This is a genomic window from Pontiella desulfatans (assembly GCF_900890425.1).
In the GTDB taxonomy this organism is placed as follows: Bacteria; Verrucomicrobiota; Kiritimatiellia; order Kiritimatiellales; family Pontiellaceae; genus Pontiella; species Pontiella desulfatans.
In genome coordinates this window covers 691,521-749,191 of sequence record NZ_CAAHFG010000001.1, presented here as the reverse complement: position 1 = coordinate 749,191, position 57,671 = coordinate 691,521, and the positions used below count along the sequence as shown (strand labels likewise).

The window sequence follows — 57,671 nt, the reverse complement described above, 5'->3', positions numbered from 1 at the left end:
CGGCTTCCCGTTGCAGAATCAACATAGCTGAACCAATGCGCACCGACACAGCGCGGATTCCTCAACCCGCTCTTCATAAAATGAACATAGTTTTCACCACGATTGCGCTGGTCCGCCGCAAAACCGATACCGGCAAAAAACTTACCGCGATCCAGTGACCCGAAATCGAATTCGCCTACGATGAACGGTTTATCTTCCGGAAAGAACGGAACATCACGCGGATTCCGGATATTGAACTGATCCAGATCTTTTTCATACACATTGATACTCACAACGTCACAATGCCGGGCCGCCGCACTGGCCACTTCTTTGCGCATGGCTCCATCATGAATGCGGCTGCCTAGATAAAGTTTATCGGGTGCAACTGATTTGATGGCTGATCGCGCACGGCGGTAATAGGTATCCAGCAAGTGGCGGTAGAATGAGAGTAAATCCTCATCACCGGGTTCCGATGGTTCCCCGCCCCGTTCGCGGATATGGCGTATAGCCGCCTGTTTTGCATGAACGCCATCATCACAGGCCAGGATATTTCGAACCACCTCCTGCGGGTCTTCGCCCCAATGAATTTCATTGTTGCAGAAATATCCGATGCAGTACGGGTCGTTAATGGTTTCTGCATGGTACCGAACCGCTTTTATCAGCCTGACTTCAAATTCAGGATCAAACGGATCATACAGCTTATGCACCGGCTTCAGGGTTTCAGGAACCCAGAGGATCCAGGTATACGGCATCTTCAGTTCGGCCGGCTGGACTGCAGCAACCTTAGACCAGGCCCCGAGGGTATTCATTCCCCAGGACCGCATACGGCGGAGGGATATTTCGTCGGCATCCGTTTTAAAGTTATCGCCGTATTTTTTATAGAGCACCGTGCTCATCGATTCATAATCCATGCCGTTCCGGGAATAGAATACACCCAATACCGGATCGGACGGATCCGGCAATCCATCGTAAAAATGCCGCTTCAGGCTCAAGTCCAGCTTCATCACCGGACGGCCGACGCTTGTGCTGCCCGCGGACCAGAACAGCTTTCCTTCCGGATCGATGAACCACCATTTTCCGTCAATTTTCTCCACACGAAAATGTCCGGTTGCCTTAAACGTCGGCCCATCTTTCCAGCCGCCATACCGGTTATACGACATAGGACGGGGATGGGCCGCCAAATCCTTTTTCTCCGCCAGACGCGCTTTGACCAGATCTTCATCGGAATGGATCTTACCCGGCCACTCTTCATGCATATACTGCCCATACACATCAATGAAGGGAAAAAACGCCTCGGGATCATTTTCCAGTAGTTCAGGTGAAGCGCGACGACTCCCCCGGAGATTATCAATACGCAGCGTCTGGTGAACCTCCTTCGGTTCAAGACTAATCACCACTTCGCTCACCTGCGTGACATCAACGCCAAACCAGACCAGCATCTGGGCATGCGGCAAACCATGCATTTTGGGGAAACGATCCATATAATCAGGGCGCACGGCCTTATTCTTATATTTATGCCGCACCAGCAACGCGGGAAATACACGGATCTCCCCCGGCTTAACCCATCCATTGTGGGAAAGGTTAGGGCGATACCACGAATCATCTTTCGTGCCCGCATCCTTGATCAGCATTCGGAACCAGGCCTCATGATCACCGGGATTTTCAAAATCAACCGCAAGGTTGACATAATCCTTCAGGTTCCATGTTCCGGATTCCGGCCGGAGCCGCACCTTTACACGTTTATTGGGAGCCGCGTCGAGCTGAAGTGCGAAGCCTCCATTAACCTCAACAATTCGGGCGCGTCCTTCATCCACGCTCATTCGGGATTCATCAAAACCCTGCTCAAAATCAATCAGCATTTGCTCCGGCATCGGAGTCACTGCGCATACACGCCCCGCCATAATGAGGGCCATACTCATAACGATACTATTTCGAATCATCTCTTCTCCCAACAACCAGTACAGCATGAGCTCAACCACCCATCGTCGTCTGAACGAGATAAGTACATGGCGTCTGCCGGTCCTCTTCAGGGTCAAACCGCAGCTCCTCCATAGTCGGATTCCGGTTAAACACGCGTTTCTTGTCACCGAAAAACGATGAAAGAGGACAAATCCGGCAATCTTCCCGTGAAATCTGCGTTGATCCCCATGATGGATCAGAAGAATAGGTTTGTCAGAACGTTTGCGTCAACTATCAGTTCTGATAGTGAGATCAAAATAGCTTCCCCCACTAAAGGAAGCAGGTTTCGATTCTTGAACACATCCCCCGCCGACATGCGTCGGCAGGAGACATCACAGAACCATCAGGAATCAGTTCTCTATAAACAACCGGATAAATTTTTGAGGATCTGCTGTGGGGATTGAATTGGTCACTTCATCAAACGTTCCGCCGGTGACGTTGGTCCCCTCGACCGTATATCCGCTGTTGGTCCAGCCCGGTTCTGCAACAAGATCATCATCAGTTCCCAAATAATAGGTCAATGTGGGATCATCACTGCGCTGGGCATAAACGTAGCCAAAATCAGCTCCGTCTTTTCCAAAGGTTGGAAGATTTCCATTCACAAATCCGTTAGTGGGATTTCCTCCGAGGCCGTATTCATACAGATTAATCAAACCGTCATGATCATAGTCTTCCGATTCTGCTCCGATATCAACGCCCCAATCCGATGCCCAGGAGGCATAGCTATTGGTCACGACCGGCGTCTGCTTGAACGAGGCGTCATCAATGACAATGCGATGCGTTGCATTTTCATTGGCTTTGGCAATACGTATCTGCATGTAATCGCCTACCTCGGCCCCGTTGTCGATCAGGTCGGCCGTGGAGAATGGAAATACAAACTGCTGGTATTCATTTTCGTTGGTCACGAGATTGCCGAAGGAACCGATTCGGTACACATAATTGGACTCTGCATTATCGCTGGTCCAGACCGTCAGGTTCACCGAACTCGCGTTGACATGAACCCCGGTATTTGAACTCGGCTCGGTGATCAGCTTTGCGACCGACAGTTCAAAAAACTCACCGGGAGCAATTTGTAAACCGGTATTCTGTACGACGGCAACCTTATCGAAGTAATAGTTAAATTTCACGGCAGTTGAACCGGTAAGAACATTGGACGACACTGTTTCCGTGATGACTGAAAAGTTCGGATTCCCCCCTTCCTCACCAATGGTGAACCAAGGCACTGAATTTGAATTGGGCTCACTGCCGACCAGGCTTTCAAAACTCGGATCCTCCAACAGCTCCGGATAAGGGTTATCGATGATCGTGAGGGTCAATTCCTTATTCACAAAGGATAACGACGGAATGTAATCATTAAAATTCAGGAACGTAACAGTCACGGAATTGGACTGCGATGCAAAGAAGTTACCAGCAGTCAAAAGCGTAATACTGTTCTCGCCTCCCGTGTAGTTGGCTCCATCGATGATATATTCCGACTGTTCATCCGCAAAAATGCTGCCGGTAATTTGAAGCGGGGTAATTCCGGTCGGTCCAAGATTGAAGCGTATATTCTGATACGCGATGCCGGTTCCTGCTCCGAGGAAAACATCCCCTCCAACCGTTATACTTGAAGCACCCTGCCCATCAATCTCGAGGGTATGTTCCTGATTTTCCTGTCCGTCGGTAAAGTTGATGGATCCTGTAACATTGAGTATCCCACCGGCAACCGTGTAGGTGGCTTCGCCTGATGTATTCAACCCGATATTCAGCACGCCAATGTTTGCCGTCCCTCCCAGCTGTGTGAGCGTACAGGCATCCGCAATCGCTCCTGTATTCTGGTTTATCCTCACATTTTCTGCCGTAAAAGTTCCATTTGAGATTACGAGGTGGCCACCTCTTGTATTGCTAGTGGCACCGAGCGAAAAATTATTAAATGTGGCAAAATCAGAGAGAAGGTACATGATTCGATCACCACCAATGAGATCTTCATTATCTCCGGTAGAGGTTACAGTCACCGGATTTTCCGTTGGATCAAAAACACCTTTACTCCAATTGTTGGACTCGGTGACCGAACCTCCGCCTGGCCCACTGACAAAATCGGCATAAACGGGTCCGATTGCACAAATTCCCGTTAATAATATACACGACTTAATTACCGCTGATTTTTTCATTTTTCCTCCTGCTGTTTTCAATCGTTCGTATAAATCTCCCTATTCCTTACATTGATTTATATATTCCTACCTTTACTGAGAGGTAATATTTAAACGGATGAATTTTTGAGAAACATCAGTCGGCACCGCATTCGTGACTTCATCAAAGTCTTCTCCAAACAGGGTATTGGTTCCTGAAATTTCATAACCCGCATTGGTCCATGTCCCGGAAATCAGATCAACCGACGTTTCCAGTTCATAGACCAGATTCGTATCGTCGTTGCGCTGAACGTGAATAAACTGCATCCCCGACTCAGCTTTTCCAAACACTGGAATATGCCCATCCACAAATCCGTTGGTCGGATTACCACCCAGACCATATTCATAGAGGTTCAGCAGCCCATCATCGTCATCATCCCCATTCTCATCTTCCAGCAGGCCGTACTCTGCCGCCCAGGAGGAATATCCCGGCTCACCGGGATTCACCGCAAAACCGGAAATGGCCACGTTATCCACGAACCATGTTGGGTCACCGGTTGCGGCGGGATCGGCCCAGTCGATCTCAATACGGAACGAGGCGGTTTCGCCGGTTTCCAGAATCACATCAGCCATAGCATCCGTCGTATAGTCAATATGCTGCCAGGCAAAGTTATACAAATTTGACTCGCCGATTGTCCGCCACGCGAAAGCATCGTTCAAATCGCTGACCGGGGTAAAATGAATCACTTTAACCGTTCCGTAGTTGGTCACAGCCTGACCACCTTTGAAGTTCGTCTTAATGTCAAAATGAATACCGTTCACTTCAATATCATCGCCGGTAGTGTTGGTGACCTTCAAATCAAGACGTTCTCTATGGTTGTTCCCGTCAAAATCGCGAGTCAGCTGAACGCCGGAAGCCTCGGCATCATCCGATCCGGTTCCAACCAGGCCACCGAATGCGAACCCGATCTGGTCATAAGCGGGTGCGGAACGAGAACCACCTCCTGTCGAAGAAAATTCGGGATTCACTTCCCCTCCGATTAAGCCGAAAATCCCGGGTCTCGCGACATCAGGCGTGGAGTCATCCACATAATCATTCACCACATTATTGTTCGGCGCGAAATAGTTCCAGCCAGCCAGTATGCCTTCCTGTTCCAATGGAAGCGCCATTTCAATCGCCCCCATGTCGGGAGCACCAGTGATCGGATTTCCAAAAAAGTCCTCCGTCATCTCAAGTCCCCCGACAATCCCAATAACATCTCCGGGAATGTTAGTGATCACGATGCCCTTATCATCCACATAGATCGACGAATCCGGAACATAGTCCACGGCATTAAAACCGCCGGCCTGAGCAAACCTGGGATCGCCAATCGTTTGATCGACTTCTTCAAACGGGAAACCGGGTGGAATTATGCCGGAACGGGAATACAGATTATTGGTCCAGAATACGCCCGCAATCATCTCCGGCGTGTAGTCGTCAGCAAAGTCGCCGGTGATGTTGGTGGTAGCGCCGTCCACATGAAAAATATTGTTCGCGATTAATACCCCTTCGCTCCATTCCTGGAAACTGAAGGTGCTGGTAATATTGGTGTTCACATAAATCGTATTGTTGTAGATGTAACTGTTGTAGGGTCCAAACGGATCATTCCCCGATCCCACAAATCCGCTCAACCAGAAAATGTGACCGTCCTGATTGTTGGGAATGGTGCCCTGATCAACAACACCCTTCACCCGGGTCCCATCATCAACACTAATGTTATACCGATAGGTGCAATTGCTGTTGTTCCCCAGAATTTCCAGAAACCCTCCCGCATTATCGATGCTGAGGTTACGCTGTACAATCACGTCCCGGTTACCGAAGTCAATATGCACGCCGCACGAGTCCGCCCGACCCCGGGCATGCATGAAGGTATTTTCTTCGATGAGGACATCATCGCAGGTCCACGGCCAGATCCCGCTGCCGCGTCCATGCATGCGCGGGTCAGAAAACGAACCCGATTTATCCACCAGATTTCCGCGAACAACCACATTGCTGCAGCGCCCCGGCTGAAGGGCCGGCCCGCCGATATCCCACATCATATTATGTTCAAGCAGTATCCGGTTACTGCGGTTCATGGATATCGCCTTATACCCCACGTTGGAGATGGTGCAATCCACCACCAGAATATCATTAACCCGATAACTCACACTGGTATTGCCGCTGCCTTGAAATGAGATCGCGGTTCCAATATAGGTCGTCGGGTTGGCGCCCTCACTTGCGGTATCTGTCTCCGGATAAATATCGCGAATATGCAGATTGGTCAGGGTGATAAAATCACTGCTGTTTCCCCAGGTGGCATTGACATAAACCCCGTACTGATCCCCGGAATCGCTCCCGTCCACGGTATTCGTGCTGTCGCCCGTAATTTCAAGATCACGCACCAGAATATGTTCGCAGTCTTCAATATGAACCCCGGCTAAATATCCTCCGGCATCTACAACCGGTCGCTCACCCGTACCATACGCACCAATGACCAAGGGAGCATTGGAGGATCCGCCCTGTCCGGATAAATAAATTTTTCCAAAATGCGTTTGATTCCGTTTCAACAGAATCTCAGACCCCTCGCCATACGCTTCACTGTTTACGCGATCCAAGGACTGCCAGGCCGTCGCCATACTGGTTCCATTGTTGGTATCACTGCCGCTAACCGCATCGATATAGAATGTTGCTGCAACAGGGATCGATGTGGTCAGGCTTGCATCATCAATCCAGATTCTGTGGCTGGCATCCGGATTATCCCGGGTGAAACGGATCTGAATATATTCCCCATCGCGATCGTTTAAAATACTCGCCGGAACCGTCCCGACAAACTGCTCCCAGGTACCATAGGAAATGTTCAGGATTTCCGCATTAAATGTTCCGGCCTTCGTATAACCGGATCCCTGAGTCACACTCGTAAATAATTCAACCGACACAGAAGGTGCATTGACATGGTTCGTACTGCTGCTCTGTTCATCGGTCAGCATCCAGATCGATGCCGTATAATCCATCGTCGAATCAACCTGGTTTGTCAGGTTCTGAACGATAGCACCATCATCAAAATAAAAGGTAAACTTGGCCGATTGGCTTCCTCCGGGCCGGTATTTATCCGTCCCGGTGACAAAGCTGCCGTTCTGGTTTTCATTTACGGTTGACCAGGGCGATGTGCCGTCATTCGGCTCCGTACCGCTGATCGCCTCAAACCCCGGATCCAACAACAGATTTGCACTGCCGCTTGACGCTGCCGCACAGATCAGCAATAGACCGAATACGTTCATTCCTATTTGTCTATGCATAAAATTACCTTATGAGGGCCATACCGCACTGCATACCCGGTTCTGCTTCATCAGATATTACAGCAAGCGGTTGCACCCGTTCATTCCTCTTATTGGCCAATCACAGTTACGAATTTAGAGCATCTTTTTTCTCTTATCGTTCAAAATTACCCCAGAATTCTGGATACGTATACCTATAGGAATTAATAGGTGCCTCATTATTACGGGCTAATAATAAGGCTTTTATGCCTTTTCCCGCCGTACGCGCTAAGTCTGTTCTGCAAGCTTTGCAACGCGGCACTTTTCGAGCTAATAGAGGCCTAATTAGCAGGCCCTAGATGCTCCCGAAAAAAAGCATCCATGATCGGTTGATAGGTTTTTCGCTCTTTAAAGAAAAACATGTGCCCGCCCCCGGGCTCGGTGATCAGCTTAAAATTCTCGACGCCGGCTTCACTGCAGCGGATTTTAAAATGTTCGTAATGGAACGACGGGACCAGTTCATCGTTCGTTCCATGTACCATCAGGATCGGGACCTGGTCCGCAACGACATGCTCAACCGGTGAAACGCGTCGTAAAAATTCCGAATCGCCTCTTTGCTGCTCGTGGAGCTGCGTTAAGGCTTCGCCCCTGTTCTTCCGCTCCGGAAAATCTGTAGGAGCAGAGATTACAAAGGCACATTTCACTGAGGAGTCATATTCAGCATAAGCGCCGGAATGAAACGTCTCTTCATCGGAGGCCAGCGCAATCATGAGAGCCAAATGGGCCCCGGCGGAATATCCCTGCAAACCGATATTATCCGGATCGCCTGAAATTTCCGGGCAGATGGATTTGATATATCGGATCGCCTCCATCACATCCTGAATGCAGGCAGGAAAAGGGGCCTCATCAATCAGGCGATACGAAACTGTTGCCGCAACATACCCTTTCTGAGCATAGCGAATACATTGCCAGGCCAACTGATCTTTGTCACCTTTCGCCCAGCCTCCGCCATGAATAAATACGACGACCGGAAGTGTATTATCTTTATCCAAATGCTCCTTTGCAACGGCAATACCCACCTGCCCCGCGCGGGGAAACGCCCCTTCACGGTATTGATGAACGGTATAACTGACATCAACCGGAACATCAATGGCCGCCATAGGAGGCCTGCCACGAGATTTACCTGCGGCAAGTGCCGAAAAGATGGTCAATCCCAACATAGTAATCAAAGCAATCTTCATAGTCATTTAACTATACCATAGCCTTCAAATTTCAGAAAAATACGGTGCCTATGAAATGGTCCGAACTATTTAACCCGTCCAGACGAAAGCATCGGCCAATCATCGGTACGAAAAGGGGTAAGCGGTAGTCCATTGCGATCAAACAGGTTCACCTTCGGGTTTTGCGCCCAGCCGTAACGGACTGCGACAGGTTTTTCCACCGTATCGCTCCAGATTTCGACTGTTGACCCATCGATGATTCTCGCTTTGGCCCAGACAAATTCCTTGTCCGCGCCCGAGATGCTGAAACCGATCACTTCATGGGTATCAAAGCTCCAGAGTCCCTCTGCACTGACATGATCGAGTGTAATGCGCACCTTGCTGCCGACGATTTCCATCGCCTTGTACCTCGGGCTCTGGCACGCCATATCGAACCCGTAGTCATTGGCCAGCGGCCAGCGCGCCAGACGGCTGGCGACGGTTTTTTTATTGCGGGGATGGATATCGCGCCCTTCCCCCAGATCAATGATCACGGTCTGGCCCGCATTCGACAGCTCATCAAAAGCGATGGTTTGTGCTTCACGAAGCTCAGCCCACTCGTCATCGGCCGGTTCGTCTATTTCTTTCCCGAAATCGGCCAGCTGCACCCAATAGAACGGGAAGTCGCCCTGATTCCATTCCTTGCGCCACTGTTCCACCAGGGTTGGAAAAAGCTGTCTGTACTGTTCAGCCCGCGCCCGGTTGGATTCCCCCTGATACCAGATCACACCACGGATCCCATAACCTTTCAAGGGATGCACCATTCCGTTGTATATATTAGCCGGCGTGATCTGCCCGTTGACGGGATGAACCGTTCGGTACCATTCCATGGCCGGGCCCTTGTATCCCCCCTTTGCCCACGCCTGGTATCTCTTTTTATAAGCTTCAAATTCCGCCGGATCAAAATTTTCGACCTGCTCATCCCAGAGTTCCAGCATCTCGTCATAGTCGCCGGAAGCCTCAAGCGCACTGCGCGGAAGCCATGCTTCTGCCGTTGACCCGCCCCACGAATTATCAATCAACCCCACCGGCACCCCCAGGGCCTGGTGCAGGAATTGGCCATAATAATATCCCACCGCCGAAAATTCCGACACCGTTTGCGGAGAGCACACCTGCCATTGACCTTTTATATCATCCTGGGGAATACTCGTTCCGTGCTGCGTCACACTTAGCAGGCGGATTTTCGGTTGATTTGCCGCAGCAATTTCAACGTCCGCCCCATACGTTTTTTCGACCGGCCATTGCATATTGGATTGTCCCGAGCAGAACCACACCTCTCCAACCAGGACGTCTTTAATCGTCGTGGTACTGCTCCCCGCAACCTTAATGGCATGGGGGCCACCCGCAGGAAGCGCCGGAAGCCGGACGCGCCATTTCCCTTCAGCATCCGCAACCGTCGAAACAGATTCTCCCGCGATGGACACCTCTATTTTTTGGTTGGGCCGATCCGTTCCCCAAACAGGATTTTCCTGCTCCCGTTGCAGTATCATATGATCGCTAAACATATTGGGGAGATGGACCTCGGCAAAAGCCTGCATGGATAAGCAGGTCAAAAGCATCACTGTAATTCGCACAAAAACGATCAACTGCCGGCTTGGCGTAACCCTCTTCATCTTGCTGCTCCTATAGTTGGCGACCCTTGCGGAAGATCAATGGGATTTCGGTTCGTGTACGCCGATCGAAGGCTTTCCACCATCCAGCTTGTTCCCCCAGAAATCCAGCACGCCGGATTCGGCGATGGCTTTGCCGGTCGCGATGCACGGCGAGCCGGCTTTCAATTTATAACCGTCCAGGGAATCGAGTCCGTTTCCACCGCTGCCGGGATTTACCAGCATCGGATCGTCCGTGATCGCATGTTTATCTTCAGGCCGGTTCTCGTGGTTACCAAAGTAGGCGTTGTTGGAGAAGATCACATCCATTTTGGCCAGACCCGGCGCATGGCGGTGCAACCCTTTTGGAAGCCATTTTGTTGAGTGCGAATAACGCATAGTTCCATCGGTGTAGAAAATATTGTTATAGAAGCTCAGATTCTGGGCGTAGTCCCCGTCAATATTAACCGCCAGCACGAGAGGAACATTCAGTTCCTTTCTGGTGTAGATAATATTATTGTAAACCTGCGTGTCTTTTACGCGCCCGTTGATCTGGAAGATGCGCTGCATATCATTCTGGCTGATGTTATAGCGTACAACCGTTCCGTTGCATCCAATATTATCTTCATCCGGCGTCGGGGTGCACATGAGCATAAACCCGCCATCGTTATCATGGCTGTAGTTATACTGGAAGGTCGTGTTGTTGCAGTTGTAGTCCGAGTCAAATCCCTGCCCGTCAACCGCGCCTTTGGTGTGCGATACTTCATTATATTGAATCAGGGTGTTATCCGCACTCCACGGCCAGATGCCCACCGCGTATCCGTCGCAGCGCTGTCTTGCATAGTGCACGGTATTATATTCGACCACACAGCCAACTGTTCCCCACGGCTTGATACCGTCGCCGCCGCAGTCCTCGACCAGATTGCCGCGCATCACGACATTATAACTCGGGAACCAGTTTTTCGATCGATTCGTAAAGTCGCTGCTCATGCAGATGCCGTTTCGATCCGTACGGACCACATGGCAGTCTTCAACAAGAAGCCCATCAAAATTTGAGAATTTATCTCCTGAAGCCTGAGCAAAGATCCCGCAGCCTTCGACATCTTTCTTTAGATGCCCGTTCACATCATGAACATACAGGTTTTTAAACTGGATATGATGGATCGTTCCATAGCTGTTGGCCCAGGCCTTGATACCCGTCTGCCATTCCCGGCGTTCGGGACCCAGGTTGGTAATTTCGAGATTATTGACTTCCCAGTACTCAACGTTTTCCAGCAAAACGGTATCGAGCACCTTGCCTTCCCCATCAATGCGCGGCTTGCCACCGACGCCGTACATATCGATCACGATCGGACTGCCTTCTGCTCCCGAACCCTTCAGCTTCAACTGCCCCTTATACACCGACCCGGCCTGGAACAGAATCCGGTCGCCGGGCTCAAACGTCACGGAGTTCACCTTCTCCAGGCTGGCCCAGGGGTTCGCACGGGAGGTTCCGGGGTTTGCATCATTCCCGATATCGCTATTCACATAATAGGTTTGGTTTTCGGCGTAAACAGAGACCGAAAACAAAGAGAAAATGGCGGCATAAAACAGATTTTTCATCGTGAATTCCTTTTTATTGTTACGTTCATAAATTAACAGCAAATTACTTTCCAGCGGCTTCCTTCGTCCGCGTACCCGGTTCCTCTTGCGATGGCATAAATGCATTCAGTTTCTTTTTAACAGAAGCATATTCAGGATTTCCAGCAAGGTTGTGCCACTCGCGCGGATCATTCTCATGATCATAGAGCTCTTCCACTCCGTCGTTGTAGCGAATGTAGCGCCAGCGTTCGGTTCGATATGTCCAGACCTGGCTCTCAAGATCATCGTCTTTACCGGCAGGAATACTGTTGTTCAACTCACCGTAGATCATCGAAAGTGCGCCTTCCGGGCCCTCCCATTTTCCACTGACGGGATCTTCCAGAAACGAACGTACGCTGTACCCATCTAGCTTGGCGCCCCGATTGTTCTTACTGGTATCCCCCTCCAATCCACACAGATCAACCAGCGTGGGATATAGATCAATCAGCGAAATTGGATGCTCTGCTATGCCGCCGGGCTTTGCAATCCCCGGCGCACGTACAATAAAGGGAATGCGCAGGCTCTCTTCCCATGGCGAATTTTTAAAGAGATATTCCTTCTGCCCCATCTGCCAGCCATGATCGCTGGTGACCACAATGATGGTGTTGTCTTTGAGCGGACTGTTATCTATTGCACCGACCACCTGGCCGATGCAGTCATCCACTGCAGCGACACATGCCAGATAGGCCTGTGTAAACTTTTTCAGCGCCTGTTCTTTATCGCCATCATACGATTCAAGCAAGGTGCGGTAGTAGCGCAATCCTTTCTGCTCCGGATCAAATATGTCCTTATAATGCGTATCGGCTGCATCATTCTCCTTGATTTCCGGCAGGTTGATTTCATCCATCGGAAACCGGTCAAAATATTCCTGAGGCACATGCAACGGAGTATGCGGACGGACAAATCCCACGGCGAGGAAGAATGGGTCGGATCCCTTCTGCCGCCCGAACTCGCCGATCTTTTTAACCGCCCATGCCGCATTCAGTTCATCAGGAGTCAGCGCACGTGATTCAGAGTCAGAAAAATCAAGAGGTTGCTCTTTGCCCCAGCCATATTTCCAGCCGGCATTCTCCGGCACTCCGTCCGGTTTCGGACCCAGCGGGGCAAACGAACCGTCGATAGGACCGATGCCGGCAAAGGGTTCCGGAACCGATGGGTGCGACCACCGCTTCTCACCGTTAAACCAGTAGGGGCCATAGTCGGTCTTGTTTTTGTACTCCCCGCCGCTCCACGATTCAGGCCAGTGATGGTGCATCAGTTTCCCCGTTCCGGCCACGTGATATCCGTTGTTCCTGAAATGCTCCATCAAGGTATTGGAATTTTTCAGCACATCGTTTTCATACCACTTGCTCCAGAACAGATTGCCGGACGTATGCGGATAGATCCCCGTCAGGAAGCTCGACCTCGACGGTGCACAGACCGGATTGTTGCTGTAGGCCCGGCGGAAGGCCACGCCCGATCTCGCCAGCTTTTCCACATTCGGGGTCAAACTCTGCGAATGCCCCGTCTGCCCGGGAATTCCGGTGATATAATCATTCAGGTCGTCGCAGACAATCAGCACCACATTCGGACGCGGTTTTGCCTCGGCAGAAGCCAAAATACTTACTGCCAAAACAACGCATAAATTAATCCGGTTCATTATTTTCATTTCTTCTTTTTTGCTTTGGGTTTTCGAGGCACATAGTTCACGTCGTTCAATGCACATGCGGCCTTTGCATTATAGAGCGGACGGTTGTCTTTGTCCCAGAACGGGCTCGGCTCGTGGGCTTCCAGCATGGCTTCGCGAATGCGCTCCACCACTTCCGGATGTTCATGCGCCACATTCACCTGTTCGGTTTCATCCGCCTCCAGATCATACAGCTCGATATTCATGCCCTTCCGACGATCCAGAGCAATCCCCTTCCACTTGCCCATGCGCACCCCGCAATTGGGGCGCCCTTCATACAGTTCCCAATAGAGATAGTTATGCTTCTGCTGTTTTTCCGGTTTTCCCAACAGTTCAGGCAGCATGGATATTCCATCGGTGCGGCCCGAAATCTTTTCTCCGGTCAGCTCCGCCAGGGTTGGAAGAATATCCCAGAAGGCCGAAATATGGTCCGAGCTGGTGCCGGCGGGAACGTTACCCGGCCAGTAGGCCAACATCGGGGAACGCACGCCACCCTCGGTCATTTGGCGCTTTTTACCCTTCAGCCCAGCTGTGGTATCGAAAAACTCGCGCGTACCGCCCTGGCCATGCGCTCCATTATCGGAGTTGAACATGATCAGCGTATTTTCCGCGATGCCCAACTCCTCCAGCAGCCGTTTGATCCGGCCGATATCGCGGTCCATACGCGACACCATCGCCGCCTGGATTTTAAATTTTTCTTCCGGCCAATCTTTATCTTCATACTGACCCAGTTCAGGCACCTGCCAATGGGTATGCGGAATGCAATAGGCCAGATACAGGAACATCGGTTTGTCCTTATTGGTCGTGATCCAGTTGACCGCCTCTTCCGTCATCAGGTCGTGGCTGTAGTCTTTGTTGCCTTTTCCCCAGGCCCCACCCGGATTATCCAGCTTCACAAACTCGCTGTTACGCCAGAGATGATCCGGATAATAGTTGTGCGCCTTGCGCTGGTCGAGATAGCCGAAAAAGTGATCGAAGCCCTGCTTGTTGGGATGGCCGCTGTTCAGCACTGGGTTCGGCACATCCTCGAGCACGCCGCCCAGCCCCCACTTACCGATGATCGCCGTGGTATACCCCGCACGTTTCGCCAGTGTGGCCACCGTTTCCATTCCCTCCGGCAACGGCGTCTGACCGTTCGGATAACCCGGACTGTTCGCGCGAATGTAGGCATGGCCCGGATGCAGCCCGGTCATCAATGAGCAGCGCGTCGGCGCGCAGACCGCATTGCCGCAATAATGGGCCGTAAACTTCATTCCGGCCGCCGCCATCGCATCCAGTTCCGGCGTTTGTATCATTTTCTGGCCGTTGTAGCCGACCTCTCCATACCCAAGATCATCCGCCAGGATATAAATCACATTCGGCTTTTCTGAGGCCATACCGAACGTTACCAAAGCGCCCAGCACCGAACCCATCGCCAGATGTTTAGCTAGTTTATTGTTCATTCTCTTTCCACCTTAATCGAATCAATCTCAACCGCTGCTCCGGCAGCACCAGTAAACATAATTTCCAGCGTCTGGATGGAACCACTCCAGGTGGATGGGTCCAAACCGATTTTCACGGAACCGAATTCGTTATTCCCCTGAAGTGTTCCGCCGCCGATTTCTCTACCATTGGCGGAAGCGCTGATTTCAAGATCGGCATCGGTGCGGAGTTTTATTACAAGCGCCTCATCACTCTCTGATGCAGTAATTTTCAGGCCCTTTCTCCGGATGGTTCCATGGTTTTCATCCAACGCAAATTCAAGATAGCCGAGATAACCAGCCAGGTTTGACTTTATGTCATCCGAGTCCCAGCCTTCAGTCTGCCAGCCTCCGCAATCAAATTCAAAAAGCAGCAGGCCATCGTTCGGATCGCGGTTGTTCAGCTTTTCCCACTTGTCCGAGAGCCCGTCTCCATCGCTGTCTGGGCGAACCGTTTCATATTCAACATTAACGCCCTCGCCCCACTTCTGATTCTCGCCATTGAATTTCAGGGTTTCAACCGACTCTTCTCCTGCTCCGAGATCCCCCACGGCCAACCATGTGTCCATCAGGTTTCGGTGGCGTATCAGTTCACCGGCAAAGGCCGGATCTCCGGCGAGGTCCTGCATCATGCAGGGATCGATGGACACCTCATAGAGCTCCTCGGCCGGGCGCTCCCCGAAATAGATCGCTTTATGCCGGGCCGAGAGTTTCCCTTCCCGGTAGAGCTGATGCAGATTCTGCGTATAGTTTTTACGATCCCGGTACTGCGGCTGAAGGAAGATGCGGTCCAGCTTATAATTCCGGACGTAGCGGTATTGGTCGGTGCGAATGGAACGAACCCGGTCAATCGTGTGATCCAGCCGGTCTTTCTGCGCACCGACGAAGGAACGTTCCTCAAAATCGTCCGCAAACAGATTCTGCCCTTCATACCAGGACGGTTGCTCGATTCCCGCCCACGCCAATGTGGTGGCCGTCAGATCCAGCATATCCACCAGATCGTTCCGCACCGTTTTCTTCGGCACATAGTTTTCCGGCCCCAGAACAACAAACGGTACATGCAAACCGCCTTCCGTCGTCATCTGTTTATGCCGCAGCAGATTATTGGCTCCGTGATCGGAAAAATAGACGACAATCGTTTTTTCGGCCAGCCCGGCCTCTTTCAGGCCGTTGAGGATTGCACCGATCAGGTCATCATCCATCCGGATGGCGTCATAATGCTGCGCAACGACATCGCGGAAGATCGTATTATCCGGATAATCGGCCGGAACCGTGACCCCGGAGGACTTTACCTTCCTTGCCTCCGGAAACTTTGACGTATTGTTTTTACCGCCCTTCGTTTGAATCTGCCCGAAAAAGGGCTGACGGTTAATCAGGTCCGAGAAGTCGGCTTTACTTTTGGATGTGTAGCTGTAGGCACCCTGATCCCAGATATAGTTATAATCCGTTTTCCCGTTATTGAAGGTGGTGTATCCATGCTCCTGCATAATCTGCGGCAGCAGCTTATATCCGTCCGGAAGGTGGATTTTGGTACCGCCCCGCGAAGAGCGATGTTCGTGCCCCCCGAAGCGGATGGAATTTTGCCCGACCATCAGAGCCGAACGCGTTGCGGAACAGACCGGTGCCGGAACAAACGCCCGCGTGAAAAGAACGCCGGCATCGGCCATGGAATCAATATTCGGTGTTTTCCCAGCATTGATTTCATCGCCATAACATCCTATCCACGGCGATGTATCTTCAGCATAAATCCACAGGATATTGGGTTTTTCGGCGGCCAGCGAACCGAGCACTAAAACCGACAAGGTCACGTACATCATAACAATTATCTTCATTCGAATCCTCTCGATAGCCATGGTAGCTTTTCCATTCACTTCTTTTTCTTTTTCGGTTTTCCTTCAGGCGTCAATGGCCCGGGCATTTGCTGATCCCAATTGCGATACTGTTCCCTCATTTCAGCAACGACTTCGGGGTATTGATCGATCAGGTTGGCGGTTTCACCGATATCGTTTTCCAGGTTGAACAACTGCGGCTCATTCGAGTAGGTGAAATCCTTTGCGGCCCCAACCACATCGCCCTGCTCATTAAACTCGAAATCACGGTGCCGCCAGCCAGCCCCGTTGGTCAGCTTCCATGGGCCCATCCGCAGCACCCAGCGGTCACGGTTCAGCGCCCAGGCCAGATACGGGTGATGATCTTCCCTTTCCCCCATAAGGACCGGCAGCAGGCTCCTGCCATCCAGATTTCCGGGAATGTCTTCCCCGGCTAAATCAAGAATGGTCGGGAAGATATCCATCGTAGAGATGATCGCTTTTTCATTCACCACATTCTGAGGCAGGGATCCAGGCATGGAAACGATGAAGGGCACCCGGATGCCGCCTTCGCCCAGCATATATTTATAACCACGCAGCGGAGCATTATTGGCATAGGTGTTGATGGTTCCGCCATTGTCCGAGATAAAGAAGACGATGGTGTTTTCCCGTTGTCCGGTCTGCTCCAGGGCCGTCAGGATTTGAGACACTCCAAAGTCGAGCGCGAGCAGATTCGAAAGATAAGCACGGCGGCCATCTTTATCAATCTCACCCATGTGCCCCCATTTCTTATGAAACAACTGATGGGTTTCACGATTAGGCTCCCAATACGGATAGCCCCATTCTTCGGCATCACGGTTCCATTCCACATAACGTGCGCCAACCTTCTCCGCCCATTTTTTATCGACAACATAAGTCGGCATATGGACGGCGTTGTAGGCGATGTGAAGATAAAAAGGGCGGCCCGACTTTTTCTTCCTGATGTATTCAACCGCCTTATCGGTGAAGATCTTTGTGCTGAAACTGTTTTCAAAAGAAACCTTTTCATACGCTTCCGGCTTCGTTCCCAAGGCTGTTGCCTTCAGTAGCGGTCCAACGACCTGACAACCGAAATTACCCTTAAACCCGTCTCGCTGCTGATAGGCCTCAACATCTTTCTGGCTCAGCCGGATGTAATCCCATGTATGGAACATAAATCCCAGCGACTCTTCAAACCCGTGCCGGGTTGGATATTTCTTAGGTCCGCCGTTTAAATGCGTCTTGCCGTATTTTGCCGTTGTATATCCCGCCTTCAACAGTGCTTCAGGTATGGTCTGCTCCGCTAAAGGCAAGCCGCCCTCGTTATAGGAATAATTGCCCCACCGTTGCTGATAGCGCCCCGTAATCAGACCGGCACGCGACGGACTGCAGATCGGAGAGGTGCCATAGCCGTTTTTAAAGTAGGTTCCCGTTCGAGCCAGCTTATCCAGCCCGGGCGTGCCGAACCGTTTCACATCGGCCGGAGCCTGAGGCAGAAACGACATATCGGCATACCCCAAATCGTCGGCGATAATCACCACAACATTCGGTTTTTCCGCGGCAACTATCCCCAAGGACAGGCCGACAAAAATAATAGGGGAAATAAAAAATCTCATCACTTAATCCGCATGCCGCTTATTGTATAAAATCCTGTTGCTGCCGGCCGACTTCATTCAGCCGGTATTCCTGCAACTGCTTCTGTGTGTTGCGCAACTGTTCTCGTAGTTTCTTCAACTCCGCGCTTTCGTCGATAAAGACAGAAGCCTTGGCCTGGCCATTGTCCGGCAGCTCCTGGTAAAGCAGCGGTTGTGCGGACACGGTGGTACTGAACTCAATCTCAGCGCTGTCTGGCCCATTGATGCCATCCTTCAGCACGTCGGCTCTGATCCTAATGGTTCCGGGATTAATCCCCGAACGAACCAGCGCCACGGCTTCGCCCCAGAGCAGCTTTTGCGGGTTGATTCCATGTTCCGCTCCGCCAACCAGCTCCCCTTCTCCTTCAATACTGAAACGGATATATTCATCACTCAGGCGTTTTACAGCACCGCCTGCGTCGACCAGATAGGCCACCACCGGGGTAATGTCACTGCCGTCCGCAACCGGTTGGATCTCGGAGTCGTCCACCTTCAATACCAACCTGCGTTTTCGACCGACCGGCCAGCGTATGTGCTCGGCGGCAATCTTTCCGTCAATCAGCCCCTCGGCCTTCATCATGGCACCATCAACAAATTCCTGGTCGATTTTTCCATACCCTTTCTTGTTTTTGTTTCTGGCATCCACATGGCGGAAAACGTTTTCAAAAACCACGGGCACGCGCGGCACCGGGCTGTTCTCGGCGGTAGCCTTCTTCACCCCGACCTCTTTTCCATACAGGGTCAGTTTAACCTCTTCGCAATTGGTAAAAACGATCACATCCTCAGGAGAGAAAGGGGTCATCAAATGCGCGATGTAAACAAACGGCTCGGCCTGAACCAGCGGAACATGCTCAAGCCCGCTGGTCGGCAGCAGGCTTTTAAACAGGTAATACGAAAACTTCGGCTGGCGGTAAGCATCCATAATCCCGCCCCAGAAGGGATCGGGGTGATATCCACGCTGGTGATCAAAGGAGTGCCAGAGCGTCGCTCCGAACATCGACGGACTTGAACCATACACCATGGTCATGGAGGGCCACTCGTTCTCTTGCCCGTCATCCACCCACTCTTCGCTGAAGTAGTGCATCGACTGGCGGATCTGCGGCACTTCGCCCCACTGCTTGGCCACGCGGCTAATGGAATTGTGGTCGACCCAGTTATCCACAAAGTCACCCCACTCGCGTTTAAAGATGCTCTTGTCCGGGTGCTCCGGAACCATATCGTTGGCATACAGCACATCAAAATAATGCTGCGATTTCGTCCGGTGGGTCCGCGCATCCGTGGCGGTATAGCAGCCGGGATAGGGATACTCCTCCGCAGTCGCCTCCGCAGAGCGGCTGGCAAATTCATCGGGGAAATGCGTCTCGTTGGGAATCATCTCCCACAAAAGCACCGAAGGGCGGTTGCGCTCCAGGCGGACGAGATTGCGTACATCTTTCAGCATCCGCTCCATGAATATGGGTTTTTCATTCCAGAACTGCCAGCCGGGGATGGCGGTCACAATAAAAAGACCCAGCTCGTCACAGGCATCCATAAACGCAGGATCCTGGATGTAGTGCGCCGAACGCATCACGCGCATTCCGGTTTGTCGCAGCTTCAGCGCATCGCGCCAGTGCAGGTTGTTAGGCAGGGCATGACCGATGTGGGCAAAGTCCTGATGGCGGTTGGCTCCGATCAATTTTTGCGGATACGGTTTCCCATTGAGGAACAATCCCTCCGGGCCGCGCATCTCGATGGTTCGGATGCCGATGCGGTTACGGAAGGTGTCGAGCACGTTGCCGGAAGGATCTTTGATCGTCACAAAAAGGTTATAAAGATGCGGTTGATCCGGCTTCCAAAGCCGGGGTTTTTCCACATTAAATGCCATGGATGTTTTTTTCGACCCCTGGAATGCAAGTGCGAGCTCCGTTTTTCCGGATGCGGCGGTTTTTCCATTTTTATCTTTCAGCTCCAACTGAACCTGGACGTTTTGTTCCGGTCCGTCGTTAGCCACATCAACATCCACAAAAACCTGCGCGGATTTTTCCGACACATCCTCGTAATGCACAAAGACCCCTCCGCCCGCAACCTTGTCCACGGCCAGCGGGTGCGTGACATAAACATCGTTATGGGTAATGAACCAGACGTCACGGTAAATCCCGCCAAAGTAGGTAAAGTCCAGTGATTCCTGCGGCTTTCCCGGCGGATAATCCGAGTCGTTGCTGTTGTCCGCACGCACGGCGATCACATTGTCCTGCCCGTATTTCAAATGCCCGGTCACGTCCAGATGGACAGGGAAATAGCCTCCGAAATTTTCCTTAACCAGATGGCCGTTGACCCAGATTTTCGCTTTACCCATGATTCCCTCAAAATGAATCATGACCTTTTTCCCTTCAAGCGCCGCATCGACCTTGAAGTGCTTGCGGTACCACGACGGCCCCTGATAGTTGACGCCACCGCTTGCCGCCAACGGCAGCAGCTCCATGCCATCGGGCAGATTTACCACCGCCCAATCCTTATCATCAAACCCGGCGGCTTCCGCGCCCGGAACATCGTGCTTGATAAAGCGCCAACCGACATTGAAATTAATCGCTTCCCGCACCGTTGCGTCGGTCTGGAAAAAACCGGCGGTCGAGAATTCCGGGCGAAACTCCTCGGCCCTTAATCCAACTGTTAATACCAGCAAGTAAAAAATTATTCTGCGCATAATCCTATCTCCTTAAAAAAGCCCGCACCTTCACCTACTCAGCCATGGATCACTGATAGACCTCGATATAGTCGATCTGTAACCTGTTCGGCCAGGTGGTCGTGGTGTCGGGCGACGCGGTTCGCACGCCGTTGTTGAGGATGATGTACATCTCTTCATCCGGCCAGGCAGCAGGATCGATCGATGAGCTTCTGTCCAGGGTCCGGACAAGGTTTCCGTCGATATACCACTTGGCATCGGTATCGGTCCACTCCCAGCCGTAGATGTGCCATGCTTCGGCATCATAAAGGGTATCGAACGGCTTACTCCACCCTGTATTCCACCTGGCAGGATCCTGGTCCGGCCACAAATTGCCCTGCTGTTCATAGCCCGTCATCAGATGCATGCCCATGTTGTCGTATCCGACGTCTTCGCGGTAGCCGAAATATTCCCACAGATCCCATTCCGGGCCCCACACGAGATCTTCAGCCACCAGCCAGATGGCCGGCCAGACCTTATCGCCCGCCGGAAATTTAGCCCGGACTTCGATATAGCCTTTATTGAGGTGGCCGCGGTGCATCGACGCAACCCACCCCGAGGTATACTGATAGGTTCCGGCAGGGCTGGTCCCGGAATAGCTGCGCTTCTGGTTTCGGAGGATCAGCGAACCCTCTTCCACAAACGAGTCTTCCTCGGTTACATAGCCGGCATATTTATTATTCAACAGATAGTCGCCGTCCGCACCCGGGATAAGGTTTCCCGAAACCGGATCGCGCATTCCGACAAACCATTTATCCGGATCCAGGGCATTGTTTCCGAAGTGGTCCCCCCAGACAAAGGAATAGCCGCCCGGTACATACCGGGCGGATGGATCTTCGAAACGTGCTTCAGAAACCTGCACCCTTCCGAAAAGGCTGTCGGGATCACCGGACACCTTGCTGCCCACCATGGCAAGATTGTCGAATTTCGCATTCCTGCCCCAACCAGGCTTTGTTCCACTGTTTGCGATCGTCAGAGTCAGGTACAGCTCGAAGCTTGCGGTGGCGCCATTCGCAATCGACAGCCCCGCCAAAGAAGCATCTACATCAAGCCATGCATAATTGCCCGTTCCGATGGCACGGGAATGTACGATGGAACCGTCGGCAGCTCCTGTAACATTGGATATCGCGATGAGATCAATGTTGGCCCAATCTTCGGTCTGATTTGACAAATCCTCGCCAAATGCCTCTTTCCTGTAGTCGTAGTGGAATGCACTCAGAGCGATATCCATGCCGCTGGTGTTGGTAAACGTAAATGTTATGGTCTTGTTGTTCTCATTGGCGGCATTGGAACGCAGGCCGGAATCCCCCGTGTCCGGAACAACCGGGCCGGTATCGCCGGCTATTAAGTCGTTAGACTGCCACGTATTCGTTGTATCGGATCCCAACGTGCTGGTGATCAGGCTTGCAGCCCACCCCGTTGCATTGGTGTCCGCCGCTTCAGTGTGCCGGGAGGTGTTGGCATCAAATGCATACCAGGATCCGATCACGGTCTGAGCCTGAGTTATTCCAGGAGCTTCACCGCTGAGTGTTACGGTACGATTGCTCAAGATGGGCCCAATCGATTCCGAATAGGTCCAGTCGTTTGAGGGGGAGAGCTCGTCGCTGACTTCCAGCACATAGGTGCGGTTGGAAACAGTGTCTATGGACACATCAAAGGTTCCGCTGCCGGTAAGGGTCAACGGTGTATGGAAAAACGATGCAGGATTGGTTGCACTGGTTCCGGCTGCACACTCTTCCAGATCGGAACTGGGATCGCCGTCATAGTTATCGTTGCCCCCGTCACTGGCGGTCAGGTTCCCGAACTGCTCCACCTCCCACGTATCCGGCAGCCCATCCGCATCTGAATCACCGACATCAGCGGAGAGAACCACGTTATCAATAAAGACATCTTTATTGTTGCCACCGGCATCGCAGCGGATGCGGATGTTCACATTGGAGGTAAAGTTATACGTTGTATCCGTAATGGTCAGAACCGGGTTTTCGCGGACCCCGTTGCTGAAGTCCGTTCCATGTACATAATCCCCGGCGATCTCCCAGGAGGAACCGCCGTCCTCACTGAATTCCACCAGAAAATTCTCCACCCCGCTGAAATCGACCGTCACACAGGTGAACTCGACCTTCAGCCGGGCATAGGTCTGCAGATCCAGACTGCTGCTCAACCATGCTGAGGAAGCGGCGCCTGAATTATCCTGCAGATTCAGGCACTGCGTCCCGATGGCATGCGTGGCTGATAAAGCAGCATCGTTACCTCCGTCCACCCAGCTACCGAAACCCGATTCAAAATCGTCATTGGTCAGTTCAGTCCATCCGCCATGCGCCCTTAATCCGACTGTTAGCACCATCAAGCATAAAAATATCCCGCGCATCATCCTGCCTCCATAAAATTAGATCATCGAAAATCCATTCTTCCGATGTTCTGGGACCTATATAATTTCATCCTGCTTCTTCATCCTGCTGCTCCGGCGATTAAACACTGCCTGCTGGAGGGACAGCGTCCCCGCTGTCTGCGGACGATGAGAACATCGTCCCTCCACCTTGAGTTAATTCAAAATCGTTCCTTCGGGACATTCCGGCGCGAGCTGAACATCAATTCCATGCGGAGCCGATACCGTCACCTCCGAACCGTTCCATTCCACTTCCAGCAATCCGGACGGAGTCGGAATCGCCCCCTTGCAATTGAGCCCGGCGGGTACCGGATGAATCAGCACCTTCCGCATGCCCGGGGCGACCGGCTCTATGCCCAACAGGTAGCGGACAAACAAAGCCGGTGGAAATGCACTTTCCGTCTGAGCATCGCTTCGGCCGGCAGGAAACGGCCTTAGCGTGCCCGAGCGCCCGGTGGCATCCAGCCACCACTCTTCCCACAAGGTGCCGTTTGTTCCGGGCTCCAGCATATGCTTGAACCGCTCCTGCAGTAAGGCCATAGATTCTACCGTTTTCCCGGCTTCGCACAGCCCGGTGTGCAGGAAATAGGACATGGCGGGAGTCACCATGGTGGTCCCGTCGGTATGTTTTACAAAATCACTCTTCCCGGCCTGCAGGATGCGGGAAGCAACAGCAACGGACTGTTCCGGTGTTGCAATTTTCATAGCCAGCGCCATTGCATCGGCATGTTCGCTGAACAACGTAGAGCGTTCACCATTTATCGACGCATCGGCGAACGCCTGCCGCTCGGCGTCCCAGAATTCTTTCAACCCCTCACGCATCTGCACCGCGCGATCGGTATAGAGCCCGGCATCCGGTTCAGCCAGCCAATTCAGCACCTGTGCAAAATCCTCAACCGCACCCAGATAATGCGCATTAAGGCAGAAATTCGCACCGCGCCGGTCCTGTACCGCATGGTCCAGCCAATAAGGGTATGGAGGGCTCTCGATCAATTCGGATTCATGGGAATAACTGCTGAGCAGCCCCATCAATCGGCGGGCGGCCGGCAATAGATCACGCACCGTCTGATCATCTCCCGAATAAAGCAGATACTGATGCAGTCCCCGAATCCAGAAACAGTTGGAATCCAGAATCACCATAAAGTCGCCGCCATGGTACGGGGCATAGGCCGGCATAATCCCATTCGGCAGTTGCTCCTGAGCAATCTGAACCAGATACCGGCGTTGCAGCGCGGTGTCACCAAAGACAGCATAGTTCCCCAAACACGCATACCAGGCGGTCTGTGCATACTGACGCCGCTCCCGGTAGTTATCGGTATAGGCATCCGACGTGCAGACCTTCACCGTTTTTGCCGACGCCTTCCATATTGCCTCGAGTTCCGGTTTTTCCGGACATTGGAAAGTTCCTTGCTCTTCGAAAGGATAATCTGCGCAGCGAACGCCGGCATAATGAACCTCAACGTCGCCCACCACCGCCAGCCAGCGAACCGGTTTCGCATAAAACGCTGTCCACTGATCCCGCTCTCCGGAACAGATGATCCGGTCAATGTATCTGGAGGCCGCAATCGGCGACTTGATTTTGCCATCGAGAAGATACGGTGCGCATATCACTTCAACCTCCGTTCCCGCTTTGGCCCGGAGCTCCAGCATCGGATTGCCATAACAGACTTCACCCAGATCATAGACTTTTACCGGACGTCCTTTGGCCGAGGGAACCGGCACCGGCTCGGCCAGCGGCGTACCGCCATCGACGATGCGGGTTTTCAAATACGGAAGTTCCCGTTCCTCCAAGGAGGTCCAAGGCGGTATCAGATGGCCGGGTTGCTCGTTCGCCTGCGGGCTCGGCCAACCGGTCTCACGTTGCAGCACGCGTGCAGTTTCCCACCCGCTGTCATCAAACTCGGCGGTGTTCCAGTCATTGGGAATATTCCGCAGGTCGACATCGTCACAAACTTCATAATGAAACCGGGCCATGACCGGCGATGAACGGTTCCAGCTATTATCCGCGGAAACCCGCCAGCTCGAATCCGTCTGCACCTCCAGTCCGTCCAGCTGTGCCAACAGCCCTCCCCGGGTTGCATTATAGTATGAAACGGTATCGCGCTGATGATGCACCCGCACCGCAATCACATTTTTTCCGACCTGAAGAACATGGGATAGCGCATGCACGTCGTACGACTGATCGTGCGGAGCGCATCGGGCCGGCCCCTGCGCAACGGAGTTTCCATTCACAAACAGTTCATACCTCGACCCAGCCGTAATGGACAGTGACGCATTGCCCGGAACCTCTGAAAGGTCGAAGGTCTTTCGCGCCAGCATCATGTCGGAGGTTTCCGCCTCCGGCATCCAGATCCACTGCGCCTTCCAATCTGTTGTTGCAACAGCGGATAATGCGCAGCAGAGAAACAGTAAACAGGCTTGCAACTTCATTTATCTGGCCGTCCAGTTAATCAGGTTGAAGAGAATCTTGTCGGCCACCGGATCGGAGCCGAGGTTTTCAATCAGGCGCAGGGTGCTGAGCACATAGCGCCCGTCACCATGCTTTACGATCCCCATGTCCATGCCGTAGAAGGCCGGCTCCGGACCGATATAACTCTGCATATGGGTTTTATCGCCGGCATAGAATCCATAACTGACGGAACCGACAATCAGGTCATTGCCCATATCACTGAGTACATAAGGCGACCAGACATTTTCATATTCCTGCCCCATCATCGTATTCACGGGAAGGCCGGCAAAAACGGGATGGTCCGTTACGATATGCGAAACGCCGACCCATAAACCGAGCGCATGCTTCTTGCCCTTTTTGATCGGCAGCACTTCGTCTGACGGCAGCTTTCCGCTCCAGTAGATATTTCCCGGACGGAGCATCGCCTGCAGATACACGGCCGTACCGCCCTGCTTTACAAAATTTTCCAACGCCCGGAAGGTTGCCTTCAACGGCTTGGTATTCGCCACATTGTCCACGACATAAACCGGCATCGACTTCGGCGTTGTTTCATCAAATTCAACAAATGCAATGCCCCGACCTTTCAGGAAGGGGGTCAGTGCATCCGTCGAATCCAGCACCGCAATTTTTGCGGAGGGAACTTGAAGATCCGCCGCTCCGAACACATTAAACCCGAAGGTGTTCTGCGCCATCACGCCGCTCTTTCCGGTCAGTTTGACTTCCGCTTTATAAGCCCCCGAAAGCTTCGAAGCATCCAGCGCTTCTTCCAGCAGGCCGGATATGCCGCCGGCCAGCTCCACCTTGTGTTTCCATTTTTTAACCACCTTGCCATCGGCATCCAGCAACCTGACTTCCAACTTACCGTCCACGGCATCCAGATCGTTGATTCCGGTCACGGTCACCTTGGCAGGCTGCCCTGCATAGATATTACGAGGCATCACACGAACCGCAAGATAACGGGGCGCATTGGCCTCTTTGGTTCCATAGTAGGACGCCTTCGGATTGCGCCAAAGATCCAGCAGACCGGCGCCCAGCACCCAGTCCCCACCGGTCAGCGCGTGTACACAGTAGCCCCGCACCATTGGATTGGAACGAATCGCTTCCACCATCCGTTTATTAACATCGGAATGGATCTTCTGCTGCTCAATGCAGAACTGCTGCACATCAGGATAAATCGCATCGAGTCCGCTCTCTTTCAAAACGGCAGCGGTGGTTTCTTCCAGCATCTGATGATAGCGGTACGGCGGAACCAGTGGATTCCCCTTCTCGCGGAACCGACGGTTATTGTCCACCACATCCGGAATGCTGCCGTAACCAATTTCCGAAACCAGCGACATCAGACCCGCGTGGGCATGCTTATTTTTCAACTCATCCGGTTCATAGCCCAGCGCCTGCATTTCAGCGTCCGTCATACCCAGTGCCAGAATCTGGGCATAGGTTTTGTCGTTGAGCGGAGCACCCAGATACATGTGAATGTCGTTAAACTTTACCGGCTCCACTTCGTAGGGAAGATAAATGTTTGCACCGTCCGCGAATCCGCCCGACTCGTCCAGGATCATACGCGAAGGATCCAGCTCGCGCGCCAGCATCGACATCGGATGCTTCATGCGCTTGAGTTCCTTGCGCCAGATTTCATTAAAGATTTCCCACTGCACAATGCAGGCGCGGTTGCGGTCGCGCAGGATCGCGGTGCGCACTTCGTTTTCAATGCGGCGCGGCATTTCCGGCGTCACCGTCGGCCACTGGCGCATGCATTCGATCGGCAGTCCGCCGATGACCAGCACCCCCATTTCATCGCATAGATCGAGCCATTCCGGCGGGGGCGGCTTGCGCCACGGACGGATCATGTTAAAGCCGGCATCCTTCGCCAGCTGGATTTCCCGAATCGCCATTTCGCGATTGTCCGGCAACGCCAGCCTGGTCGGATAGAGCCCTTCAAAGAAAGCGGCCTTGATATAGATCGGCTTGCCGTTCAGTACAAACTCCTTGTCCTTGACCGTCAGCTCACGCATACCAAACCGGACCGTCTCCGCATCAGAGCCCTCTACCGTTACCGAAACGGTGTAAAGGTTCGGCGCATCGGGCGACCAGTATTTTGCATCCGGAATCTGCAGCGTCCAGTCCGCTTTATTTTTTCCAGGCAGCAGTTTGAGCTTCTTGCTTTTTTCGGCAACCACGCCGTTTTCATCGGAAACGCTTACCGAAACCCGGGCATCCCCGCGTTTCGTATCCGTGTTCTCCAGTTGCAGCTGCACCCGGGCCGTATCATCCTTAAGTTGAGGAATCACAAAGAGATCGTCGACCGTTACCGAGCCGGAAGCCACCAGGCGCACTGACTGCCAGATGCCGCCGACAATGGCACCTCGCCAATGCGGGGCATCGTTCTTCCCCAGACCGTCGATCACCAGATCTTCCCGCGTCACAATGGGTCCCACCACACGCAGCGAGAGAAAGTTCTCTTGCCCGAATTTCAGCAGGTCATCCACCTGAAACTCGAACGGACCATAGCCGCCTTCATGGCGACCGACACAATGATCATTCAGCCAGACTTCAGCGATATAGTTCACGGCATCGAACTGCAGGCGAACGGTCTTTCCTTTCCAGTCCCTGGAAACCTTGAAGGTTTTACCATAGGTGGCGACCCCTTCATAATCCTGCTCAATTTCTTCCCAGCAGCTCGGCACCTGAATCGGGCGGGATTCCAGCTCGTTGAAGGTCTCCTGCACATGCCACGCAGCTTGACGTCCTTCATTGGCTTCATCAAAAACAATATTCCACTCCCCGTCCAGAGACTGAACATCACGCAAGCCGGCATGCCCCGCCATCGAGAAAGCCAGTAGAACCACCATTGTAATTATCACTTTCATATCTCGTTCCTTTCTTAAAAACTAATTGGCCGGACGTGCTGCAAACCCGATGAGGTTAAACAGGATTTTATCCGCCACAGGATCCTTATCCAGATTATTCACCAAACGGAGAGCAGAGAGGATCAAACGCCCCTCGCCCTGCTGAATTATGCCCAGATCCGTTCCCCACCAGGCCGGTTCCGGCCCCAGATAATTGGGTATATTACGTTTCATGGGATAAAAATCATGGGTCACCGATCCCACGATGGGCTGCGTTTTGAGTCCCGTCAGCGTTTTCATGGCCCAGACATTTTCATAGGTCTGGTCCATCAGCCCGTCCGAGGGTAATCCCTCAAAAACAGGATGATCTGTCACCACATGCCCGACACCGACCCACAGCCCTTTCACCCCGCGTTTCCCTCCACGCACCGGCAAGGGATATTCTCCGCATTCCAGAAAAACCACGGTACCGCCTTTTTCCGCAAATGCCTTTAGTTTGGCGCTCTTTTTTGCGGACACCGATCCGACAACCAATACCGGCAGTGTCACCGGGGTTTCAGGATTAAAATCGGAACAGCGGATTCCTCTGCCCATAAGAAAAGGATGCAGCACATCATGGGAATCAACCACGGCAAGTTTCTCCTCCGGCACCTTCAGCACGTCGGCACTGAATACTTCCAGTTCAAACTCATTCCGGGCAGTCTCTTTGCCGTTCGGTTCAACCAGCTGAACCTTTACGGTATATCGGCCTGACCAGTCCGCCGTGTCCAGCTGCAGTTCATCAAGCTGGCCAATGCCCGGCTTCAGTACAACATCCTGTTCTTTCTTAAATACAATCGCTCCATCGGCGTCCACCACTTCGATACTGAGCCGCCCGCCCACGGCCGACAAATCGTTGATACCCGTAAGTCTAAGCGTTGCGCCCTTTTCAGCATACACATTCCGAGGCTGCACATTCACCGCAATATAGCGTTCCGCGTTGGCGTCCCTGGTGGCTTCATAAACTGCGGGTTTTGGATTACGAAACAAATCCAGCAGGCCGGCCCCCACTACCCAGTCACCATCGGTCAGTGCGTGGACGGCATAACCGCAGGTGCTGGAATTCAGGCGGATGGCTTCGATCATGCGTTTGTTCGCTTCGCCATGGATCTGCTGCTGATCCATGCAGAAATCGCGGAGATCCGGATAGACCGCATCGAGTCCGCTTTCCTGCAGCGCAGCACGATAGGTTTGTGCTAATTCCCGATGGTAGCGGTACGCCGGCACCAGCGGATTACCATTCTGTTCAAAACGTTTATTGTTGTTCTCCAGATCCGGCAGGCTGCCATAGCCGATCTCGGACACATACGTCAGTAACCCCGGTTGGATTACACTGCGGGAGGAAATCGCGGGAACCTTCAGGTCGAGCGCCTGGATTTCCTCTTCGGTTTTGGCCAGCGTCAGGAACCCGTCATAACCCGCCTGACTCAGCGGAGCTCCGGGATAGCTGTGCACATCATTGAAAACTTCGGGTTCTAGCTGGTACGGAAGATAGATATTCGATCCCCCGGCAAAGCCACCCGACTCGTCGAGAATCAATCGTGAGGGATCCAGCTTGCGCGCCAGCAACGATGTACTGTGTTTAAAGCGATGGAGGTCTTCCCTGTAGATTTCATTAAAGATTTCCCACTGCACGATGCAGGCGCGGTTGCGGTCGCGCTGGATCGCTGAGCGCACCTCATGCTCTATGCGGTCGCGCAGATGCGGCGTAACCGACGGCCAGTTATTCATGCATTCGATCGGAAATCCACCGACCACCATGACGCCCATTTCATCGCACAGATCCAGCCATTCAGGCGGTGGCGGCTTGCGCCATGGCCGGATCATATTAAACCCGGCCTCCTTTGCCAGTCGGATTTCAAGCCGGGCCATTTCAATGCTGTCCGGCAGCGCCAGCCTGTTCGGGTAAAGTCCTTCAAAAAATGCGGCCTTGATGGTTACCGGTTCGCCGTTGAGTTCAAAGCGGTTGTTGCGGATCGTCAGCTCCCGCATGCCGAAGCGAACCGTTTCTTCATCCGAGTTGCCCAGCTTTACTGTAAGTGTGTAAAGGTTGGGCTCGTTCGGAGACCAGGTTTTTGTATCCGGTATCGCCAGCGCCCATTCGACACCGTTTTTTCCAGGCTTGAGGCGGATGGTTTCACACTGTTCGGAGACCACCCGGCCCTCATTGGAAACCGAAAGAACAACATCCTGCCTGCTGCTATTCAGATTCGTATTCTCCAGTTGCAGCTGTACCGTGGCCGTATCATCCTTCAGCTGAGGAATAATAAAAATGTCATCCACAAAAACCGGTCCTGTTGCAACCAGCTGGACCGACTGCCAGATCCCGCCGGCAATCGCCCCGCGCCAATGCGGCATGTCATTCGGGCCGATGCCGTCAATTATCTTATCTTCATGAAGAATGGGGCCCAGCACACGGAGACTCAGAAAATTATCGTCCTCGAAATTCAACAGGTCATCGACCCGAAACTCAAAGGGACCATACCCCCCCTCATGGCGGCCCACGCAGGTTTCATTCAGCCAGACTTCGGCAATATAATTCACTGCTCCGAACTGCAGCCGCACGGTCTGGTTTTTCCAATCACTGGAAACCCGGAAGGTGGTTCCATAGAACGCCACGCCTTCATAGTCCTGCTCAATTTCTTCCCAGCAGCTCGGCACCTGAATGTCCCGCACCTCTTCCAAGGTCTGGAAAATTTCGCGTGTATGCCACGCCGCTGCACGACCTTCATTAGAACCATCGAAGGCAATCCGCCACGTGCCATCCAGCGATTGCACATCACGCGCATACGCCCCGCCCGTAAGCAGCAGCGTAGTCACAGCCGCAGTCAGGAGCGTTGATACAGTCATTATTTCCCGGCCTTCTTTGCGTCGAGCGCATCTTTGTGCTTCCGATATTCCGCCCAGGTCAACTCGCCATCCTTGTCGGTATCGGCATCGGGATGCCACCCGAAATATTTATCTTTCCACTGCTCATCACTCGTCTTTACTTTGGCGGACTTTACCGCAGCCTTCTTTTTCGGTTCGGTTTTCGGCGTGGTTTCGGGAACCATTGCATTCATCTGTTTACCAAGCTTTGCCTTAATTTCAGCATGCTCAGGACTGGAGGCCAGATTATTCCATTCAAACGGATCGTTGCGATGATCATACAGCTCTTCGCCACCACCATAATACCGGGTGTAACGATGATCCTTGGTGCGTATTGAAAGGTGCTGATCGATGGGCCGCTTCGATTTCCAACTCGCGATCACGGACAACGCGGCGTCCGGCCCATCCCACTCCGTGGCAGCCGGATTTTCTAAAAACGGCCGAAGAGAATGTCCGTCAACCGGTGCGCCACCGGGCCCTTTCACCGTTTCACCGGTCATTCCGCACAAGTCAGTAATGGTCGGAAAAACATCAATCAAGCTCACGGGATGATCGACGGTTTTTCCGGCATTCACCGCATAGCGTGTATCGCGGATAATCAGCGGTACGCGGGTGCTCTCCTCCCAGAGGTTGTATTTCCAGAGATATTCCTTTTCACCGATATTGTAGCCGTGATCGCTGAACAGTATGACGGTCGTATTTTCTTTAAACCGACTGTTGTCGAGAATCCCGAGCGCCTGCCCGACGATATCATCGGCAAAGGCGACGGAGGCCAGGTAGGCTTGTACATATTTGCGGAATTCCGCGACCGGATCGGCCGCCCCGGCGCGCAGTGCTTCAATCGTCTGTCTTCCGCGGGAATCCTCTCCCCACGGCAGATCAGCGATATCGTCTTCCTTTATTTCGGGAAACTCGACCGTATCGAGCGGGAATAGTTCGAAATATTTCTGCGGCACCACCAGCGGCGTGTGCGGGCGCATGATCCCGAACGCCATCATAAACGGTTCGGCATTGTTGTTGCGTTCCAGCGCGACCATCTTTTCGCGGAACCACTGCACACTTTTTTCATCCGTCATCCGGTCGCGGTCATCCTCGGAAACATAGCGAAACGGCACATTGCTGCTGGAATCCCACCAACCGGTATACCCTGAAGTTGAAGGAACATCCGCCAAAGAGGCATAGGTGGAATCCAATGCGCCGAGCTCAGCCATCGTTGCCGGACACGACGGATGAAACGCCACCTTTTTGCCATCCCATGCCATCGGACCGTGATATTTTTTTATCCCCTTCTGCGTCCAGGCATCCTTAGGGACATGGTGAAAGATCTTTCCGGTCTGGTATGTTTTAAATCCGTTTTCGCGCGCATATTCCGGCAGGTTTTTTGAGTTGTTGACCACGTTGTTTTTCAGCGGATTATTAAATCCCCAGCATCCGCTTGTGAGCGGATGGATGCCCGACATAAAACTGGCGCGCGACGGTGAACAGACGCCGACGTTGGCGTGCGCGTTAAGGAACAGTACCCCTTCCCCGGCCAGCCGATCCATATTCGGAGTCTGTGCCTGCGGATGGCCTCCCATTAAGCCTAACCAATCATTCATATCATCAAGGACAATCATCATGACATTCTGCTTTTCTGCAGAAACGGTCTGGATGGACAAAGCAGCCAACAGCACTATGACACTATTGATCTTCATCAATCTATTCCCCATCCTTATGCGCTTTCAGCTCGGCCCAGCTCAGGGAGCCATCCCCATTCGTATCAGCCTCGGGATGTTTCTTGAAATAGCTGCTTTTCCATTTTTCATTATCGCCCGCAGTCGGTGCCGGACGCGGCTTCGACTCGGGAATTCGCGTCATCAGTTTTGCACGGAAACCGGCAAGCTGTTCGGCATATTCCGGATTCAGGGCCAGGTTGGTCCATTCCTTTGGATCCTGCGCGGTATGATACAGCTCTTCTTTCCCATTTTGATACCGGATATACCGCCAGTCCTTGAAACGCAGGGAATAGCTCTGCTTTGCCGGATCATAATAACTGTCCCATTTATACAACGCGGTCAGCGCCGCATCCGGTCCATCCCACGTTCCAGTCATTGGATTTTCCAGTAGCGGCTTCAGGCTGTATCCATCCAGCCGTCGCCCCTTTTCATTCTTGCGGGTATCCCCTTCCAATCCGCAAAGATCGATCAGGGAGGGATATAGATCCACCAGCGAGACCGGCACAACAGCCGATTGCCCGGCTTTGGAAACGCCCGGCGCCCGGATCACCAGCGGCACGCGGGTACTCTCCTGCCAGAGCGAATTCTTATACAGATAATCTTTTTCTCCGTTCCCCCAACCATGATCGCTCGTAAGAATTACGATCGTGTTGTCTTTCAGCGGAGAGGAATCAACCACATCTAAAATATCGCCAACCAGATCATCCACCGAAGCCACGCTGGCCAGATAAGCCTGAACAAATTTCTTCAACGCCAGTTCACGGTCGCCATCAAACGACGCAATCAGACTGTCATAAATTTTGGTTCCACGATCACCACTCCGATCATCTTCACTGGAAGTAATCGTATGCTTGAAAGTATCAGCAGCATCGTTCTCCAGAATGCTCGGCAGTTCGATGGATTCGAGCGGAAATCGATCAAAATATTCCTGCGGCACAATCAAAGGCGTATGAGGCCGAAGAAAACCTACGCCCATGAAGAAGGGTTTATCTTTCGGTTTCTTTGCGTATGCATTCAGGTGCTCAACAGCCCACCGGGCATTTAATTCGTCGCCGGTCGGATCCCGGTCAGCGTCCGATTCATACCGCAGTTCGCGCATCTTTTTCCAGTTGCCGGTCCGCCAGGTAAATGGCTTTCCGTTCTCCGGCGAAATTTCACCCTGCAATTTAAAGAGCGGACCGAAAGAACCATCGATTGCCCCGAAATCATCACGGAACGGCGCTTTATTCCAGGGATGCGCCACCGTCTTTTCTTCGTTATACGCAAATGGGCCATAGTCGGACGGATGACCGAATTGCGTCCATTCCTGCTCGCCCCGGTTATGCATCATTTTACCCGTACCGAGAGAGACGTAGCCATTCTTACGGAAATGATCCATCAGGGTACGTGAATTTTTCAGCACCTCATAACCATCCCAGTTATCAAAGCCATAACACTGCGAGGTATGCGGATACAGCCCGGTCAGGAAACTCGCACGCGAAGGATTACAGATCGGAATGGTGCAGTGCGCCTGCTGAAACGAAACCCCGCTCGCCGCCAATCGGTCCATATTCGGCGTTTTAGCCTGCGGATGACCACCGAAAACCCCGACATAGTCATTCAGATCATCGCAGATAATAAGAATCACATTCGGTTTGACTGCATGGGATAAACTTCCGCACAGCACGAACAGGGCAATATATCCTGCTTGAATCCATATTTTCATACCGTTCCTCAAAACTGATCATTCAGCGCACAACCCGACCGGATGCAGAACCGCCCATCAGCGCCTCGACTTCCGCCCGGGTTGAATAGTTAAAGTCGCCCTTGATTGAATGCTTCAGACACGAGGCGGCCACCGCATACTTCACCGCCTTATGCGGCTCGGCCAGCTCGGGGGTAACCAAAGCAAAGATCAGACCGCCGGCAAAGGAATCGCCGCCACCGACCCGGTCGACAATGTTTTTAATGGGATAAGACTGGTAGCCGCCATCCGCATCAAGCGGCGCAAAACACGGCGTGTCCGACGCAGCATCATACAGCATAGCACCCCAGTTATTATGGGTGGCCGACAGGCTTTCACGTAGCGTGATGGCCACCAGCGAAACATTCGGAAACTGTTTAACCACCTGGCGGGCGACATCCGGATACCGCGCGGTATCGAGTTCACCGGAATGCACGTCGGTTTCACCCGCACAAATCCCAAGCACATCGTGGCAGTCTTCTTCATTGGCAATGACCACATCGATGAGGGGCAGCACACCGCACATAGTTTCCCGGGCCAGCTCGCGGGCGGTTTTTGATGCGTCCCACTTCCAGAGCTTACCGCGAAAATTCAGATCAATTGAAACCCGGCAACCGGCGGCTTTCGCCTTTTGCGCGGCCACCAGTGTTGCATCCGCGGCCGTCTTTGAAAGTGCCGGCGTGATCCCGCTTAAATGTAGCCACTGCGCTCCATCAAAAATGGAATCCCAGTCATAGGCCTCAACCGGAGTGATGGCCACTGCGGAATCCGCGCGGTCATAGATAACATTGCTCGGTCGCTGATTAGCGCCTGTTTCCAGAAAATAGAGCCCAAGTCGTCCCTCGTCTGTCCGCAGAATGAACTGGGTGTCGATACCCACGGCGCGTACCGAATCCATCGTGGCTTCGGCCATCGCATGCTTTGGCAGTGCTGTGACGTAACGCGCCTTACCGCCAAAATTGCAGATCGATGCCGCCACACTGGCTTCCGCCCCTGCATAGGTCACATCAAACGTACGCGTCTGCCGCAGGCGCAAATTCTCGGGCGCCGCAATACGCGCCATGATTTCTCCAAAGGTTACAACAGATTTCATACGGTATAATCCACAATTTCTTCAGCTATAGTAACCGATTGAATATAGGCAACCACGGCATCGTGTGCGGGATAGACGCAGTATTTTTTGAACGCTTCCTCATCCGGATAGGCGGCGATCAGACTGACATCAAAAAAGGAAGCACCATAGTCGCCGATATTGATGGCCGTTTCATAATCGCTGATCTCGGGGATGATCCCCGGAAGTTCGTCCAACCGGCGTTTGACTTCAATAGCCAGCTCGGCCTTGTTCAATCCATTCGCTTCATCTTTCAACTTCCATAAAACCACATGTTTATACATTGCATGCTCCTTTATTAATCATTTCCCGCACTTCGGCGGCACGAGCGCTCAATCCGTTCCAGTCACCGGATTCAACAAGGCCCTTCTCCACGATCCACGAGCCTCCGATGGTGGGAACATTATCCAACTCGAGGTAGTCCTTCATGTTACCCGCATTCAGGCCGCCCAACGGGAAGTACTGAATCCCAAGATGCCGATACGGGGCCGCCATGCTTTTTAGATAGTTCACGCCTCCACTCGCCTCGGCCGGAAAGAATTTCACAAACCGGCACCCCAGCTCGATAGCCGCTTCAAGATCGGAAGGTGTACAAATCCCCGGCGCAAAGGGCAGCCCATGTTCAACAGCAGCCTGGACGACACGCGGATTCATGCCCGGCGACACCCCGAAATGGGCTCCGGCCTCCTTCACCTGAACGAGCTGTTCCGGTGTGAGAATCGTACCGACCCCCAGCAGGATATCAGGCAAACCGTCAGCAATGGCCTTTACCGCATCGAGCGCAACATCTGTGCGAAGCGTCAACTCAATGGCGTCAATACCCGCGGCCAACAGGGCCTCGGCGGTCGGAACGGCATGCTCAACCTGATCGACTGCAAAACCAGCCACAACACCCGAGCGTTTCAGACGCCCCATTAATTCCTTTGAAAACATTTCTATTTCCCGGTTAATCGACCAATACGGATACACGCTTGAGAGTCAGGTATTCTTCCAGACTGTAACGCGAGCAATCTTTTCCCACCCCGCTCTGCTTCAGACCTCCATGCGGCAATTGTACGGAATAATGAGGCTCATTGACACACACGCTGCCGGCCTGAATATCGCGAGCGGCACGCAACCCGTTTTTCAGGTTAGTAGTGAAAACATAGGCCGCCAACCCGTATTGCGTATCGTTTGCCAACGCAATTTCATCATCAGAATCAGAATACTTAATAATAGGCAGTACGGGACCAAAGATTTCTTCATAGGCCACGTTCATTTTTCTTACCACGTTGGCAAGGATGGTCGGTTCCATGAAGAATCCTTCGCCATCTTTCGCCTGTCCGCCACAAACCACATCTGCGCCATCAGCGACGGCTGATTCGACCAAACCCAGAATATAAGCCCGCGCCTTTTCAGAAATCAGCGGCCCCATTTCCACTTCCATGGCACGGGCTTTAGCGGCTTCGACAAACTCATCGTAGACTGATTCATGGACAAAACAACGGTTGGGAGAAACACAAACCTGGCCGCAGTTGGCAAATTTCAGATCAACTACTTTAGTTGCGGCATCGGCCACATCGGCATCCGGATAAACCACAACCGGCGCATTGCCGCCCAGTTCTACTGAGAAATGTTTGATGCTGGTACAGGCCGCATTCATGACTTCCAACCCGCCGCGCGTGGAACCGATCATGGTCACCATGGAGGGGATATCACTTTTCAGCATGTTTTTCATCATCTCATGGTCTCGGCCGGTGACCATATTGATCACCCCGTCCGGCAATCCCGCCTCTTTCGCCAAATACGCCACTTCCAACGAGGCAAGCGGCGTCTCGGTTGACGGCTTGAGAATAACCGAGCATCCTGCGGCCAAGGCCGGTCCGATCTTATAGGCCACGTTCAGTAACGGAAAGTTCCAGGCAAGCATACCGACACAGACACCCAGAGGCTGACGCAGCATATAGTGCATAAAACGGCCATCGGGATCATGCAGCACCGGCTGATCAAGGCGCTCCATTTCCTCCACAAAAAAGCGGAGACAATTTCCCAGCATACCGAAATCATATTCAGCATTATCCTGCGGCTTGCCCGTTTCCGCACGTAGTAGCGCAATGATCCGTTTGCTGTTTTGCTCCAGCACTTCCGCATAACGGAGAATCACAGTTTTTCGCTCTGCAGGCGTTTTAGCCGACCAGGCTTTGAAGCCCGCATCGGCTGATTTAAGCGTCAACTGAATGCTGTCCGCATCAATTTCCGGCACCTGTCCGAGCACTTCACCCGTAGATGGATTGACGACGTTAAACGACTGTTTCGTGCTGATCTTCTCGCCGTTAATCAGCATCGGGTATTTTTTTTCCGACATGGGTTTTCTCCGTTTTCTGAACACAATATTTTTCCATTTCCATACGATCCGGCTCGACCCCTAATCCCGGCCCGACAGGAACCTTCGCCACACCGTTTTCAATGGCAATTCCCATGGAATACATAGCGTCGCGCATGGGGTTGGGAGTCAGGTCCCTTTCCAAAAGCGGCTCGGTGGGCGTGGCTCTTCCGGGCTCAATATAGGTCGTGGCGAGGTAGTGCAAAGCACAGGCAAGATTGAGCTGGGTGCCCCAGCAGTGGGCGATGGTGTTGATACCCATGGATGATGCAACAGCACGGATTTTAAGCGCTTCGGTTGGTCCACCGCAATAAGCCAGATCGGGCTGCGCAATCTGCACGCCACCTTTGGAAAGCAGCGCCTGGAAACCATACCGGGTTTGCTCGCACTCTCCTGCAGCAATCGGAACATCAACTTTATCGGCCAACTGCCGGAAAAGGTCAGGATGTGTCGGGGAGAGCGGCTCCTCAAACCATTTGTAATCATGCTCGCTGAGCAGGCGGCCGATCTCTACCGCTTCCGAAAGATCATAAGCATGATTCGAATCGGCCATCAATCGGACATCGGGAAAGGTATTGCGCATCGCAACAATCAGCCTTTTATCAAAAGGCATATTTTTCCCGATCTTAATTTTAAGCGCACCGAATCCCTGCCCAACATAGTCCGTTGCTTCTTCGAGAATCGTCTGCAGTAATTCTTCTTCCGGTTGCTTGCGAAAATACATACCCGTGGCATAGCACGCTACTTCATCGCGCAGCCGCCCTCCCATCAGCTCAGAGACGGATATACCCAACAATTTTCCTTTAAGGTCAAGTAGAGCCATATCCAGCCCTGAAATTGCCCCCATCATTGGGCCTTTCATCGCGAAATCGAGCGAAGCACGCCAGCAGTGCTGCCAAGCCGCTTCATTTTTCAGCGGATCCCTGCCCAATAGAAGCGGAGCATAAAAGGTATCGACCGCATTCTGCGTCACCGTGGCCGGGCCGTAGCACTCCCCGTATCCCACCGTGCCGGAATCATCAATAATTTCAACGATCAGGTTATTGCGCGTATCGTAGTGCCACTGTGAAAAACCAAAAGATTCTTCAAGTTTATGCTGCAGACGATAGGTTTTAATCGATGAAATCATATTATACCGTCTTCAACGTAGAGGCATAGGCCATCACGACGGTAGCCAGAATAATCACCGTCACCCCGAGCAGCATGATTTTGAACGGCCCGGCAACGCCTTTCCATTCGCCGGTGATCATTCCGGCAACGTTACTTACAATCAGCGAGAGCCCCAGCATTACGGGCCAACAGATCATGGTGCCGATTTCACCCATTAGTGCAACGCCCTGGCCGTAGGTTCCAAGCGCCGCAAACCAAAGCAGACCGGCAATGATCGACCACTTTAGCGCCTTAATCATCCCGGGAGTCTTGAATGAACCGAATGATTTATTCTTAAAGAGGAGGAACAGTGCATAGGCCACATTCATCAGATAGGCGCCGGCCAGCACCACCACCCATCGGGCCAGTGCGGTATTACGTTCCAACGCACCCGCCTCACGAGCCAGTTTTCCGATTTCGATGGTATTATCAAACCCCACTGCCAACAATGCGGAGAGAATTCCGCAGACCGACGCAATCAACAGTCCCTTTTTAAAGGCGGCTCCTTTCTGGATCCCCTGAATGTCCTTGCCTTCTTCAGCCAGAAGCTTGTCCCGCTTCAAACCGGCAACAGTTACGATATAAACCGCAACGGCTAACAGAACCAAACCGATAATAATAAAGGGAATGCTTGCTTTGTTGACGGAATCGAAACGCAGGAAAAAAGGGATCAATGCACCGGCAATCGAGCACAGTCCCATCACAATACCATAGGTCAGCGACATGCCGATGTATCCCACCGATACCCCGAACATAATCCCGCCGATCCCCCAAACAAATCCCATAACTGCTCCGCCGACCACCTCATTCATCGGAGCCTGCGCCAATACGCCACCCAGATCCGGCACCACCAGCGAGGCCCATATCAGAGGGAAGATCACCATCGCCACCGTGGCATGAACTATCCACCAGGCCTCCCAGGCCATCGGCTTAATATATTTCATCCCCAGCCCGAACGTGCCCTGAAAGACACTGGCCAGGATCACAATAAAAATCGGCACCATTAATTCATTCATATGTTTTTTCTCCTATAACTGGATCAAACAAATAACCCGCTTTAGCCAACGGACATTGCACTTCTCCAACTCGACAGTTCAGCGGAAAACCCACGTTGTTTAATACCGTATTCTGAATATCAGGAACAGGTATAACGCTGAACCACGATGTGGTTCAACTAGCAGTATTAATAGGTGCATAAAATCAGGGCCAATTCTGTTGGCGGCCGACCCAATGCACAAAATAGAAAAATGTGGTCGGCCCGGTTGGATAGCGATACAAACTTCTCTAAATCGACTCTCCATCCGACCAGGTACCGATTAGGATAGCGATGCGAACTTGGGCTTCGAAAAGTTAAGTTTCGTGACGACAACTAGTTGCATCAAGAAAGTGCGAAACTGAGCCAAATCGACCCTGTTTTCGCTTTTTGAATCACCATCTAACCAGCTACTCCTGACAGGATGGGAAAGCGAACTTAGGTCCTTCCACAACCCCAGTTTCTCGAACAGCATTTCGAACCATTCACGACCATTTCATTTTGGCCTCAAGTGTGTCGGCAGACAGATCTGCCCCACAGGTCCATTCCACGTAATACTTCCCATTCCTAATCTGAACAAAGGCATCCCAGTTCTTCAAAGGAGCAAACGCAGGAGAATCAAGATACGGGCTAACATCGACTGTTCCTGAACGACCATCTTCAGCTACTACTTGGAGTACTCCAGCCTCTAGGGGTTTTACTTCCTGAATAATCATTGATCCAACCCCCGGATTGGTAAAGGGTTTTGACCATTAACAGCGAGTTCCCAGTCGGCCATGAGATCTTCTTTATGAATTTCGATCCACGCGACAACCAACTTGTTCTTTTTAGGCGGTAGCTTACCGGCCAGCACGTCTCCATTCTCGATAGAATACACTGCCATATCATCCTGATACTCCGCATGGATATGCGGCACATGATGTTTTTCCGTGTCATAGAAAAACATCTTAATCAAAATCCCGTAAAATATGGAAATAGTCGGCATAGATAAAACCTCTCTAACAAATTAACGGTCCAGAGATTCCCATAAACCCGACGACAAATCCAGCTTTTCGGTGGCTCGACTCACTCTTCTTCGGTAAATTTTCACGTTTAGTTGATTTCTTAGGGGTGCGGAAAGGTATCGCTTCCTGCAAGCTCATGGGTAGCAACGAATTTGAGAGGGATTGATTTTGGAGAAGAGCAACGGGGATTCTTGGTTTTTGCAGGTGGTATTCATTCTCATCTCGCGGTTTTTCATGCCGCGCTACGATGCGCGTCTTCAGATACTGAAGTACCAGATCGAAATGCTGCGCGACCGAATTGACGACCCGCGGATCATTACGGAGGAAAGGGAGCGTACGGAACTTATGCGGCTGGGGGCTTTGATCGATCATGACATTTCCGATGTCATGCTGGTGGTAAAGCCCCGCACCTATCGTGATTGGTTGCGGAAGAAGGCGGGTAAAAAGCCGAAGCGCAAGGGCGGTCGCCCGGAAACGGATGAGGGAACCATCCAATTGATTATCAGACTCGCCTCCGAAAACCTTGGATGGGGATATAAGCGAATCTTTGGGGAACTGAAAAAGTTGGGAATCAAAATTGGACTGACGACTATCCGCGACATTATGAAACGCAACGGCCTCAATCCGGTTCCGGATAAAGCGCTGAAGAACCCGGACAGTACATGGTCGAAGTTTATCAGCTCGCATATTGAAACGCTCGTCGCGATCGACTTTTTTACGAAGCCGGTCTATACGCTCATGGGGAAAATTGACGCGTATGTGCTGGTGTTTATCCATCTCGGCAGCCGCCGCGTCTTCATGAGTCCGGCCACGTTTCATCCCGATGAAAAATGGGTGCTTCAACAAGCGCGGAACGCCTCCATGTGGCTGGATGATATTGGAGTCGGAGCAAGTCACCTCATCCGTGACCGCGATACGAAATTCGCGGCGAGCTTCGATGCCTTCTGGAAAGGTTCGGGAACGACAATAATCCGAACTCCACCACGCACCCCACAAGCGAATGGATACGCGGAGAGCTATATTTCTACCATTAAAGCGCAGTGCCTCGATCACTTTGTTTGCCTGAGTCTTGAACACCTTGACTACATCAACCGAGAGTGGTTGGCGCATTACAATTTCACACGGCCTCACCAAGGAAAAGAGATCAGCAATACGGTTCTTAACGTTGATTTCACACCCACGACTGAAGGTGAAATTAAACGGGAAAAGAGGCTCGGCGGAATCATTTCGCACTATTACCGCGCCGCCGCGTAGTTGCCTGGTTGTCAGCATCAAAACACCCCTGCCCGTTCATTATGAACGGTCGCTATCGTGCGCCCTGATTGTGTAACTTCAGTTGATGCCCACCTTCCCATACTTCTTTCTATGTGTTTCCGCGTTGTGTTTCCAAATTTTTCAGCTCAATTTCGTTCGTCCAACTCTTGCTTCCCTGTCACTTCTGGACGCGACACCCAACCGCACCCTCCAAACTCGCCCATGCTTTATAGATGGCGTTACAGATTGACTCCACATCTAGAATTGTGGACATTTTGTGGACAAACGGTGCCCGGCATGCCGGGCATGTTGGTAGATACGGAATCAATTAAGCATCTACTGGAGAACGGGTTATTTATAAATTACAGAATGATAAAAGGTTATGAAAATGGCCACAATCATTCTCATAACCTGAAGGTCATTGGTTCAAATCCAATCCCCGCTACCAACTTCAAGGCCGGAACACACGTTCCGGCCTTTATTTTTGGGGTTCTCCACCAAAGACGGGGCGAGGGCGGTTTTCTTTACCCACGCAGGACAATGACTCGCAACCTGTAATTCACTTATTTTTGGCTTTTTCGAGTTCCTGACGGGTCAGCCACCCGTCGCCGTTGGTATCACGCTCGGCAAAGTAGGTTTTCTGCTGTGTTTCATTGAAGGCCTCGCCCTTTTTAACGGCAGATTTTTTATTCCAGGTCAGCCACTCGCCTTCCGTTACCCTATCGTCCTTGTTCGAATCCAGGGCAGTAAACCAATCCCATTTTTTTTTCGGGGTCACAGGTTTCGTTTGGGGTTGCTGCCTTATGGCCGTCTCGTTAACGAGGCTGAAGACCTGCTGGTTGAGCTGCTTCCTAATGGCTTGATGTTCGGGCGAGTTTGCCAGATTCTTCCACTCGCGCGGATCGTTTTCATGATCGTATAGCTCTTCCACGCCGTCGTTATAGCGGATGTACCGCCACCGTTCAGTGCGGTAGCTCCAATGCTGGTTTTCAATCCTGTTTTTTTCTTCCGCTGTATATCCTTTATTGAGTTCTCCAATATAAATCATGGAAAGAGCCCCTTCCGGCCCCGCCCAACTGCGGCTTTCCGGATTCACGAGGAACGGGCGAATACTGTGGCCATCCAGCGCGGCGCCGTTTTCATTCTTACGCGTCTCTTTCGGCAAACCGCACAAGTCCACCAAGGTCGGATAGAGATCGACCAGTGAAACCGGATGCTCAGCAACCGCACCAGCCTGGGCGATTCCGGGAGCCCGCACGACAAACGGAATACGGGTACTCTCTTCCCATGGGGAATTTTTGAAAAGGTAGTCTTTCTGCCCCATCTGCCATCCATGGTCGGACGTCACCACAATAATCGTATTGTCTTTGAAGGGGCTGTTATCGATGGCATCGACCACGGTGCCGATACATTCGTCCACGGCCGTCACACAGGCCAGATAGGCCTGGGCAAAGACCTTAACGGCCTTTTCCTCATCTCCATTAAAAGCTTCAACCAGAGTCCGGTAATACCGCAACCCTTTGTGGTTCGGGTCAAAGATTTCCCTGTAGTGCGTATCCGCCGCATCATCGGTTTTAATTATCGGAAGTTCCAACTGATCGAGCGGATACATGTCGAAATATTTCTGCGAGACATGCAGCGGCGTATGCGGACGGATAAAACCGACTCCAAGGAAAAAGGGCTTCCCGTTTTTCTGTTTTGAAAAATCAGCGATTTTGCCCGCAGCCCAATCCGCATTGCGTTCATCCGGAGTCGGGTCGCCCGGCTTCATCGACTTCAGCTTGCTCCAGTCACCATAAATCCATCCCGATTCCGGATTACCGTCATTGGCATAGGGCACATCTTCCAGCGCGCCCCAGGAGCCATCCACCGAGCCGATATCGCTGAACGGTTTCGGCACGCCCGGATGCGCCACCCGCTTTTCACCATCATAGGCCATCGGGCCATAGTCGGCTTTATATTTGAATTCGCTCCACTCATCGGGTTTGTCGTGGTGCATCAGCTTGCCGGAACCAGCCACGTGGTAGCCATTCTGCTTGAAATGATCCATCAACGAGCGGGAGTTTTTCAGCACGGGGTTCTGGAACCACTTGTTCCAAAACAGATTGCCGGATGTATGGCCATAGATGCCCGTCAGGAAGCTGGAGCGCGATGGCGCACAGACCGGATGGTTCGAATAGGCGCGGCGGAAAGCGACGCCCGACGTTGCCAGCTTTTCCAGGTTCGGCGTAATTGCCTGCGGATGCCCCGTCGCTCCGGGAATGCCGGTGATGTAATCATTAAGATCGTCGCAGACAATCAGCACCACATTGGGGGGCTGTGCGGCAAAAACGCCGCCAACCAGCAACGCAGCCACAGCGGCGGCAGTCAGCTTCTTATCCATTTCTGTTCTCCATTTTCGGCAACCTGCGGCCTGTCGCAAGGTTCCTGCGCATACGTCAACATACCGTCGGAATCCGTTATTACCTTCACGCCATGCCACGAAGGAGTCCACTCCTCCAGAGCCTCAGGCAACAGGCCCGATGGACTTTCCCGGGCGGCCATAAAGAGGCCGGGCCAAAGCAAATGCGACAGCCACTTGCCTCCTCATTCTTCACCCTTATTCGTTTTTTCCAGCGGTTTGTCAGCGCTGTAAGGAATACTCCAGCCCTCCAGCCCATCCAACACGATGGGAGCCTCCTGCCGCGGAAGCTTGGAGGACAAACGGTTTTTCACCTCGGTATATTCAGGATTCTTCGCGAGGTTGGTCCATTCGTCGGGATCCTTGGTATGGTCGTACAGTTCTTCCCCGCCGTTGTAGTAGCGGGTGTAGCGCCAGTCGCGGGTGCGCACGGTATAGTTGCCCCTGCCCCACGAACAGATCGCCTGCCCCTCCACCGGAGCCTCATGATCTCTCAATTGAGGCACCAAACTGAATCCATCCACATACTCCGGAGAATCGAGATTCGAGAGTTCAGCCAGCGTACGGTAAATGTTGATGAGCGAAACACCCTCCTTCACCTCTCGCCCGGCAACCGGCTTGCCCTCACGTGCATCCCAGATAATGAACGGAACACGGGTCGTCTCCTCCCACAGGGCAAATTTGCGGAAATGCTTTTTCTCGCCCAAACCGTAGCCGTGGTCCGACCATAGGACTACCACTGTGTTTCCGGCATACGGGCTGGCATCGAGCGCATCGAGCAGACGACCGACGTTGTAGTCCGCCCATGAAATGCAGGCAAGATAGGCACGCCTCACTTTGTTCCAGGCCTCGTCTTGTTTAAAACGGCGGTCGTCGCTCACCTTCGCCATTGCCTTGCCAACCGCCGGAATGTCGGAATGATCGGTCGGGTTGATCCGGGGAGGTTCCACCTCCTTGGGATAGAGGTCGAAGAACTGCTTAGGGCAGGTAAACGGAAGATGCGGTCTCACGATACCGACCGCCAGAAAGAACGGCTTGTCGTGTTCGCGCGACAACACATCCACACCGAACGCGGTGTTTTTGTAGTCGGTATGGTCTTCCAGCGGACTGAGCGTCGGCGAAAAACGCATTTTGTTCGATTTGCCCTGGCGGTAGCCCTCGACGTCGTCGAACTTCAGAGGATTGGACTTTTCCAATTCATAAAACTCCGTCCACTCCACGTCAGTTGGAACTCGCCGGTGGTGGATCTTGCCCGAACCATAGGTGCGGTAGCCCTTGTTTTTAAAAAACTGTGGAATCGATGCATAATCCTCGAGCACTTTATCCGAGAAGCCTTCCTGGTCATAAAAGGCATAGAGCCCGGAATTGAACGGCTCCACTCCGTAGAGCAATGCGTTTCGGCTCGGCGAGCAACCGGGTGCGGAACAATGCGCATTGGTGAAATTGATCCCCTTCTTTGCCAACTTATCCATGTTGGGTGTCTGCGCCTGCGGATGCCCGCCGAGAAAGCCCGTCCAGTCGTTCATATCGTCGATCGCAATAAACAGAATGTTCGGCCTATTGCCTGCCGAGGCAACAGTGAGTGCCAGGCCTATCCCCACGATTAAAGCCAGTTGCTTCATATCAATTCTCCATATCTTCAAACGAGGAAATCGACCACGCGCTCTTCCAAGGCACGTAGAAACCTTCATCGGCGAATTCAATGGGCAGCCAGACATAGCGTCCATCAATCGCGTTTCCCGGGCTCCAGATATCGAACATCGCGATATAGGCATCTTTTTTTCCGGTGACCGGCAAAACAAAGGTACTCTGGGCACCAAAGGTTTTTTCGGGGCCCATGTTGTTGCCCGGATTAATGCCCACGCAGGGATTCCCCAGTTCAGTCCATTCCCCCATGATGTCGTCGGCAACCGCCGAGCGTGCCGCATTGGGAGCCCAACCGGTGCACCCGCTGGAAATCAGATAATATTTGCCCTCCCGCTTGAAAACCGCCGGAGCTTCATGATAGCGCCCCGGGAAAATGCGGATATATTTTCCGGTATAACCGGTGTAGCTCTCGTTCAGTTCGCGGATATGCAACGTCGCGTTATGTTCCGAAGCCGCGATGTGATAAGCTGTGCCATCGTCATCCACGAAAACCGTCTGGTCGCGGCTCATCTGCCCTTCGTGAAAACAGGTATTCACCGCAAGCCCGCGCTGATGGGTCTCCGCTTTTTCCTCCCAGGATGCAGAGCCGTGGTAATAGTCGTCTTTCACGTCGAACTGGTTCCTCATCTCTTCCGGAAAATTGATCGGCCAGTTTTCCGGAGTGCCGCGCAGGCTGTGAAGGAACGTGTAGGGGCCCGTCACCTCGTCCGCGACGGCGACGGCGGAGCGGGCCGTCGAATAGGGTTGCGGCTTGGCATCTTTATGTTCCAGATGAAACCACATTACAAATTTTCGGGTCTTCTCGTTGAACACCACCTTCGGCCGTTCGAGAATGCAACCTTTCGTAATTTCCGATTTAGGATCGTTCGAAACGTTCAGCGCGATACCGCAGTCCGACCAGTCCTGCAGATTCTTCGATGAATAGACATGCACACCGACATGCGCACGGTTGCCCGCCTTCCCTTCGATTTTATGCTCACCAAACCAATAGTAGGTATTCTTGTGGCGGAGAATTCCACCTCCATGAGCATTGATATGAACGCCGCGATCATCGCGCCAAATTTCCCCGGACGCAATCGATGCATAAGCGTGTTCCGCCGCGAAAGAGCCGGCAAACAGCGTCAGAACGATAAGTTTTAAGTATTGTTTCATAGAAACCTTTTAGTTGGATTTATTCTTCAATGAGCAAGCGAAGGAACATCTGGCTGGTGGAGACGGGAAGCTCATTGGTAACCGATTCGAAATCAGCGTCGAGCATCCCGGCAACCGGCAGTTCGATGTGCTCCCCCGTTTTCCAATCGTTGGAAAGAAGGTTCGAGGTTGCTTCCAGGGCATAGTTCAGGCCGGAATCGGCGCGGCGCGGATAAACATAGCGGAACACATTCGATTCCGTTCCTAATTCCGGCGCATGACCAGTGGATCCCGGGTTCGTCGGATTCCCGCCCAATGCAAATTCATGAAGGTTGCCCACCCCGTCGCCATCCGGATCGGCCATTTGACCGGTAATGCCATAGTTGACCAACCACTGCCCAAACATTCCATCGATGTCGGCAGACAGCAATATGTCATCCACCAGATAAACATCGCCCTTTTCCGAACCATGTTCACTGTAGAGTACGCCGTCGTCGTCATGATGGAAAAAGATGCCGAGGGTGTTGCCGGGAGCAATCCCGGCATCGGCCATGTCGACGGGCGAAAGAACAATCTCGAACGTGCCGGTATCGCCGAGAGTTGGGGCATTGGTGTTGCCGAAGACGTGGAAGTCGGGCGTAAGCCGCTGCACCAGCACCCCGTCTGCCGCACTGAATTCAGCCAGCCCGGCAATGAAGCCCAACGGCAGGAACGGAGTGCTGTCCATTTCCCAGCTACCGCTCAGCGTGTAGGTGCGGTTGGTATCAATCGCAACCGTAGTGGAGACCATCGTAACCACTTCGTCATAGCCCCAGCCCAAACGAAGCTCTTTTCCGGCGAGGTTGCCGTAGTCTCCGATGTGCACCGAGGTGTCGGCCGCAGATTCATCCCACGCCCAATCCTCCGTGGCCTGATGGTGCCAGATGCCCGAGGGATAGGGTGCGGCGGCGATATCGCCCGCGTCGGAAGAATTCTCAAAGTCATCGGCAAAGATCGCGCTATTCGTGTCCGTGGTGACGTGAAAAACGGAGCTCACCGCTCCGACATGACCGAGTGCATCACGCATTTGCACGGAATAGGAATAGGTCAGGCCGGGTAACAACCGATCATCGATAAAAGACGAAGAGGTTTGCCACCCCGACGACGTACCGCCCTCATGACCACTGTTTTCTGTGAAGCGATACTCCACCGGCCTACTGACGTCAGCGCCTGAATAGGACTTCATGGATATCGCAGAAGATCCAATCGCCTTGGGCACAAGCGAAAAACCGGCAGGATTCGGCAGCGGCGGATGCACATCGGGGGCCATATAGGCGGTCGTTGTCCGAGGGTCGTTCATCTGGTCATGCTGAAGATAGAGGGTATGCAGTTGGTTGCTCAAAGAAACGTGTTCCGGCAAGCCCCCCCCTTCCAGCAGATTGGTGGATTGCCCCAGATCGTCTGCTAGATTATAGAGCGGCCCGCCCCCTTTAGCCTGGTCGAAAAACATCACATAGTCGCCCTGCCGGATGGCATAGGGATATAGTTTTGAATTCTGGCTCTGGTGAAGCATGAACTCGTGCACCGGCACATTTTCATCCTGTTCACCGAGCAGGATGGGGAGAATATTCGCACAGTCCATGGCCTGATCGGCAGCCATGCTGTTCGTGGTCAACGCATACATGATGCCCACCCAGTCATGGCCGCAAATGAGCTGGTCGCTCACGGAATTGGTTTCGATCATTCCCGGCCACATCGCAACAAAAGGAACGCGGTGGCCTCCCTCCTCCATTTGGGCTTTCCATCCACGCAACACCCCCGTTGAATCATAATCCGGCAAACCGCGGTCGGTTCCCAGTCCGCCGTTGTCGGAAGTGAACATAACCAGTGTTTTGGTTAGAATACTGTCCGAGATATCGCCATCGCCATTGGGGTCGTCCAACGCGCTCAGAATATGCCCCACTTGCAGATCGAGTTCATAAATGACATCGGCAATGCTCGAGCCTCCCGTCGCCCCGGCCACAGGAACATTCGGAGGCACCCCCGGAGTTCCGTCCGCATTCGGTTCGAAATCAACCGGCGGAGTATGTGGCAAATGAACCTGGGGAGCACAATAATACATCATAAAGGGAGAATCCGGGTGGCGGTCCAAATGATCGTTGATGAATGCCGCAGCCTTCTTCGAGTTGATGATCCCGTTCTGGCTGGAGTTCCAATACACGTCCCCAATGCCTTCATGCTGGTTCGGATTATCAGCCTTGCCCGTCTGGATGATCCCAGTACCGTTCGGGATCGTATAGTTTCCTTTAGTCCAGAAGACGGTGTTCGAGTTCACCCCTGGCTGCGATGGATTCAGCGGATCCGAGGGATCAATCCTTACAAACCGGTCATTTTCAAAATAGAGATAGGGCGAGTCCTGAATACCGCCGTGCGTGCAGAAGGTGTAGTCGAATCCATAACTTGTTGGGAAATTCGGCATCGTTATTTCATAGTTTTCGATCCCACCCCCGAAATGCATCTTACCGAAAAAGGCGGTTCGATATCCTGCGGTTTTGGCAATTTCCCCTACTGTCACATGTTTGCGCCCAGTGGAAAACGCACTGGTGGCAGTGAAACCCCAAGTACCCCACTGCATGCCGTTCCGGTAGGGATTGGATCCGGTCATCATCGAAAAGCGCGTCGGAGCGCACAATGCCGCAGGCGAATGGGCATCCGTAAACATCATGCCCTGCTCCACCATACGGTCGAGATTTGGAGTCGGGATCGGATCATCCAGCCCCTGATGACGTCGATAGGCGGCGATATCCGACCAACCCCAGTCATCCGCCATGATCATGACGACATTCGGCAGATCGGCAACGGCCGCGCACCCAACCATAACAATGATTCCGATCCATTTCATTGTTCTACCTTTTTATCCCGGCTTCGAGTTCTTCACGTGTAATGATTTCATCGCCATCCAAATCCCGCCCTGCAAAAAATTTGCGCTGGCGCGCTTCGGTGGAGCTGCGGCCCTTTCTCTTTGCCTCACTCATCGTCCAGTTAAGCCACTCTACTTCTGTTACGCCACCATCCTTGTTTTTGTCCAGAGCAGAAAACCAATCCCATTGGGGGTTATCGGTTTGTGATTTTTTCGTATTCTGTTTTTTGAGTTTATCCTGCCACTCCGGGGTATGAATCAACCCCAGGAAAATCGGTTCGATCAACTCTGCGTCCCACCGCTTGCGAAGTTTTTCCAGGTGCTGGATCTTTTCAGGATGATCCCCGGCGACATTGTTCTGTTCGCCGACATCCTCATCTAGGTTATAAAGCTCCGGCTTAGCCCCCTGCCATGGGCCGAGATGCATTTTATAGGCTCCACTTCGAACCGTATATTTTCCCCCATCGAACTTGCGCAGATAAATGGCCTCATGCGGAATCCCTTTTTTTTTACCCGCCAAATAGGGAATCAGATTAATGCCGTCCAGCGGACGTTTGGGATCAACCGGAGCATCGGCGAGATCCACGATGGTACCCATAATATCCAACGCACTGACCGGATGGTGGTATTCTGTCCCAGCCGGCAGCGTCCCCTTCCACTGCACGGCAAAGGGGACGCGGAAGCCGCCTTCCCAGGAATCGCCCTTCCCGCCACGCAGAGGTCCATTATCCGATGCATTCTTTGGTTCGGGCCCACCATTGTCCGAGAGGAATACAAGAATTGTTTTTTCCAGCAGCTTGTACTCTTCCAGTTTATCAAAAACCTGACCGACCCCGTCGTCGATAGCACTGACCATCGCGGCATAGATTTTCCGATCCCCTTCCAGCTTCGGGAAACGGGCAAGATATTCATCCGTTGCCTGCAAAGGCAAATGCGGAGCATTGTATGAAAGGAAGAGAAAAAACGGCCGGTCTTTGCTTCGATCAATAAACTCCACGGCCGCATCGGAAAATTCATCCGTCAGGTATTTTGCAGGAGGGATCGCCTCATGGTTTTTCATAATCCAGGTACGATAGCTTTCCTCCTCATTCGTTGCGGTGTAGCCATCCTGAATGGTCAGCTCTTCCGGCATAAAGCGGTGGCCACCGCCCAGATGGCCATAAAAATAGTCAAACCCGCGGTTCAGCGGATGATTGCTCGGATGGGCACCCAAATGCCACTTGCCAACCACGCCGGTCGCATACCCCACCGGCCCCAGCGCTTCGCCGAAAGTTTTTTCCTCCTTCGGCAACCCCATGTTCGGATCATCGGTTCTATACTGCGGATTGCGCTCAAATCCAAACCGTTGCCCATAGCGTCCCGTCATAAAACCCGCGCGGCTCGGCCCACAGACCGAATACGACGTGTAGCCGCTGGTGCACCGCACGCCGTTTTCAGCAATGCGGTCAATGTTCGGTGTCGGGATGTCCTTGCAGCCGTTAAAGCCGACATCCGCATAACCAAGATCGTCGCACATAATGACGATCATGTTGGGCTTGCGGGCACCGTGCGCCAAAGCAACCGCTAAAATAAAAAATACAAACATTAGGTTTTTCATTGTACTCCCACCTGACAAAGCAGCCTGGCCCGACTGATCAATCCGCCTTCTTAACCTTCAAACTTTTCACCAGAATCTCACCGACATCGCGAACTCCAACGTGCAAAGTCCACCCCTTGGTATTTGTGGTCTTGAGCGTTTTCCCGACAACGCCTGTTTCCCCGGAAACAGTCGTCCAGAGTTCGGTTTGTTTGTCTTTTTTATTTTTCGGGTCGAGGAAATTAGCGAAAAACGCCGCTCCGTCGTCGAGACCCCTGGATTCCCACTCCAGCTCGAGTTCATACCTGCAGTTCGGCTCAAACCGGTCTGCCGGAACCGTTACCGCACGACTCCATGCCCCTTTTTTGGTTCCTTTCATCGCATGGCCGCCACTATCAATCAGATACCCGTCCGTGGTCGGCAATGCGGTTTGAACTTCCCGAGTTCCGGCTCCACCGGTTTTATAGATGAGCCCGCCTTTTTCCAACGCCGGCTCTTCATAGCGTTCCATCTGGGCCACCAGTTCGTCCTGCAGCTTTTCGGCAATCTGCCTGTACTCTGGATGAGTATGGAAGTTGATGAGTTCATCCGGATCATTTTTCAGATCGAACAGCCATGGATCATCCATCGTCGAAAGCACCAGTTTGTACCGACGGTCGATAGCGGCCACCCATTTACTGGCCGCATGGGTTAGATAGACGATGCGGTCTTCGGCAACGTCGCCCCGACTTCCAAGGTAATCAGAGGAAGTATCCGTTCCATGAAACTCCGGCAGACCGTTCGTGACGCCCATCATTGAAAGCGCCATGGGCGCAAAGTCGACATTGCACTGCGCCGAACGTACCACCTTGCCGGCAGGAATGTGTCCCGGCCAGCGAATCAGGAACGGAATTTTTGCAGAGGCTTCATAGGGATTGCCTTTGTTATGCTTCCTATGTTCCCCCATCAGGTCACCGTGATCCGAAGAAAAGACGACAATCGTATTTCCATCCAGCCCCTGTGACTCCAGGTAGTTGAGGATTTTACCGACATTGTCGTCGATGCACTTGACCATGCCGAAATACCACTGCATTTGCTCCTGCTTCAGCTCGTCTGCAGCCGCATTCTTGCCTTTGATGCCAACCCACCCCGGTGCGGTCTCCTCGGTCATGGCATCCATGGTGCGCGGATTCAGGAAATGCATATCCTTGAACATGGAGGCATAGGGTTCGCGAACATGGTTCGGCCCATGCGGATCCGGTATGGAGACCATCACACAGAACGGTTTGGTTTTATCCCGCTCCATAATCTCTATCGCCCGGTCGCACAGAAAATCGGTGGTAAAGGATTGCTCATCGGCTTCGCCGATATTGAATTCATACTGATTCCTGCTCGCATTGAAGCTCCCGATGAAGTTCGCCGTGTTCCCCTCTTTCTTCAGCAACTTCCAATGGCCACGGTTAATCATATAGCGATTGTCGTCGAACCCAAACTTCCGCGCCGGAGCAAACCCCGGTTTGGCATCGCCGTCCAAATGCCATTTCCCGACATACGAGGTTGCATAGCCGTTGCGTCGCAACACGTCGGCAAAGGTAACCAGACCATCATGCATCGGCATGTCGTTCGAAGGTGATCCGGCATGCACGGGATAGAGACCGGAAACCAGTGCGGCACGCGATGGTGTGCAAACCGGCGAGGCGGCATAATAACTCGTGGCAATTGCTCCCTCACGGGCCAGCGAATCAATATGCGGCGTATCGACCTTCACGCCCTTCCCCCAGACATACGCCTGATCCTCACCCATCAGGTCGCGGTAGCAACCGAGGGTGCGAAAATTGTGCTCATCGGTATGGATGATCAAAAGGTTCGGTTGCTTTGCTTTCCCCGCCAGTGCCTTTTGTCCGATGGCGGCAATGCCTGCGGCACTCACGATCCGGTTGAAGCTTCGCCTTTTCATCGTTGTTGCGCTCCTTTGAAACCCATAGCGACCTTAATCTCTTCCGGGGTCAATCCACGCGTCCAGACCGAAACCTCATCCATACATCCGACAAAGGGTTTAACCGGCAAAACATCAAAGGCTTTATTGCTGTAGTTGAGCCCCCCGATCCCAAGACGAACAGCCTGATTGAAGTGTAGTTTAACATCGTTTCCACTGAGCCGGGTCTCCACGGGTTTCCCATCCACGTGGATTTCAACTTCGGACAACCTGCATCCGTTGGACGGCATGCCTGCAACAATGTGATGCCATTCGCCGTCGTTCAGCTTTTCAACGTCTTCCGCCGTCACAGTTTGATGCTCGGAAACCATGACCTGCGGCACTCCGTCATCGAGATTCAGGTTGAAAAAGTTTTTCAACTCAGTGCCCCAGATGGATCCCGTGTTGATCAGGATCTGATTTTCCAGCGAAGTTGTTTTCACCCACAAGGCATACGATACGGCACGATCGCCATGCAGCGGCCCCATGGCAAAAACACCCAAGCGGCTTTGTTCTGAAAAAAGCCCAGCCATACCCTGCATTCCCGGAACCAAATCAACATGGGTCGTCAATGCGCTGTAATGGGGGCCGAAGCTTCCACGGTTTGGGACGATGCGGGCACACTTGATCCCTCGCAATTTGAACGGATCCTCTTTCTTGCGGTTTGCCGTTCCCATGATGGGTTGTTCGACGAGAGGAACGGTTTCCTCGAAATCGAAATGCAAATGGCGCGCACCAGGATCCAGAACGGCCAATTCGCCCTCGCCTTCAATGCGCACCCCGGCACCCGATTTATCAATCAGCAGACGCCCGGAGACTTCATACTCCCCATCGGAAGCTTTGCCTCCCAGCTGGTTGTAGCAGGTTACTTCAATACGGTTATCCGAAATATCCAAGGTCTGGAAGTTGTTGAAAAAATTGCCCCGACTGACCAGTTGCACCACATTGGATTCCGGATCTTTCGTCACGGTATTCGCATGAACTTCACCAGCAAAATAGATATCGACGCCATGCTTCCTCAATGTTTTCCAAAAGGCACTTTCGATTCCATCATCCATCAGCATGCCGCTGCTGTTCACCTTGCGCACCGGATAGATCACCGGCAGGTGCGACTGTACCAGGATATGTTTGATACCCGAATCTTTACGCGCCTCGGCCAGCACCTCTTCCAACCATTGAAGATGCGGGCCGATCACGGTGCCGGTCACGGAACCTTCATCGCCGATCTTCTCGTCGGGATTCTCCTGATGGAATGCATCAATCGTGATGAACAACACATTTTTATGGCGATAGGCGTAGGACGTGTTTTCATACGTTGTGCCCAGCGGCCGCGAGGATGCCTTGCCAACCGGCTGTTCATAAAGAAAGCGCCCACCGTCGGGGTTCCTGTTGAATTCCTTCGCAAACGCTTCCCGGAACTGCGGTTGGCACCTTGACACCACCGAGCCCGCCGGCCAGGGGTTATCACCTATTTCATGGTCGCCCACCGCCATGATCAGCCGGGAATAGCCCCCCTTGCGAAAGGAGTCAACCATGCCCGAATAACAGAAATGTCCCGCCTTCAGGATGGCCTCTTCAGGAGTCGCGCCCGGATAATTGTTCTTAATAAAATTCGGGGTATCCCAGTGCCCGCCATTGCTGTCGCCCGGCATCAGGATCAAATCGCCGCCAAACTTGTTTTTAAGCATCGCCACGGTAGCAATATCCTCCGCGATCGTCTCGTCCAACCACGAGGGATTCTTTTCGGTCTGCGTATATTTTTCCGCCGAATGCCAGTCGGCCAGCAACAGAAAGCGCCACGAGCCCTCCGCTTGTACGCTCAGCGCGACGAATATGATGGGCAGCATCGACTTCATTACTTAGCCTCCAACTCGATACGACCCGCAATTAGTTCTTTTGATTTTGCGGATACTACAATGGTTCCAGGATCGCCCGTCATCGATCGTACAACCACCAGGGCCAGGCCGTTAAACACCTTGTGCTCCAGCGCCTGGAACGACTCATGACTGGTCGGATCGCCATTGCCCACGGCAATGATTTCGCCAGGGCCCTCAATCGAGAACGTGACCAGGTTGTGCGTGCGCGGCACCAGCCGGCCATCCTCATCCGACACCTGGACCGTAATGAACGAAAGATCCTGCCCATCCGCAGCAATCACCTTGCGGTCGGCGCTCAGCTCGATCTTGGCGGCCTCTCCGGTGGTTTTGGTCATATTTTCCGCCCAGCGCTTCCCGTTTTTATACGCCACAACCTTCAACTCACCCGGCTGATAAACGACATCATCCCAGCGCAGGCGATAGGTGTATTCCCCTTTCACTTTCTTTCCAAGTGACTTCCCGTTCAAAAACAACTCCGCTTCGTCGCCCGATGTATAGACATGCACCGGCGTACCTTCTCCGATACGCTCCGGCCAGTTCCAATGCGGAAGAATATGCGCCATGGGCAGCTCCGGACGCCAGCGGGCCTGATAGATGTAAAAACGGTCTTTTTTGAATCCACAGAGATCCACAATCCCAAAATAGGAACTGCGCGGGGGAATATTCCCGCCTAGCTTCTCCAGTTCTTCTTCCATGCGTTTCCGCTCCGCCGGATCGGAAAAGTTGAGCAGGTTGGTCTTGTCCTTGTTATAGGGCGTCGGCTCGCCGACATAGTCGAAGCCCGTCCAGACAAATTCGCCGAACACCCATGGATATTCGTCCTGTGCGGCAAACTCGACATCGGGATTGTTCGCCCATGGCGGTGCAGTGAGATCGAAGGAACTCACCTGGAAATGGCCGCCCTGTCCCAAGTGTTTTTCATCTGAAACCGGGAAAAAATATTCCCCGCGCGAGCTGACGGTCGAGGCCGTCTCGCTACCGTAGAACGGCTGTTTTGGATTTTTCTGCCGGAATTCGCCATAGAGATGCGGTTTGTAGTTGTAGCCGAACAGATCGACTGTTTTCTGGAAACCGTTGAATCCCGCCTTGATATTATTGCACCCGGCCGTAACCAGGCGGGTTGGATCCTCATCGTGGGCAATATCCGTAAGCCGCTGCGAAATGGCGTGGCCC

At 52.7% G+C, this 57,671-nt stretch carries 34 protein-coding genes (2 of these 34 cut by a window edge); 1 reads left to right on the top strand and 33 read right to left on the bottom strand.

Going from position 1 to position 57,671, the window contains the following annotated elements; all coding sequences use genetic code 11:
* The 25 genes from E9954_RS02730 to E9954_RS02610 form a co-directional block, all read right to left on the bottom strand.
* Positions 1-1,919: the 5' portion of a hypothetical protein gene (locus E9954_RS02730; protein WP_136077704.1), read on the bottom strand. 139 nt of this gene lie to the left of the window's left edge; 1,919 of the gene's 2,058 nt are visible here — the first part of the coding sequence; its start codon is at positions 1,917-1,919; its stop codon lies off the left edge, out of view.
* A gap of 369 nt (positions 1,920-2,288) precedes the next feature.
* Positions 2,289-4,088 (bottom strand): hypothetical protein, encoded by a 1,800-nt coding sequence (locus E9954_RS02725; protein WP_136077703.1) that lies wholly within the window; start codon positions 4,086-4,088, stop codon positions 2,289-2,291.
* Between the two features lie 72 nt (positions 4,089-4,160).
* On the bottom strand, positions 4,161-7,052 hold the full coding sequence (locus E9954_RS02720) for a right-handed parallel beta-helix repeat-containing protein (protein ID WP_136077702.1): 2,892 nt from the start codon (positions 7,050-7,052) through the stop codon (positions 4,161-4,163).
* 608 nt (positions 7,053-7,660) lie between these two features.
* Positions 7,661-8,566, bottom strand: coding sequence for an alpha/beta hydrolase (locus tag E9954_RS02715; protein WP_136077701.1), 906 nt, complete (start codon positions 8,564-8,566; stop codon positions 7,661-7,663).
* A 59-nt stretch (positions 8,567-8,625) separates the two neighbouring features.
* Positions 8,626-10,191, bottom strand: coding sequence for a sialate O-acetylesterase (locus E9954_RS02710; protein ID WP_222847031.1), 1,566 nt, complete (start codon positions 10,189-10,191; stop codon positions 8,626-8,628).
* A gap of 36 nt (positions 10,192-10,227) precedes the next feature.
* On the bottom strand, positions 10,228-11,769 hold the full coding sequence (locus tag E9954_RS02705; protein WP_168441914.1) for a right-handed parallel beta-helix repeat-containing protein: 1,542 nt from the start codon (positions 11,767-11,769) through the stop codon (positions 10,228-10,230).
* Between the two features lie 43 nt (positions 11,770-11,812).
* Positions 11,813-13,435, bottom strand: a complete 1,623-nt coding sequence (locus E9954_RS02700; RefSeq protein ID WP_168441913.1) for a sulfatase — start codon at positions 13,433-13,435, stop codon at positions 11,813-11,815.
* Positions 13,432-14,895, bottom strand: coding sequence for an arylsulfatase (locus E9954_RS02695; RefSeq protein WP_222847030.1), 1,464 nt, complete (start codon positions 14,893-14,895; stop codon positions 13,432-13,434). Before E9954_RS02695 ends, E9954_RS02700 begins: the two co-directional genes overlap by 4 nt.
* Positions 14,892-16,745, bottom strand: a complete 1,854-nt coding sequence (locus E9954_RS02690) for a sulfatase-like hydrolase/transferase (RefSeq protein ID WP_168441912.1) — start codon at positions 16,743-16,745, stop codon at positions 14,892-14,894. Before E9954_RS02690 ends, E9954_RS02695 begins: the two co-directional genes overlap by 4 nt.
* Before the next feature lie 35 nt (positions 16,746-16,780).
* Positions 16,781-18,355: a sulfatase family protein gene (locus tag E9954_RS02685; RefSeq protein ID WP_136077697.1), complete on the bottom strand. Its 1,575-nt coding sequence runs from the start codon at positions 18,353-18,355 to the stop codon at positions 16,781-16,783.
* Between the two features lie 19 nt (positions 18,356-18,374).
* Complete coding sequence (locus E9954_RS02680; protein WP_136077696.1) at positions 18,375-21,056, bottom strand: glycoside hydrolase family 2 protein; 2,682 nt, start codon at positions 21,054-21,056, stop codon at positions 18,375-18,377.
* 49 nt (positions 21,057-21,105) lie between these two features.
* Entirely contained in the window at positions 21,106-23,418 is a 2,313-nt protein-coding gene (locus E9954_RS02675) for a glycoside hydrolase family 16 protein (RefSeq protein WP_246046714.1), read from the bottom strand.
* Positions 23,419-23,616: 198 nt separating this feature from the next.
* The gene (locus E9954_RS02670) at positions 23,617-25,890 is read right to left on the bottom strand and encodes a family 78 glycoside hydrolase catalytic domain (RefSeq protein WP_136077694.1); all 2,274 of its coding nucleotides are present in this window, start codon (positions 25,888-25,890) and stop codon (positions 23,617-23,619) included.
* The gene (locus E9954_RS02665) at positions 25,891-28,776 is read right to left on the bottom strand and encodes a glycoside hydrolase family 2 protein (protein ID WP_136077693.1); all 2,886 of its coding nucleotides are present in this window, start codon (positions 28,774-28,776) and stop codon (positions 25,891-25,893) included.
* Between the two features lie 21 nt (positions 28,777-28,797).
* Positions 28,798-31,644, bottom strand: a complete 2,847-nt coding sequence (locus tag E9954_RS02660; protein WP_136077692.1) for a glycoside hydrolase family 2 protein — start codon at positions 31,642-31,644, stop codon at positions 28,798-28,800.
* On the bottom strand, positions 31,644-33,356 hold the full coding sequence (locus E9954_RS02655) for a sulfatase (protein ID WP_168441910.1): 1,713 nt from the start codon (positions 33,354-33,356) through the stop codon (positions 31,644-31,646). Before E9954_RS02655 ends, E9954_RS02660 begins: the two co-directional genes overlap by 1 nt.
* A gap of 4 nt (positions 33,357-33,360) precedes the next feature.
* Positions 33,361-35,082 (bottom strand): sulfatase, encoded by a 1,722-nt coding sequence (locus E9954_RS02650; protein WP_136077690.1) that lies wholly within the window; start codon positions 35,080-35,082, stop codon positions 33,361-33,363.
* Between the two features lie 22 nt (positions 35,083-35,104).
* Positions 35,105-36,193, bottom strand: a complete 1,089-nt coding sequence (locus E9954_RS02645; protein ID WP_136077689.1) for a sugar kinase — start codon at positions 36,191-36,193, stop codon at positions 35,105-35,107.
* A complete protein-coding gene (locus E9954_RS02640; protein ID WP_136077688.1) occupies positions 36,190-36,495 on the bottom strand; it encodes a Dabb family protein in 306 nt (101 codons plus the stop codon). The genes E9954_RS02645 and E9954_RS02640 overlap by 4 nt, the downstream gene beginning before the upstream one ends.
* A complete protein-coding gene (gene eda / locus E9954_RS02635; protein ID WP_136077687.1) occupies positions 36,488-37,144 on the bottom strand; it encodes a bifunctional 4-hydroxy-2-oxoglutarate aldolase/2-dehydro-3-deoxy-phosphogluconate aldolase in 657 nt (218 codons plus the stop codon). Before eda ends, E9954_RS02640 begins: the two co-directional genes overlap by 8 nt.
* A gap of 13 nt (positions 37,145-37,157) precedes the next feature.
* Complete coding sequence (locus tag E9954_RS02630) at positions 37,158-38,555, bottom strand: aldehyde dehydrogenase family protein (RefSeq protein ID WP_136077686.1); 1,398 nt, start codon at positions 38,553-38,555, stop codon at positions 37,158-37,160.
* Positions 38,524-39,702: a mandelate racemase/muconate lactonizing enzyme family protein gene (locus tag E9954_RS02625; protein WP_136077685.1), complete on the bottom strand. Its 1,179-nt coding sequence runs from the start codon at positions 39,700-39,702 to the stop codon at positions 38,524-38,526. The genes E9954_RS02630 and E9954_RS02625 overlap by 32 nt, the downstream gene beginning before the upstream one ends.
* 1 nt (position 39,703) lies before the next feature.
* Positions 39,704-40,738: an L-rhamnose/proton symporter RhaT gene (locus E9954_RS02620; protein WP_222847029.1), complete on the bottom strand. Its 1,035-nt coding sequence runs from the start codon at positions 40,736-40,738 to the stop codon at positions 39,704-39,706.
* Between the two features lie 502 nt (positions 40,739-41,240).
* A complete protein-coding gene (locus tag E9954_RS02615) occupies positions 41,241-41,471 on the bottom strand; it encodes a DUF2442 domain-containing protein (RefSeq protein ID WP_136060483.1) in 231 nt (76 codons plus the stop codon).
* On the bottom strand, positions 41,468-41,740 hold the full coding sequence (locus E9954_RS02610) for a DUF4160 domain-containing protein (RefSeq protein WP_187357943.1): 273 nt from the start codon (positions 41,738-41,740) through the stop codon (positions 41,468-41,470). The genes E9954_RS02615 and E9954_RS02610 overlap by 4 nt, the downstream gene beginning before the upstream one ends.
* A 187-nt stretch (positions 41,741-41,927) precedes the next feature.
* Here E9954_RS02610 and E9954_RS02605 point away from each other — a divergent pair, with 187 nt between their 5' ends.
* Complete coding sequence (locus E9954_RS02605) at positions 41,928-43,013, top strand: integrase core domain-containing protein (protein WP_222847028.1); 1,086 nt, start codon at positions 41,928-41,930, stop codon at positions 43,011-43,013.
* A gap of 559 nt (positions 43,014-43,572) precedes the next feature.
* On the opposite strand, the gene E9954_RS02600 is transcribed toward E9954_RS02605, so the two are convergent.
* The 8 genes from E9954_RS02600 to E9954_RS02565 form a co-directional block, all read right to left on the bottom strand.
* Positions 43,573-45,396, bottom strand: a complete 1,824-nt coding sequence (locus tag E9954_RS02600; protein WP_136077684.1) for a sulfatase-like hydrolase/transferase — start codon at positions 45,394-45,396, stop codon at positions 43,573-43,575.
* 203 nt (positions 45,397-45,599) lie between these two features.
* The gene (locus E9954_RS02595) at positions 45,600-47,036 is read right to left on the bottom strand and encodes a sulfatase (RefSeq protein WP_136077683.1); all 1,437 of its coding nucleotides are present in this window, start codon (positions 47,034-47,036) and stop codon (positions 45,600-45,602) included.
* 1 nt (position 47,037) lies between these two features.
* Positions 47,038-48,213 (bottom strand): glycoside hydrolase family 43 protein, encoded by a 1,176-nt coding sequence (locus E9954_RS02590; protein WP_136077682.1) that lies wholly within the window; start codon positions 48,211-48,213, stop codon positions 47,038-47,040.
* 19 nt (positions 48,214-48,232) lie between these two features.
* Positions 48,233-51,073, bottom strand: a complete 2,841-nt coding sequence (locus E9954_RS02585; protein WP_136077681.1) for a sulfatase-like hydrolase/transferase — start codon at positions 51,071-51,073, stop codon at positions 48,233-48,235.
* Between the two features lie 4 nt (positions 51,074-51,077).
* Positions 51,078-52,688, bottom strand: coding sequence for a sulfatase-like hydrolase/transferase (locus tag E9954_RS02580; RefSeq protein WP_222847027.1), 1,611 nt, complete (start codon positions 52,686-52,688; stop codon positions 51,078-51,080).
* 37 nt (positions 52,689-52,725) lie between these two features.
* A complete protein-coding gene (locus E9954_RS02575; RefSeq protein WP_136077680.1) occupies positions 52,726-54,603 on the bottom strand; it encodes a sulfatase-like hydrolase/transferase in 1,878 nt (625 codons plus the stop codon).
* Positions 54,600-56,477, bottom strand: coding sequence for a LamG-like jellyroll fold domain-containing protein (locus E9954_RS02570; RefSeq protein WP_136077679.1), 1,878 nt, complete (start codon positions 56,475-56,477; stop codon positions 54,600-54,602). Before E9954_RS02570 ends, E9954_RS02575 begins: the two co-directional genes overlap by 4 nt.
* Positions 56,477-57,671: the end of a glycoside hydrolase family 2 TIM barrel-domain containing protein gene (locus E9954_RS02565; RefSeq protein WP_136077678.1), read on the bottom strand. 1,229 nt of this gene lie beyond the right edge of the window; the window shows 1,195 of its 2,424 coding nt (coding positions 1,230-2,424); its start codon lies beyond the right edge, outside the window — the gene reads right to left on this strand; the stop codon is at positions 56,477-56,479. The genes E9954_RS02570 and E9954_RS02565 overlap by 1 nt, the downstream gene beginning before the upstream one ends.

Excerpts from the sequence above, each read along its gene's own strand:
- E9954_RS02725 (WP_136077703.1), bottom strand. The coding sequence starts at position 4,088 with ATGAAAAAATCAGCGGTAATTAAGTCGTGTATATTATTAACGGGAATT.
- E9954_RS02720 (WP_136077702.1), bottom strand. The coding sequence starts at position 7,052 with ATGCTGACCGATGAACAGAGCAGCAGTACGAACCATGTCAATGCACCT.
- E9954_RS02715 (WP_136077701.1), bottom strand. The coding sequence starts at position 8,566 with ATGACTATGAAGATTGCTTTGATTACTATGTTGGGATTGACCATCTTT.
- E9954_RS02710 (WP_222847031.1), bottom strand. The coding sequence starts at position 10,191 with ATGAAGAGGGTTACGCCAAGCCGGCAGTTGATCGTTTTTGTGCGAATT.
- E9954_RS02705 (WP_168441914.1), bottom strand. The coding sequence starts at position 11,769 with ATGAAAAATCTGTTTTATGCCGCCATTTTCTCTTTGTTTTCGGTCTCT.
- E9954_RS02700 (WP_168441913.1), bottom strand. The coding sequence starts at position 13,435 with ATGAAAATAATGAACCGGATTAATTTATGCGTTGTTTTGGCAGTAAGT.
- E9954_RS02695 (WP_222847030.1), bottom strand. The coding sequence starts at position 14,895 with ATGAACAATAAACTAGCTAAACATCTGGCGATGGGTTCGGTGCTGGGC.
- E9954_RS02690 (WP_168441912.1), bottom strand. The coding sequence starts at position 16,745 with ATGAAGATAATTGTTATGATGTACGTGACCTTGTCGGTTTTAGTGCTC.
- E9954_RS02685 (WP_136077697.1), bottom strand. The coding sequence starts at position 18,355 with ATGAGATTTTTTATTTCCCCTATTATTTTTGTCGGCCTGTCCTTGGGG.
- E9954_RS02680 (WP_136077696.1), bottom strand. The coding sequence starts at position 21,056 with ATGCGCAGAATAATTTTTTACTTGCTGGTATTAACAGTTGGATTAAGG.
- E9954_RS02675 (WP_246046714.1), bottom strand. The coding sequence starts at position 23,418 with ATGGTGCTAACAGTCGGATTAAGGGCGCATGGCGGATGGACTGAACTG.
- E9954_RS02670 (WP_136077694.1), bottom strand. The coding sequence starts at position 25,890 with ATGAAGTTGCAAGCCTGTTTACTGTTTCTCTGCTGCGCATTATCCGCT.
- E9954_RS02665 (WP_136077693.1), bottom strand. The coding sequence starts at position 28,776 with ATGAAAGTGATAATTACAATGGTGGTTCTACTGGCTTTCTCGATGGCG.
- E9954_RS02660 (WP_136077692.1), bottom strand. The coding sequence starts at position 31,644 with ATGACTGTATCAACGCTCCTGACTGCGGCTGTGACTACGCTGCTGCTT.
- E9954_RS02655 (WP_168441910.1), bottom strand. The coding sequence starts at position 33,356 with ATGAAGATCAATAGTGTCATAGTGCTGTTGGCTGCTTTGTCCATCCAG.
- E9954_RS02650 (WP_136077690.1), bottom strand. The coding sequence starts at position 35,082 with ATGAAAATATGGATTCAAGCAGGATATATTGCCCTGTTCGTGCTGTGC.
- E9954_RS02645 (WP_136077689.1), bottom strand. The coding sequence starts at position 36,193 with ATGAAATCTGTTGTAACCTTTGGAGAAATCATGGCGCGTATTGCGGCG.
- E9954_RS02640 (WP_136077688.1), bottom strand. The coding sequence starts at position 36,495 with ATGTATAAACATGTGGTTTTATGGAAGTTGAAAGATGAAGCGAATGGA.
- eda (WP_136077687.1), bottom strand. The coding sequence starts at position 37,144 with ATGTTTTCAAAGGAATTAATGGGGCGTCTGAAACGCTCGGGTGTTGTG.
- E9954_RS02630 (WP_136077686.1), bottom strand. The coding sequence starts at position 38,555 with ATGTCGGAAAAAAAATACCCGATGCTGATTAACGGCGAGAAGATCAGC.
- E9954_RS02625 (WP_136077685.1), bottom strand. The coding sequence starts at position 39,702 with ATGATTTCATCGATTAAAACCTATCGTCTGCAGCATAAACTTGAAGAA.
- E9954_RS02620 (WP_222847029.1), bottom strand. The coding sequence starts at position 40,738 with ATGAATGAATTAATGGTGCCGATTTTTATTGTGATCCTGGCCAGTGTC.
- E9954_RS02615 (WP_136060483.1), bottom strand. The coding sequence starts at position 41,471 with ATGATTATTCAGGAAGTAAAACCCCTAGAGGCTGGAGTACTCCAAGTA.
- E9954_RS02610 (WP_187357943.1), bottom strand. The coding sequence starts at position 41,740 with ATGCCGACTATTTCCATATTTTACGGGATTTTGATTAAGATGTTTTTC.
- E9954_RS02600 (WP_136077684.1), bottom strand. The coding sequence starts at position 45,396 with ATGGATAAGAAGCTGACTGCCGCCGCTGTGGCTGCGTTGCTGGTTGGC.
- E9954_RS02595 (WP_136077683.1), bottom strand. The coding sequence starts at position 47,036 with ATGAAGCAACTGGCTTTAATCGTGGGGATAGGCCTGGCACTCACTGTT.
- E9954_RS02590 (WP_136077682.1), bottom strand. The coding sequence starts at position 48,213 with ATGAAACAATACTTAAAACTTATCGTTCTGACGCTGTTTGCCGGCTCT.
- E9954_RS02585 (WP_136077681.1), bottom strand. The coding sequence starts at position 51,073 with ATGAAATGGATCGGAATCATTGTTATGGTTGGGTGCGCGGCCGTTGCC.
- E9954_RS02580 (WP_222847027.1), bottom strand. The coding sequence starts at position 52,688 with ATGAAAAACCTAATGTTTGTATTTTTTATTTTAGCGGTTGCTTTGGCG.
- E9954_RS02575 (WP_136077680.1), bottom strand. The coding sequence starts at position 54,603 with ATGAAAAGGCGAAGCTTCAACCGGATCGTGAGTGCCGCAGGCATTGCC.
- E9954_RS02570 (WP_136077679.1), bottom strand. The coding sequence starts at position 56,477 with ATGAAGTCGATGCTGCCCATCATATTCGTCGCGCTGAGCGTACAAGCG.